Source organism: Providencia sp. UF-183 (genome assembly GCF_058246155.1).
Map to the genome: position 1 here is coordinate 115,344 of NZ_JBSICD010000008.1, position 57,671 is coordinate 173,014.

Below are 57,671 nucleotides of genomic sequence, written 5' to 3' on the forward strand. Positions count from 1 at the left end.
CGCTTGATAATCGTGCTTAAATCGAGCTCTTGGTCTTGTAGTAACACCATTAAATGGTACATCAAGTCCGCGGCTTCGTTTGTCAATTCTGCGCGGTCATTAACGGTTGCAGCTAGTGCGGTTTCAACGCCTTCCTCACCCACTTTTTGTGCGATACGTTTAGTGCCGCTGGCATAGAGGCGAGCGGTATAAGAGCTTTCAGGCGATGCGGTTTTGCGCTCTTTTAACAGCGTTTCTAGCTCAAATAAAAAGCCCCAATCGCTTTGTGCGGGCGCAAAACAGCTTTGCGTGCCGTTATGGCAGGTTGGGCCATCTGGCAGGGCAAGTGCTAATAAAGTGTCGCTATCGCAATCAGGGTAAATGTCCACTAAATTTAGAAAATTATTGGACGTTTCCCCTTTTGTCCACAAACGCTGTTTGGTTCTTGAATAAAAGGTCACTTTGCGGCTGTCTAAGGTGACTTTTAGTGCTTCAGGGTTCATGTACCCCAGCATCAGCACATCCCCTGAAACTGCGTGTTGTACGATAACCGGCATTAGGTTATCGACTTTTTGCCATGCCAGTTGGCTACATTGTTCTGTGGTTAACATACTCTAATTTGAACTCCATTTTCGGCTAGGTATTGTTTTAAGTCACCGATATTAATGATCTGTTTGTGGAAGACGGAAGCGGCTAAAGCACCATCAACACCTGCATCAGCAAAGGCATCAAGGAAGTGAACTTTTTCACCTGCGCCACCTGAAGCAATTAATGGTACTTGGCAAACTTCACGCACTTTTTTCAGTTGTACCAGATCATACCCTTGGCGTACACCATCTTGGTTCATCATATTTAGGACGATTTCGCCCGCGCCGCGTTGCTGGGCTTCTTTGACCCAATCCAAGGTTTTCCAACGGGTTTGTGTGGTGCGTTTTTCATCCCCTGTAAACTGGTACACTTGATATTCATTGGTGCTGTCATCGAACCACGTATCAATGCCCACGACGATGCACTGAACGCCAAAGCGGTCGGCTAAACGGGTGATTAACGTTGGGTCAGACAGTGCAGGGGAGTTGATGGAAATTTTATCTGCGCCAAAAGACAAAATCTGCGCCGCATCTTCCACACTTTTAATACCGCCCGCTACACAGAACGGGATATCAATTACTTCGGCGACTTTAGCGACCCAGCTTTTATCGACAACACGGCCATCTGATGATGCAGTAATATCATAAAAAACCAGTTCATCAGCACCTTCTTGGGCATAGCGCTGTGCCAATGGCACGATATCACCGATAATTTCGTGGTTACGAAATTGCACACCTTTAACGACTTGCCCGTCGCGAACATCCAAACACGGAATTATGCGTTTTGCCAACATTCGATTGCCTCCGCAACGGTAAATTTACCTTCAAGTAATGCTCTGCCCACGATAACCCCAGCAGCGCCTGACGCTGGAATCGCCGCGATATCTGCTAAATTACCAATGCCACCTGAGGCTTGAAAGGCAATATCAGGGAATTTCTGGCTGATTTCTTGGTACAGATTGACGTTGGAGCCTGCCAGTGTGCCATCTTTTGAAATATCGGTACAAAGGACGTGTTTTAAGCCATAAGGACGATAGATTTCTATGGCTTGCTCCAAGGTTAAATTGGAGTTTTCTTGCCAGCCACTAATGGCGATTTCTTTCACGCCTTCGGCATTGATCCGTACATCTAACGCCAACACAATCGCTTCACCGCCGTAGGTTTCAAACCAGGTTTTCACCAGTTCAGGTTTGGTGACAGCCGTTGAGCCAATCACTACGCGAGTTGCGCCCGCATCTAATAATGCTTTGACGTCGTCTTCAGTACGAATACCGCCGCCCACTTGTACGGGCACACTCACGCCTGCTAATAGTTTTTTTAGCAGCGGAATTTGGCGTTTTTGCGGGTCTTTTGCGCCGGTTAAATCCACAAGGTGCAGAAGCGTCGCGCCTTCTTTTTCATATTGTTGTAAACGCGGTAGTGGGTCAGTGCCGTAATCAGTTTGCTTGGCGTAATCCCCCTGATGTAACCGTACCACGGTGCCATCAATTAAATCTAATGCAGGAATGATCATGGTGCTTACATCTCCAAAAAGTTTTGAATCAAGCGAGCACCAGCGGCACCTGAACGTTCAGGGTGAAATTGCACGCCGAAAAAGTTGTCGCGATTCACTGCACTGCTAAATGGGTTACCATATTGGGTTTGCGCGATGGTATTTTCTGAAATTGGCATTGAATAGCTGTGCACAAAATAGAAATAAGCATCATCACTAATTCCTTTAAATAACGGGTTCCCCGCGAGCGCTTTCACTTGGTTCCAGCCGCTGTGAGGAACGGGTAAGCCATTGGCATCCATTTTACGCACAGGGCTATCAATCAGTCCAAGTAATGGAATTTCCGTTTGGCCTTCTTCGCTGATGCTGCCGAGTAATTGCATGCCCAAACAAATCCCTAAAACAGGTTGAGTTAATGCTCTGATTAAGGGCACTAATTCACGTTCTACGAGCTTTTCCATCGCTGCACTTGCTGTGCCCACACCGGGTAAAAATACCTTATCGGCTTGTAAGATGGTGTTGGTATCACGGCTCACCACAGGGTTGTAACCTAGGCGTTGCACCGCATAAGTGACCGACGCTAAATTGGCACAGCCTGTATCAAGGATGACAACGTTCATCAAAGAACCCCTTTTGAACTTGGTAACGTATCCCCTTCAACACGGATGGCTTGGCGCAATGTGCGACCAAACACTTTAAATAAGCTTTCCGCTTTGTGGTGATCGTTTTTCCCTTTGGTTTTCAAGTGCAATGTACAACCCATCGCGTAAGACAGCGAACTAAAGAAGTGCTCAATCATTTCGGTGCTTAAATCGCCCACGCGTTGGTATTTAAATTCAGCTTTATATTCAAGGTGAGGGCGCCCTGAAATATCCAGCGCACAGCGTGCTTGGCATTCATCCATCGGCAGTACAAAACCAAAGCGCGCGATGCCGCGTTTATCGCCCAGTGCGACTCTCAGCGCTTCGCCTAAAGCAAGGCCAGTGTCTTCAACGGTGTGGTGGTCATCGATAAATAAATCCCCTTTGACTTCAACATTTAAGCGGAAACCACCGTGGGTTGCGATTTGGTCTAGCATGTGGTCAAAGAAGCCAACGCCCGTGTTAATTTTGCTGCCACCTTCTTGGTCTAACCAAACTTCCACCAGAATATTAGTCTCTTTAGTGACGCGCTCAACACGTGCATGGCGGTCGCGTTTGGTTAATTGGGCAGTGATGGTTTCCCAATTGAGGTCGGTCGCGCTATAGCGTAACCCTTTGATCCCCATGTTTTTAGCCAGTTGGATATCCGTTTCACGGTCACCGATAACATAGCTATTGTCGCTGTCGAGCACATTGCTGTCTAAGTAACGCTCAACTAACTGAAGTTTAGGTTTGCGACAAGCACAATTATCTTCAGGCTTGTGCGGACAAATCAGCACTTCATCAAATTTTACGCCTTGTGATTCAAAAACTTGCATCATCAAGTTGTGTGGCGGCTCAAAGTCTGCGGTCGGGAAGCTATCGGTGCCTAAGCCGTCTTGGTTGGTTATCATGACTAAACGGTAATTGGCTTTTTGCAGTGCAAGTAAGCTTGGAATGACGGCCTTTTCGAAGGCGAGTTTACTTAAGCTATCCACTTGGAAATCAGTCGGTGGCTCGGTAATTAATGTTCCATCACGGTCGATAAATAAAATTTTCTGGCTCATGAGTCATTCCTAATTAGCAAAGTGCTTCAATAGCTTCAATAACACGGACATTTTCAATTTCTGTCCCGATGGTAATACGCAGGCAATTTTCTAGGCCCGGCTGCTTGCTTTGGTCACGTAAGATAATGCCTTGATCCCACAGGGCTTTAAAGACTTTATTGCCGTCAGTAAAGCGCACCAAAATGTAGTTGGTTTCGCTTGGGTAAACTTTTTCGACAACCGATAAATCACGCAGTGCTTCAGACAGGGCAATGCGGTTTTCCGTTACCGTCGCGACACGGCTTTTCATGGTGGCGATGCCTTGTGCATCAAGTGCTTGCGCTGCAATCATCGCAACTGGGGTCGATAATGGGTAAGGGGCGATAACTTTTAATAAAACCTCAATGACATCAGGTGACGCGAGTGTGAAGCCACAGCGCAGGCCTGCTAGCGCAAAAGCTTTTGATAAGGTTCTTAAAATCACCAGATTTGGGTATTTTGCTAACCAGCTAGCGACACTGTATTGTGGGCAAAACTCAATATAGGCTTCATCGACCACTACCAGTGCGCGGCCTGCGGCCATCTCTAACACTTCCAGTAACTCTTTGTTATCGATAATGTTGCCCGTTGGGTTATTTGGGCTGCAAATATAAATCAGTTTGGTATTCGTTAGGTTTTCGCGAATAGAGGCCACATTTAATGACCAATCTGGCAGTGCCATGATTTTTTTCTGTTCGACGCCAAAAGTTTCAGCACTGACGCTGTACATGCCGTATGTCGGCGGGCAGAACATCACGGCATCTTTGCCCGGTTCGCAAAATGCGCGGATCAGCAATTCAATGGATTCATCCGCACCACGGCATACTAAAACTTGTTCAGGCGTAATGCCTGCGTAGGTCGCATAGTTATTGATCACTGCCACAGGTTGACATTCTGGGTAACGGTTTAGGTTGCGCTCACTAAATTGGTAATCAGGGGCGATAGGGTATTCGTTCGCATTGAGCCAGACGTCCCCATTTCCCCCTAAACGGCGTGCAGACATATACGGAGTCATGGTTTTGACATTTTCACGCGCAAGGCTGGCGGCATTAAATTTTTGGCTCATGACTTACTCCTGATTTTGTTTGTTAAGTTCTGCGACGCGTAAAGTCACCGCATTTTTATGGGCAGTCAATTGTTCCGCCTGCGCTAACGTTTCAATGGTGTTGGCTAAGCCGAGTAAACCTTGTTTAGACAGCTTTTGTACCGTCATGCGTTTCATAAAGTCCGCAAGACCTAGGCTTGAATAGGTTGCTGTATAACCATAGGTCGGTAAAACGTGGTTGGTGCCTGAAGCGTAATCCCCAGCAGACTCTGGTGACCAATCACCTACAAACACAGACCCTGCACTGGTGATGTCCGCGACTAAATCATCAGCATCACGAGTTTGTAAAATTAAGTGCTCAGGCCCGTAACGGTTGCTGATTTTCACACATTGTTTGATGGAGTCAGCAATAATAACGCGGCTGGCGCTCAGGGCTTCTCTGGCAATTGCAGCGCGAGAAAGCTGGGCGAGTTGTTTTTCTGTTTCTGCTATCACGCGCTGGGCGAAGTTTTCGTCATCGGTTAATAAAATGACTTGAGAATCTGGGCCGTGCTCCGCTTGAGATAGCAAGTCAGATGCTGTAAATGCAGGGTTAGCTCGGCTATCGGCAATCACTAATACTTCAGACGGCCCCGCTGGCATATCAATTGCTGCGCCTTCATGGCTTTGACTGACTTGGCGTTTTGCTTCGGTCACATAAGCGTTACCGGGGCCAAAAATTTTATCGACCGCAGGAATGCTTTGTGTACCAAAGGCCATGGCTGCAATCGCTTGCGCACCACCGACTTGGAAAATCTCTGTAATGCCACACAGTTTAGCCGCATACAGGATTTCATCGGCAATTGGTGGTGGTGAACATAAAATAATTTTGCGGCAACCTGCGATATTTGCAGGCGTACCTAACATCATGACGGTTGATAATAGCGGAGCCGAGCCACCCGGAATATACAAACCAACCGCATCAATTGGGCGCGTGACTTGCTGGCAAACAACACCCGCTTGGGTTTCTACGGTAATGGGCGCGGGGATCTGCGCTTCGTGAAAACGGCGAATATTGCTAATTGCGGTTTTCATGGCCGTTTTAATTTCATCGCCTAAGCGGCTTTCGGCATCATTGACGGCATTTGGCGCAACACGCACTGTGTCAATTTCAGTTTTATCGAAACGACGACTTAAGGCTTGGAGGGCGATATCGCCCTCACGACGGACTTGGTCGATAATGCCACTGACCGCGGAACTAATGCTGCCAGAGGCAGCAATAGCAGGGCGCATCAGCAATGCGTTTTGTTGTTGTTCGTTGCAATCTGCCCAGCGAATTGGCTGGTTGAATCCCATTTCCATGACGACTTACTCCATCATTTTTTCGATTGGCAGAACAAGAATTGAACTTGCACCTAATGCTTTCAGTTTTTCCATGGTTTCCCAGAACAAGGTTTCTGAGCTGACCATGTGCATAGCAACACGGCTGTGGTCACCCGCTAATGGCAGGATAGTTGGGCGTTCAGCACCCGGCAGCAGCGCAATAATTTCATCCAGCGTTTCACTTGGTGCGTGTAGCATGATGTATTTGGATTCACGGGCTTGGATAACGCCTTGAATACGGGTCATCATGCGGTCGATAAGCTGTTGTTTATCAGTAGACATTTCCCCATCGCGCTGAATTAAACAGGCTTTAGAGCGATAAATCACTTCCACTTCTTTCAGGCCGTTGGCTTCTAAGGTTGCTCCCGTAGAAACGAGGTCACAGATAGCATCGGCTAAGCCAGCTCGAGGGGCGACTTCGACTGAACCATTCAGTAAGCAAGATTTAAACTGAATGCCTTTTTGGTCGAAATAGCGTTTTAGCAAGTGTGGGTAAGAGGTGGCAACGCGTGAGCCATTTAAGCATTCTGCACCGGTGTAATTAAAATCTAATGGCGCAGCTAAAGAGAGGCGGCATCCACCAAAATCTAAGCGGCGCAATGTTTTGTACTGCGGGTCTTCCCCTTGAGCACGGCGGTTTAATAACTCTTCTTCAAGGACGTTTTCGCCGATAATCCCTAAGTCCACAACGCCGTCCATAACCAGACCTGGAATATCGTCATCGCGAACACGAAGTAAATCAATAGGCATATTTTCTGCATAAGCAATCAAACGTTGTTGTTGTAAATTGATTTTGATCCCGCAGCGAGCCAGTAACTCTCTTGATTCTTCGCTTAAACGACCTGACTTTTGAATTGCAATACGTAAACGTGATTTATCCAACATAACCTTACCCCATATTCCTTTAGTAACTTTTTGTTTTAATATAAAAAAACCCTCGGAAGATTATCTTCCGAGGGTTCTCTCATTTGCATTTCAGCCACCGGAAGATTCGTTGATCGTCTTCCAGCACACATCGCCCGAAAGACTAATCAGGATGATGGTGATGATGATGGTTGCGTGAAATACGATTCATAATGTCTTCCGTTCTCTTATTTAACTGAATGACTAAACATTCACTGTGCTAACTAAATACTCATTGGTATCCAACCTATCCGATTTCCCCCTATGAATGCAACCTTTTTTTAAAAAATAACCAATAATAATTCGTTGAGCAGGTTTTACAGTGATTAATCTCCCCGAAAATCTATTCGGAAGTTTTATGGTTTTCAGATAACCTAAGTAAAAAACTCAGCGCCTTAGCAGATTTGGAGTCGAAACATGAAAAAAGTCACGATTATTGGATTGGGGTGGGTGGGGTTACCACTCGCACAGGCTTTATTAGCGAAGGGTGTTCAAGTGGTGGGCACTAAAACGACACCCGATGGTATTGAGGCTGCTCGAAGTGTGGGTATTGAGTGCTACTCATTGAAACTGACGCCTGAGTTAGAATGTGACGCTGATGATTTAACACAATTGATGGACGGCAGTGATGCGCTGGTCATTTTGTTGCCGCCCTCTAAAGTGAATGTGGAGCATTATGTGTCAGCGATTGAAACGCTAGTAAACAGTGCCATTACCTTTAAGGTGCCCAACGTGATTTTTACCTCTTCGACGGCGGTGTATGGGGAGCAAAATGGTGAAATGACGGAAGATTCTCCGTTAGAAGGTGTAACCGCTTCCGCACAGGCGTTGATTGATGCCGAAAATTGGTTGCATCAATTGCCAAATATTTCAGTGGATATACTGCGTTTAGCTGGGTTAGTGGGGGAAAAACGTCATGCAGGGCGTTTTTTAGCGGGAAAAACAGGGGTTAAAGGTGCCATGCAGCCTGTAAATATGGTGCATCAAGATGATGTTATTGAGGCGATTTTAGTATTACTTAACCAATCAGAAGGGGGGCATATTTATAATTTGTGTGCGCCTATTCACCCAACACGACAAGCGTTTTATACCCAAGCGGCGAAATCATTGGGGCTCGTTCCCCCTGAATTTATTGACCCAGCGAATGAGCCTGAAGGAAAGGTAATTAACGGCAATCGTATCTGCCAAGAAATCGGGTTTGAATACCAATACCCAAACCCGAATAGCATGTTGATGACTATTTAATAGGGATCATCACAATTTTTTGGAACACTGGGCGTGTGGTGAGCTGCTGATACCAGCGCTCTAAGTTTTTAAACTCAGGGCGTTCGGTAACAATTTCGTGCCATGGGTAAAATAATGGCGCAATGGCGATATCAGCAATACCGAATTTTTCACCACTGAAATACGCCTGATGGGCTAAGGCGTCATCGGCAATTTGCAGTAATTTGTTGATATTGGCATAAATGATTTTTGCTTGTTCTGGGTCTCTATCTGCTTCTGGGACACGGACGATTTTGTTCATCATCTGTTTGATGTGATCGAATAAATTCGCATTGCTCCAATCCATCCATTTATCCGCTGCGGCTCTTTCTTGTACGTCCTTTGCGAGTAATAAGTGAGAGTGATCAAACTTTTCCGTAAGGTAACGTAAAATCGCATTTGATTCCCACAGCGCAAAGTCATCATCCTGTAGAGTTGGGATTGTGCTGTTTGGATTCATTTTTTTATATTCAGGTGTATCAAGTCCACCAAATGGGCCACCCACATCTTTTTGATTATAAGCCACATTTAATTCTTCTAAGCACCAAAGTACTTTTTTGACATTGGAAGAATTGGCACGTCCCCAGACAGTTAACATTGCAGTCTCCTAATTGATTTTTTGTCATTAGCCACAGCTAAGATAGATTAAATTCGCTTTCAGGCAAATCTTTATTTCCTATCGGTGGTCATAAGGTAAATAAAGCCTTATATTATGATGAGTTAGCAATTTTTATCACGGCGAAGGGTTCATCGTTTAGTGATGGTGAGTACAACGATAGTTATTTTAAATGTGCAGTATTAAGTTAAGTGAAGGAATAACCGATGAGTAAAAAATTATTGCCCCTAAAAAACCACCGTGCTGGTATTGGGTTGAGTCTTTTAATTGCCGTTAGCACCAGTGTTTACGCGGCCGAGACACCGGTTGCTCCTCAAATCGATGCCAAAGCGTATGTCCTAATGGACTACAACAGTGGGAAAATCTTAGCATCAGGTAACCCTGATGAACGTTTAGACCCAGCCAGTTTAACCAAGATCATGACAAGTTATGTAGTGGGACAGGCTGTGAAGGCAGGGAAAATAACCACGCAGGACATGGTGACGGTTGGTGAAGATGCATGGGCGACAGGAAACCCTGTCCTGAAAGGCTCTTCATTGATGTTTTTGAAGCCAAAAGACCGTGTTTCGGTATTGGATTTAAATAAAGGGATTGTTATTCAATCGGGTAACGATGCCAGTATTGCCCTTGCGGACTATGTTGCAGGGAGCCAAGATTCATTTGTGAGTTTAATGAATCAATATGTACAACAGATTGGTTTGAAAAATACACATTTTAAAACAGTGCATGGCCTTGATTCCGAAGGGCAATACAGCACTGCACGTGACATGGCGTTATTAACACAAGCGATGATCCGCGATGTCCCTGATGAATATGTTCTGCATAAAGAGAAAGAATTTACCTTCAACAAAATTCGCCAACCTAACCGTAACCGTTTGTTATGGAATCAAAACTTAAAGGTGGATGGCGTGAAAACGGGGCACACGAGTGGCGCAGGCCATAACTTAGTGGCATCGGCAACTGAAGGGGATATGCGTTTGATCTCCGTTGTGCTTGGTGCGCCGAGTGATCGTGTACGTTTTACTGAAAGTGAAAAACTGCTTACTTGGGGCTTCCGCTTTTTCGAAACGGTTACCCCAATCAAAGCAGATGCAACGTTGAAAAAGCAGCGTGTATGGTTTGGTGATACCTCTGAAGTTGCCTTGGGCGTAGCCGATGATGTTTCAGTGACGATTCCTAAAGGCCAACTGAAAAACCTGAAAGTGGATATTCAGATGACTAATGATTCGTTAGAAGCGCCATTAGCGAAAAACCAAGCGGTCGGGACGATCAACTTTATTCTAAATGATGAAGTGATTGAACAGCACCCACTTGTGGCAAAATCCGCGGTTGAAGAAGCGGGCTTCTTCGGGCGTATTTGGGATTACATCATGAAAACCATCAGTGGCTGGTGGAGTGCGATTTTTGGTTGATTTAGTATTTATATCCAATTAACGAAAACGCCTGCAAAATTGCAGGCGTTTTTTTGTCAGTTTGTGAATAAATTATTCACAGTGCGCGAGTTTTATCGCTAAACCACCTTGGGAGGTTTCGCGATATTTAGCATTAATGTCTTTACCCGTTTCATACATTGTCTCAATCACTTTATCGAGACAAACACGTGGGTCACTGACACGGCGTAACGCCATGCGCGCGGCGTTAACCGCTTTAACAGAAGCTATCGCATTACGTTCAATACACGGTACTTGAACTTGACCACCAACAGGGTCACAAGTCAGGCCGAGGTTATGCTCCATCGCAATCTCAGCGGCGATGCACACTTGCTCAGGGCTACCGCCCATTAGCTCCGCAAGCCCCGCAGCCGCCATTGAACAGGCAACACCCACTTCACCTTGGCAACCTACTTCAGCCCCTGAAATGGAGGCATTCATTTTATACAATGCGCCAATTACACCGGAAACAAGGAAGTAGCGAGTATAGGAGTTTTCATTCACAGGGCGAATGAATTTATCGTAATAGGCGAGTACCGCAGGGACAATGCCACAAGCACCGTTAGTTGGCGCTGTTACTACACGCCCACCCGCGGCGTTCTCTTCATTGACAGCAAGGGCGTACATATTGATCCAATCAATAACCGCCATTGGGTCCATGTTGGTGCTATCCGTGGTGACAAGTTGACGGCGTAACGCTGCTGCACGACGCGGAACACGCAGTGGCCCAGGTAATAAACCTTCTGTCGTCACGCCACGTTCAATACCCGCTTTCATTACGTCCCAGACAGAAGAAAGATATTGCTGGATCTCTTCTTTACTGCGTAGCGCTAATTCATTTTGCATAACGAGCGCAGAAAGTGATAAACCCGTTTCTTTGCAATGCTTTTGCAAATCGGCCGCATATTTAAAAGGGTAAGGGACTTGGATTGCGTTTTCATCACTTTGACCAAAATGGTCTTCATCGACGATAAAACCGCCGCCAATCGAGTAATAATTTTTGGTATACAGAACATCATTACCCGCAAATGCGGTGATTGTCATGCCATTTTCATGGAGTGGTAAATTTGTGCTGTGAAAGTTCATGCCGCCATCGATAGGGAAATCGACTTCATGTTGCCCATGAGCAAGTAAAAGTTTACCTGTTTGTTCGACGTTGCGCATAAATGCAGGAATAGCGTCAATATCAATAGTATCGGGCAAGTTACCCGCAAGACCCATGATGATAGCCATATCGGTGGCGTGGCCTTTACCTGTCAGAGACAGCGAGCCATAAACATCAACGGCAATACGCGTTGTGTTAGCCAGTAAATTTTGTGCGATAAGGTCATCAACGAATTGTTTGCCCGCTTTCATTGGGCCGACGGTGTGGGAACTTGAAGGGCCGATACCGATTTTGAAGATATCAAATACACTAATCATATTCAGTGCTTCCTTTTGTAGAAAGTCATTGAAATCAGGTAGCTATCATTATTAATAGCTACCTGGGGCTTCAATTAGAAGAATAACTTATATGTTGCCGCAGAGATAGCGACCAGACCCATAATTACGATAAATACATTGCTGATTTTGCCTGAGTATTTACGCATCGCAGGGACTTTGCTGATAGCATACATTGGCATTAAGAACAGTAAGATAGCAATAACAGGGCCACCAAGGCTTTCGATGATATCCAGAACACCTGGGTTTAATGTCGCCACAATCCAAGTGGTCACTAACATAAAGATAGCGGTGCCGCGGTTTAATTTGCGAATATCAACCGTTTTGCCTTTTGCACGGTATGCACGTTCAACTAAGCCATTGAAACCTTCACGAGCACCTAAGTAGTGACCTAAGAATGATTTGATAATAGCGATGAATGCAATGATTGCCGCAGCGTATTTGATGAATGGTTGATCAAAGTAGCCTGACAGATAGTCAAGAATACTGATGTTTTGTGCTTTTGCTTGTGCGAGGTCAGCTGAAGATAATGTAAACACACAGCTAATCACGAAGAACATGACTGTCAGAACCATCAGGATGTGTGCTGATGCTAAAATGCGTGAACATTTTTGTTCTGCTTCATCACCGTATTCTTCACGTTTTGCGACAGAGAATGCAGAGATAATTGGTGAGTGGTTAAATGCGAATACCATGACTGGGATAGTCAACCAAATGGTGATCCAAATACTTTGACCGCCCGTATTTTTGGTCGCTTCTGCGATACCGTCGAAAGTTAAGGTATTCAGAACATCACCAGACCAGTGAGGGATCATATATAAAGAGAATGCAACCAGTACCGCAATGAATGGGAATACCAGCATACTCATTACTTTAACGATGTATTTTTCACCGAAAGAAACGATAGCCATAACGCCACCAACTAGAATTAAGGCCAGTAACCAACGTGGTGGCGCACCAACACCTAATAATTCGGTTAGGAATTTATTGACGTTATTGGTAATAGAAACGCCATAAACGAGCAGAATAGGATAAATGGCAAAGAAATACAGCAGGGTGATCCAGTTACCTGCGGTACGCCCAAAGTGTTCTTCAACAACTTCAGTAATATCGCCATCTTTTTTAGAACCTGAAAGAACGAAACGTGTTAAGCCACGGTGTGCAAAAAAGGTCATTGGGAAGGCTAGAACAAGCATCAATAGAACAGGAAGTAATCCGCTCATACCCGCATTAATAGGCAAAAACAGAACACCAGCACCGATAGCTGTGCCGTATAAACCCAGCATCCATACTGTGTCAGTTTTGCGCCAAGCTTTACTATTTCCTGTTTGCGAGGCTGTTTTGTCGATGGAACCAACTTTTGTTGTATCCATAATAGTCTCCAAAAATAAAAGTCAAAAAATTCATTTAAAGTAACGGCCAATGGCGTTACTGGGTTTTAATCTTTTGGTACGAATAATCACTTAATAACAAGAGTTTTCTTTTACGTAACAATCCGATTGGAAATAAAACTAAAATCGATACTAAATTCATTTTCAATCAGTTTTGTAATTTTATCAGTAATTTTTAAATCTGGATTTTGAGGGTGTGAATTTATATTTTACCAGAATAAAATGCCGTGATCATTATCTCAAAAGAGAAATATCCCCTAAGATTACATATAAACATTAGATTTTATAAAATTGTTAATGAAATTTAACTTAAGTTTGTTGGTTGTCATATGTTTTGCGTTTAAAAAATTCAATTCATTAAAACAAACAGCGGCAGAATAATATCCTGCTGGAAAAATATTATTATATTAATGAATATTTTTACGTTGTTTGATTTGTAATCTATATCAATCTATTTATTGAGCTGTACTGTGATACTGCTACATTGTATACATAAAAATATAGTACTAATGCATTGATATTTATCCGTTAATTAAATATTTAAATAATAGTTTAGTGAGTGATTAGTTAGGCGGTTTTGCATTAAACTTAGGGGCACATATTAATTAAATTTTGGTTTTTAAGATAGTATTTAGCGCACTTTTTTTGCGTCGAAAAAAATAATTAAAAAAGGTAACAAAATATTTGTTACACAGTTGTTTATTAATTAATTTGATAATTTAAAATTAATTTTATATGACGATAAAAAAATAAAGAGAAAGTTTGATTTGGCGCAACTTTTTAATAGTGGAAAAGTACTGGTGTTTATTGCCACCAGTACTTAAAAAGTAATGATTAAGGTTGGAACCAACCTTTGCGAATGAATGAACCAAAGATTAAATGATAGAGTTGGGTGATTGGCGCTTGGATTTTATTAATGCCGAGTGACCACAAAATTTGGGCTAAACCACAGGCAACGATAGCAAGGATAAACGCGCCTGCCATGTCTAAAGGCCAGTGAACGCCAAGGTAAATTCGTGACCATGCGATTACAATAGCAGGGATCATCATCACAAGGCCAACCCAAGTCCGTAGCCAGAATAAGAAAGCGAATGCAAAGGTGAACACGATAGTGCCGTGATTACTTGGAAATGATGGTGTTGCGTCGTGATCAGAGAAATTAGTGCCGACCCCCATCACAAATGGGCGATCATGAGGGGCAAAATAACCAATTAGCCATGAGATAGCGAGCCCTAACACAATGGCTATCGCTGCTTTACAGGCAAAAGCACGTTGGCGAGTCATGTTTGGCTGGGCACCCCAAAACCAACAAGCAAGTGTAAATAATGGAAAAATAAGAACTAAGCGTTTAGCAATCACATTTGCTATCGCAATCGTTCCGCTTGCAGTTTCTGGTGTGGCATTGATCAGGTTAAAGAGATCAAGATTGAGTTGTTCCAGCACAGTTTCGTACCTCAGACAGAGAGTGGGTCAGTAAGACAAAGAAAAACAGAGCTTAAAGTCTCAAGCTTCACAGGTAAAGTCCCTTTGTCTTATTATTGATAGCATTACGCGACAAATTTACGTGTGGTTTAAGAATTACTCAATAATTATTTAACTTATACGATGTTGTGCTCATTTAAGGAAGGGAAAAGGGATGTGGTGGCAAAAACAGATACAGCTTAATGCGCGGGAAAGAGGGTTCCATTTAGTGACAGAGGAAATTTTAAGGCAAATTCCTGAAATTAGCACAGTGCGCATCGGAATGATGAATATATTTATTCAACATACTTCTGCTTCATTAACGATTAATGAAAACGCGGACTATACAGTGCGAGAAGACTTTGAAAGCTTTTTTAATAAGGCGGTTCCTGAAAATGAACCTTATTTTAAGCATGATTATGAAGGTAGTGATGATATGCCTGCGCACCTAAAAAGCAGTTTATTAGGAGCGAGTTTAACAATTCCTGTGACTAATGGGCGTTTGAATATGGGGACGTGGCAGGGAATTTATTTGTGTGAACACCGAAATTTTGGTGGAAAGCGTAAGTTAATCATTACATTACAAGGTGAGATGGCTAGCTAAAAAATGGGCAATAAAAAACCCGATAGCATTAAAACAAAGAGTTGGCTATCGGGCTCCTCAATATGGGGACATCAAAGAAAAGCAGTGGCATAAATTAAGACTCCATCTAAAAAGGAAAGTTCGCGGGTTGATGAAAAAAAGTGCAATTTTTGGTGAGATTTAAGTTAAATAGCACAAAAAGAACAAGCAAAGCATGTTTTCAACCTAAAAGGTGAGATGCTTTGCTTGCGGTAATACAAAATTAGCTGAGCTAATTATTTGTAAAGATTCAAATTTTCTTTTGCGTAAGCTTCGAAATCAGTGCAACCACCGATGTGCTTCTCATCAATGAAAATTTGTGGGACAGTTTCCACAGGTTTACCAACCGTTTTAGATAAATCTTCTTTTGAAATACCTTCTGCTTGAATATCGACATAGCGGTAGTCAAAATCTTCAAGTTCGTTTTTCAGTTTTTCTGCCAGTTCTTTTGCACGAACACAGTATGGGCAGCCTGGGCGACCAAAAATAACAGTATACATAGTATCTCCTTTTTATCTTAAACTCAGATTCTAATTACAATGCTCAATACTATGCCTATATAAATTATGAAATAAAAGTCGAATTTTCCTTTTATAGCTATAGGTATGGCATATAATTTGTGAAGTAAAACGTCAGGTAACGGTGAAAAGGGTATCGAATGGATAACAAACCACAATCAAAGAGAACCATGCGTTCATTGGCGGATATGCCAAAACCCATCTTGATCTTAGAAGGCGTTGGGATAATCCTCTTGATTATGATTTTACTTACACTGAATGGCTATATTTCATTACCTGAACCGCTAATGCATCAGGGCGTGATAGTCGCCATCATTATGGTCGCGATCGGGTGCTTGATCCCTGCAATGATTAATATCGTGTGGCGGGCTATTCACGGGCTCACTTTTTTAGGCATTGATAATAAGCAGTCAGAGAACCCAAGAAACAAAAAAAATAATACTCAAGATGATAAGCAGGATGAAAAGCCCGAATAGCCGTGGTTTTACTGGCATTTTCCCTAGCAATGTGTGAAAATTATCCGCTTTTGTGTTAGGGGATGTTGCCATCCTCTGACGAACTGTTTTTGCATTATTATTGTTGAGTTGAAGAAGGTTATTGCCCATGGATTCTATTCGTTACCCTGACATTGCACAATTACGTGAATGGTTAGATCAACTCAAAACATCTTATTTCGAGTGCGACTCTTGTGCCGCGCTGCATTTACCTCATATGCAAAATATTGAGGGGATTTTTGATGCGAAGCTCGATATCGTCAATAATGTGCTGGTATTGTCTGCACTCGCCGAACTAAAACCTACGGCAATTATTACATTAGTAGCAAATATTAGCCAAATTAACGCTAGTTCATTGACAGCAAAAGTTTTTCTCGAAATAAATGATGAAAACTTGCCAAAATTAGTTGTTAGCCAATCATTTTCTTTAGAAGCGGGAATGACTTACCGCCAATTCTGCCATTTTGTTCAGCAGGCAGAAGACCAAATTTCAGCGATTGTCTTTGAGATCTTCAGTAATAATTTATTGTATGCCAATCAAGATGATTTTATTGAAGATGAAGATAACGGCGAAGATGACTCCGAACTCACTCCAGATGATAAACCCGCCATTATTATTCATTAAGTTTTAATTATGCACTGTGAAAAATATATTGCGGGTGAATGTCGCTCTTGCCAATGGTTAGAGCTCTCCCCTGAACAACAAATCACCCAGAAGCAGCAGCAGCTTTCGGCGTTATTGCCAGCAATCGACCCTGCTATTTTTGCTGCACCTGTAACTGGCCCTCAAACAGGCTTTCGCAACAAAGCCAAAATGGTGGTGAGTGGGAGTGTTGAAAGGCCAATTTTAGGCATCGTTGGGAAAGATGGGGTGGGTGTAGATTTAACAGATTGCCCATTATATCCCGCGTCGTTTGCTGACGTCTTCAGTGTGATCACGCCATTTATTGCAAGGGCAGGGCTCACGCCATATAACATCGAGCGCAAGCGCGGTGAACTTAAGTATGTGTTATTAACACAAAGCTGGCACACAGGCCGGTTTATGTTGCGTTTTGTATTGCGTTCAGCGAAAAAACTCGAACAGCTTAAAAATGCATTACCTTGGCTGCAAGGGCAATTACCACAACTTGAGGTGATCACTGTAAATATACAGCCTGTGCATATGGCAATATTGGAAGGTGAGGAAGAGATTTTCTTAACGGAGCAACGCACGCTACGTGAAGAGTTTAATCAAGTCCCTTTGTTTATTCGTCCGCAAGGTTTTTTCCAAACGAATCCTGTCGTTGCCGCTAAGTTGTACCAAACAGCGAGGGATTGGGTTAAAGCATTAGATATTCATAGCTTGTGGGATCTATTTTGTGGTGTGGGCGGTTTTGGGTTGCACTGCGCTGAAAAAGACACCCGTTTAACTGGCATTGAAATCAGCGCGCCAGCGATTGCCAGTGCACAGCAATCCGCGAATGAACTTGGGTTAAGGCATGTTGAATTCAAAGCCCTTGATTCAACCCACTTTGCTACTGCGAATCAGGATATCCCACAGTTGGTTTTAGTCAATCCGCCACGAAGAGGGATAGGTAAAGCGCTATGTGATTACCTTTCCCATATGCAGCCAGAATATATTCTCTATTCAAGCTGTAATGCACAAACCATGGCGCAAGATTTACAGCAGTTGCCTGGCTATCAAGTGTGTAAAGTACAGCTGTTTGATTTATTTCCACATACGGCGCACTTTGAAGTACTGACGTTGTTAAAGCGAAAGAATAATTAAGACGAATTGATGAAAAAAAAGCTTGGTATTTAGCCAAGCTTTTTAACGTATTGAATTAAAGATATTAATTTCGGTGCTCGAAGGCCAGTGCCTTGCGTTCGATTAAGCGCATCAGAATGGTTAAGATTGCATTAACCACCAAATAAATAATCCCCGCAGCAACAAACGCCATCACATCCCATGTCTGACCAAATACTTGGCTACTGTAACCCATGATATCTAACATGGTGATCGTACTAGCCAGTGAGGTACTTTTAAACACTAACACCACTTCATTGGAATAAGAGGATAAAGAGCGTTTAAAGGCATAAGGCAGAATAATTCGCATGGTTTGCACTTTACTCATTCCCAACGCTTGGCAAGATTGCCATTGCCCTGATGGGATCGCTTTGACGGCACCGTGGAACAATAACGTCGAATAGGCGGCACTGTTTAACGCTAATGCAATCATCGCACAGAACCAAGGTGTCGATATTAATTCCCAAAATAGAGGGTAGTTTTGCAACGACTTAAATTGGCTCGGGCCATTATAGATTAGGAAAAACTGCACTAATAAAGGCGTACCGGTGAAGATGGTGATATACACCTTCACAATTTGCGAAATGACTTTGGTTTTAAGGGATAAAATTAACGTAAATAATCCCGCTAACAGAAAAGCCACAATTAATGCACAGAACGTCAGTGATAGACTGGTTGGTAACCCCGGTAGAATTTTTAGGATCATATCAATCATTTGGAGTCACCCCGCTCAAAGCGCGTCGTTCTCAATTCAATGCGCTTTAATACCAATTGGCTAACCAGCGTAATGGCAAGGTAAATCAGACCGACTATAACGTACCAAGTAAAAGGTTCGCCAGTACGGTTAACAATGGTTTTTGTTTGTAGCATTAAATCATTCACGCTGATTAAAGAGACTAAAGCGGTATCTTTTAACAGAACTAACCATTGGTTGCCTAAACCCGGAAGGGCATGGCGCCACATTTGCGGCATAATAAAACGAAAGAAAATCGTACGCTTTTTAAGGCCGAGTGCAAAACCCGCTTCCCACTGACCATAAGGCACTGCTTTGAGTGCACCCCTTAGGGTTTGTGAGGCATAGGAGGCATACAGTAGGGCGAGGGCAATGACACCACAAACGAACGGAGTGTAATCAAACTCACCGCTATCGGCAAAGAAGATGCTGGGGTCAATTTGGATGGTGGTTTGCCAAAACCCGAGGTTAATATCAAAGCCATCCCCGAGTAGGTTGATCAGCTGTAATGTCCCAAAATAAACGAATAGGACAACCAGTAGTTCAGGTAACCCACGAATTAGCGTCACCCAACAAGTGCCTAAAAAGGCAATTGGCTTAAAGCGGACAGACTCCCATGCGGTAAATAGCATGGCAAGAATTAAACCCAAGATTAGGGCAGAAACAGCAAGGCCGACGGTGATACCGGCGGCACTTGTTAAAAATAGAAGGTTGTTCATTAATTATATCGATTACTGTTGAAACCATTTTTTGTGGATAGCATCATAAGTGCCGTCAGCTTTTACTTCTGCTAAGGCTTTATTCATTTTATCCAACAACTCTTTATTTCCTTTACGCACTGCGATACCTAAACCGATACCGAAGTATTGTGGATCAGTGACTTTCTCACCCACAGCGGCTAAGTTTTCGTTGCCTTTGGTTTTTAACCATTCGTCAGCAACGGCAGTGTCACCGAATACAGCATCAATACGGCCATTTTGCAGGTCTAAAACCGCAGATTGGTAGTTATCGTAAGGAACAGTGGTCATGCCTTTGTGTTGTTCCATGATGTATTTTTGATGCGTGGTTCCGTTTTGGACACCGATTCTTTTGTTTTTCAGTTGGTCAACAGAACTGATTTTTTCTTTCACTGCGATAAATTCCGCAGAGTTAGGGTAATAAGTTTCAGTGAAATCCACTTGTTGTTGACGCTCAGGGGTAATGTCGATACCCGCCATTAGCGCTTCAAAACGGCGGAATTTCAGGCTTGGGATTAAGCTGTCGAAAGATTGGTGAGTAAATGTGCAAGTCGCATTCATTTTTTCACACATCGCATTCGCTAAATCAACGTCAAAACCGACGATTTGATTGTTTTTATCAAACATTTCAAACGGTGCGTAAGTCGCTTCAGTCGCAAAACGAATGGTTTCTTTTTCTGCAGCAGTTGCCGATAGGGTTACAGCGCCCAGCAGCGCAGCTAATATAATTTTTTTCATTGCTTAATCCTATATCTATTAATGTGACAGATAATTTGCAAATGCGTCAGTTTGAGGTGCTGCGAAATGGCTAGCATCCCCCTGTTCTACGATATGGCCGTTTTCCATATACACCACACGGCTAGCGGTTTTGCGAGCAATCTCCACTTCGTGAGTGACGATCACTTGCGTAATGCCTGTCGCAGATAATTCACGAATGATATCTACAACCTGAGCGGTAATTTCTGGGTCAAGTGCTGCGGTTGGCTCATCAAATAACAACACTTTAGGTTCCATCATAAGGGCCCGTGCAATGGCAACGCGTTGCTGTTGACCACCGGACAAATGCAGCGGATAACGGTCTGCAAATTGGGATAAACGTAAACGGTCTAACAGTTTAGCCGCTTTGGCATACGCTTCTTGTTTAGAGAGCTTTAAGACGCGGCAAGGGGCTTCAATTAAGTTGTCCATCACACTAAGGTGCGGCCATAAGTTATATTGTTGAAATACCATACCAACATTTTGGCGTAAGTCGCGAATAGATTTTGCATCCGGCGTGGATGAAAAATCAAATTGCTGCCCAACAATATTCAAATGACCGGAACGCGGCATCTCTAATAAATTGAGAACACGTAGCAGCGAACTTTTACCTGCGCCACTTGGCCCGAGTAATACCATCGTCTCGCCAGCAGAGCACTCTAGATTGATATCAAAGAGTGCCTGATGGGAACCATAGAAACAGTTTATGTTTTTTAATTGAATGCTCATGCTTACCAATAATATCCTTTTTAACTACCAGCGATATTAATCCTGTAAGCATATTTATGCAATAATTTCTGCATAAAAATTTGGTTTTTACGCTAAAATTAGTCAGGTTTTTCGGTTGGATGAGCTGCTTGTTGTTGCTTTGCGAGTTGTTTATCCCGTTCAAACGCGAGATCGCTAATTCGCTTTGCCATCCCCTTAAAGATAAACAGGTGAGCAGGCATCATGGCAAACCAATAGAGTAGGCCGCAAAAACCCGCGGGATGCCACCAAGCACGTACATCGATAGAACGTCGGCTGCCACTGTCATGGATAGTAAAGGTTAAACGACCGAGCCCCGGCGCTTTCATGCCAAACAGTAAGCTGAGCTGCTTATTGGGTTCGAGGTTAATCACCCGCCAGCCATCAACTTCATCGCCAAGTTGCAGGTATTCTCTGTCAGGACGGCCATATTTTACTTTATTCAACATCATGTCATCCATGATGGCGCGGGTTTTCCACAGGCCATTGGCGTAAAAATAACCGTCTTTGCCGCCAATTTGCTGCACCGTATGCCAAAGGGATTCAGAACTCGCCGTTGTGCCGAGAGTTGAACCCGCTTGTTTTGGATAATAACCATAACCTGGACGCCAGCGCTTTCTCACTTCGGGGTCATAACCCCAATCCGCATTGTCTACCGCGTCCGCTTCCTCAGCTAATGTGGTTCTTACCGCATCATCAAAGGAAATTAACGTTTGCGGGATAAGCTCTCGTAGCGCTTTATCGTCAGCGGGAAGGTCGTGTTGTAATCCTTGAATCAGCTCTTTTGCAATAGTCGGCGGTACTGAGGTGATCAAGCTAATAAAATGCACGGAAATCATGCTAATCGGGATTGGGATAGGGATCAGTAAGCGGCGTTTGCCACTGACTTTGATAAATCGTTTGAATAGCTCTTGGTAACTAATAAATTCAGGGCCGCCTGCATCAAATATGCGGTTTTCATTTGTTGGCATTTTGGCCAATTGTGTTAAGTAATACAGGATATTCGACAGCGCAATCGGTGATGACTTAGAACGTACCCAGCGTGGTGGGGTCAGGATCGCTAAGTTGTAAACCATATCCCGCATGATTTCGAATGCTGCAGAGCCTGACCCAACAATAATTGAAGAGCGGATTTCAGTGACAGGGATATTGCTTTCACGCAGGATATCCCCTGTTAAGCGTCTTGCAATCAGGTGGGGGGAATAGGTATGCCCATGTTGGAGTGCGCTGAGATAAATAACGTGTTTAACACCTGAATCTTCAAGCGCTTGTTGAACATTACGCGCAGCGCTACGTTCCCGCTCAATCAGATTAGCTTGGTCGGCCATGCTATGAACGAGGAAATAGACAATATCGATTTCCTTCATGACATCTTTTAAGGTCTCTGGGTCATGCAAGTCAACAAAGATACAGCGCGTATCTTGCCAACCTTGAGAGAGCATCCAATCAACACGACGTGCAGCCGCAGTAACGTCATAACCTTGTTCAATCAGTTGGGGGATAAGATTCTGCCCAATATAGCCGCTAGCGCCCAACACTAAAACACGTTGTTTTTCTGTCATGTTAATTTCCTGTTTCACGCAAATTAACGGCTATTGTGACTGAAATTTTACCTATGTAAAGAAGGCCATAAGAATTGGCGTAATAAGACTAAGTACGAAGCCGTGAACAATGGCGGCAGGCACAATGGAAACACCGCCGCTGCGTTGTAAAACAGGAAGGGTGAAGTCCATTGATGTGGAGCCGCAAATGCCCAATGCGGTTGAGCGGTAGCGATTAATAATAAGGGGGATCAGCATGATGGCCGCTAGCTCGCGGGCTAAGTCATTAAAAAAGGCGGCGCTCCCCATTACTGGGCCATAGGCATCCGTTAGTACGATCCCTGTGAGTGAGTACCAACCAAAGCCCGAGGCGAGAGCCAACCCCATTTTAACGGGTAAGCCAAGCAATAATGCTGCCAGTGCTCCACCCGCTAACGCGCTTACACCCATTACAAAGGCAATCGTTGTCCCGCGGCGGTTAATTAAAATTTGTTTAATGCTCATTCCGCTGTTACGTAATTGAATACCAACCAATAATAACAACAGCATTAAAGCAATTTGGCTGCCTTTATCGGCATAATGTAGAAAATCAAAGCCTGTTAAACCCACGATAAAGCCTAAAAGCAGGACGCCACACAATTGCAGGGATTCAAGCACCATTTTGATGCGTGATGGGGGTTTTTCTTGTTTATGTTGCGGAACTTTCCACGGGTCTAGCTTATCGAGTAATAACAGCGAGAGAACATTGAGGGAAAAAATACAGCCAAAAAAAGTAATGGCATAAATTAAGATAGAAAAGAGGTGTTCGCTTAAGTTTTCAAGCAGTGCAAGGGTTATCCCCATTAAAAATAAAATTACATACACCATCGAGTTTAGTGACTTGTGGACACGATGGAGCACCTGCTTGTTTTTAATAGGAATAAGATAACCGAGTGTTAACGGTAGAAGAATAATTAAGAGTCCTGAATACATCGCCGCATCCTTAGTGGTTATCCCATTAACTTGGTTAATATAAACAATGAGTTATATTTGTTTTTTTATTTGCGTTATTGAAAATTTAACTCGTCGTGCTAAAGCATTTTTTCCCTATATAATTTTATTATTGGTGACTGAATGAAAAATAGGTCAAAAACACTAAAAAAAAAAGTTTTACTATTTTATAACACTGCCATTGCTAGCTCAACTCAGTTAGCTATTTTGTTGTGAAGATTTTTTATTCTGCAGACATACTTATAGTAAAACCAGTGGTTAATCGATAAGCTCTAAATGTGCGTTTTGTCAGCAAAAATATTGATAATCTAAATGCAAATTGACGAGTTTAGAGTATATTAAAGAAAACATGACAAGGAGTGAGATATGTATCTGGAACGTGTTGAAATATACGGATTTAGAGGGATCAACCGCCTTTCTTTAGAGCTCAATAACAGTACTGTTTTGATCGGGGAAAACTCATGGGGCAAGTCCAGTCTCCTCGATGCGCTCGATTTACTTCTCTCACCAGAACATCAAGATTACCAATTTAACCTGCATGATTTTCATCACCCGATGGGGGACGATGCCTCCCGCTATCGCTCATTGCAAATCGTTTTAAAATTTTGTGAAAGGCATAAAGGCCGCCATCAATCTTATCGTTTTCATAATCTTAGTTCAGTTTGGGTCGACAACGGCGATGATCTAAAACACATCTTTTACCGAGTGAGTGCTGAACTGCGTGATGACAATACGATTGTGGTGGATAAAAGCTTTTTAAATTCAGGGGGAAATAAACTTTCTCTGGATAATGTAGGCAAATATATCAAGGAGATTGTTAGGCTATATCCTGTTATTCGCTTACGAGATGCGCGTTTTTTACAATCTCTCAACCCTGAAACTATTGTCGTCGGTGAAAAAGAGTTTCGGGATTCATTTAATGTTCGAATCAAGGAATTAACCAGTGCCTTGGTGAATAATCCAGAGCGTTTAAGTGATGATGACTTAGTTGACGGTGTAGATGCCATGCAGCAGTTATTAAGCCACTATTTTTCAGGGCAAAGTGCGCATATGATCAAGCTTAATGACAATATGGTGAATATTGAACCGCGTAAGCAAGGCTGGAAAGCGTTAGATAATATCAGTCGTTTGATTGCAAAACCCAACCAACGCAACATTCGTTTGATTATCTTAGGGATGTTTTCTTCATTACTGCAATCCAAGGGCAATATTCATTTAGATAAACATGCCCGCCCGCTCATTATTGTTGAAGACCCCGAAACACGGCTACACCCGATTATGCTGTCGATTGCGTGGGGGCTATTGAGCTTGTTTGCGTTACAACGGATTACCACGACAAATTCAGGGGAATTGCTTTCTCAGGCTCCCCTTGAAGACCTATGCCGTTTAGTACGTGATACCAACAAAGTATCGGCTTATCGTTTAACGCAAAATGATTTAAGTGCGGAAGAACTGCGAAAAATTTCGTTCCATATTCGCTTTAACCGGCCGTCATCATTATTTGCACGTTGTTGGTTATTAGTGGAAGGTGAAACTGAGATTTGGTTGATGAGTGAGTTTGCCCGCCAATGTCATTATTACTTTGAAACAGAAGGAATTAAAGTCATTGCGTTTGCACAAAGTGGCTTGAAACCGCTATTAAAATTTGCCAATAAAATGGGAATAGAATGGCATGTTTTAACCGATGGGGATGAGGCAGGGCGTAAATATGCGGCAACGGCAACCCATTACGCCAATAAAATCAACTCACCTGATAGAGACCGCTTAACCATGCTCACCGCGCCAGATATGGAACATTTCCTATATCGCGAGGGCTTTAAAAGCCTTTATCATGAAATTGCGGATATTCCTGAAAATGCACGGGTATCGACACGCCGTGTGATTATTAAAGCGATTTCCCGAACGTCAAAACCTGACTTAGCTTTAGCCACGGTGAACCGTTCCGCAGAACTGGGGCCCGATAGTGTTCCATTACAGTTAAGAAGTATGTTCTCAAGGGTGGCATGGTTAGCGCGGGGGAAAGCGTATTGATAACGCATATGAATATATTGTTGATTGAATATTTATAGATAGCGGGTATTTATCTGTAGTATGTTTAATTAAACGATAACTTAAGTGATATAGCATAGTATTTCGAAGAGGGCGTCGCCCTCTTTTTAATTATAGGAAGTGAAGAACGATGAAGGTAAAACCGAAAAAAAAGTGGCCGATATACTTGGTGATATTAATTGTTGCTGTCGGTGCTGCTGCATTTCTCTTGAAAGGTGAGAAAGAAGAGGTTTTCCAAACCGTTGACGTGACCCGTGGCGACTTGGATAAACAAGTCCTTGCAACAGGTAAATTAGATGCTGTACGTAAGGTTGATGTGGGCGCACAGGTTAGCGGGCAATTACAAACCTTATACGTTAAAGAAGGTGATTACGTTAAAAAAGGCGATTTACTGGCGGTTATCGACCCGAAAAAAGCGCAGAATGATGTCACTGAGTCTGAAGCGACGACCCGTGAACTTGAGGCTAATTTATCGTTAGCGCAAGCTGAGTTGAAACTGGCACAACTGACATACCAGCGCCACTTGAGCCTCGCTAAATTGCAGGCTGTTGCACAGCAAGAATTGGATAAAGCCAAAACTGATGTTGATGTAAAAAAAGCGCAAGTTGCGACGTATCAGGCACAAATCAAACGTAACCAAGCCACGCTAGATACGGCAAAAACCAATTTAAAATACACACAAATCACCGCGCCGATGGACGGCATTGTCACGTTTATCAAAACGTTACAAGGGCAAACCGTGATTGCAGCGCAAGAAGCGCCAACGATTTTAACATTAGCAGACTTAGACACTATGTTGGTTAAAGCGGAAGTGTCTGAAGCGGATGTGATTTATTTAGAACCAGGACAAGAAGCTTCGTTTACGGTATTAGGCGCACCCGATAAAAAGTTCTCAGGTAAGCTAAAAGACATTCTGCCAACCCCTGAAAAAATTAATGATGCTATTTTCTATTATGCACGTTTTGAAGTCCCTAATCCTCAGCATCTCCTAAAATTACAAATGACGGCGCAAGTTAAAATCGAGCTCGATTCACGTAAAGATGTGCTGATATTACCCCTTTCTGCGTTAGGTGATGAAGTCTCACCGCAAGTTTATGATGTAGAAGTGCTAGAAGGGCAAAAAGCAGAGAAAAAGCAGATTGAAATTGGTAGTCGCAATGATGTGTCGGTCGAAGTAATTAAAGGGCTGAATGAAGGGGATAAAGTCATTATTGGGCACAGTGGTTCGGAGAGTTAAGATGAGTGCACTCATTGAGCTCCAAGGGATCACTCGCCGTTATGGTGATGGTGAAAATGAAGTCACCGTTTTAAAAAACGTTTCTTTGCAAATTAATGCAGGTGAAATGGTTGCGATTATCGGTGCTTCTGGTTCAGGTAAATCCACTTTGATGAACATTATTGGCTGTCTCGATAAGCCGTCATCGGGGGAGTACCATATTGATGGGCAAAATATTGCACTATTAGATAACGACCAACTTGCGGAGCTTCGCCGCGAACACTTCGGTTTTATTTTCCAACGCTACCATTTATTAAGCCACCTGAGTGCTGAGCAAAATGTTGAAATCCCGGCCGTATATGCAGGTTCTGGGAAAGCCCAGCGGCGGGAACGTGCAGCGCAATTACTTCAGCGATTAGGGTTAGGTGAACGCGTTAATTATCGACCAAGCCAGCTATCAGGTGGGCAACAACAACGAGTCAGTATTGCACGCGCACTGATGAATGGTGGGCAAGTGATTCTTGCCGATGAGCCAACGGGGGCGTTGGATAGCCATTCAGGCGAAGAGGTAATGAAAATTCTCAAAGACCTTTGTGCTCAAGGCCATACGGTGATTATTGTCACACACGATCCAACGGTCGCCCAGCAAGCTGAACGTATTGTCGAAATCAAAGATGGCGAGATTATTCGTGACTCAGGTTCAAAAAACAGCAAGTTAGCCAAGCCGCTATCAAAAGCACCCGTAAGGAAATTGTCGCTTGGGCAGATTTACGGTCGATTTAGTGAAGCATTATTGATGGCTTGGCGTGCCATGGTGGTCAATAAAATGCGCACTTTATTGACCATGTTGGGGATTATTATCGGGATTGCTTCCGTGGTATCCATTATGGTCATCGGCGATGCCGCCCAAGGCATGGTGCTTAATGATATCAAATCGATTGGTACCAATACCATTTCGATTTATCCCGGCACTGATTTTGGGAGTGATGATGCGCAAAATCGACAATCCTTAAAGGCGTCTGATATTACTGCATTGGCAAAACAGCCGTATGTTCATGCGATTTCAGGTGAGCTAAATGGCTCAGCGCGGTTGAGAAAAGGAAATTTAGATGCCCCTGCTCAGTTAACGGGAATTGGTCGCGATTATTTTAATGTGTATGCCTCAAAATTTTCAGAGGGTATGAATTTCACTCAAGACATGGTGGACAGGCGTGCTCAGGTGGTCATTATTGATGCCAATACCAAGAGACGTTTTTTCCCAAAACAGGCCAATGTAGTAGGGGAAACCTTGCTTATTGGCAATATGCCAGCGACAGTGATTGGAGTGTTGGAAGAGCAAAAATCAATGTTTGGCTCCAGTAAATCCTTATCTGTTTGGCTCCCCGATACCACAATGAATAGCAAGATTTTAAATCGACCGTATTATGACAGCATTACGGTGCGCGTGAAGGAGGGTTATGATGCCAAAAATGTGGAGCAGCAACTAACACGCTTATTAACGTTACGTCACGGCAAAAAAGACATTTTCACCTACAACCTTGATACTTTTATAAAAACAGCAGAAAAAACCACCCAAACCATGCAGTTGTTTTTAACCTTGGTGGCGGTTATTTCACTGGTGGTCGGGGGGATTGGCGTGATGAATATCATGTTGGTTTCGGTGACAGAACGAACCCGCGAAATTGGTATTCGTATGGCAGTTGGCGCGAGAACCAGTGATGTGATGCAGCAGTTTCTCATTGAAGCGATATTGGTGTGCTTGATGGGTGGTTTAATGGGGATTGCCCTTTCTTATGGGATCAGTTTACTCGCTCAAATGGCGCTACCGGGCTGGACGTTCACGTTTGACCCAGTCGCCCTAATTAGTGCATTTGTCTGTTCAACGGCAATTGGCATTATTTTCGGCTTCTTGCCCGCACGCAGTGCCGCACGTTTAAACCCAATTGATGCATTAGCGAGAGAGTGATTTTTATTAGCACTCTCCTCAGGAGTGTAATAATTACATTGAGGAGAGTGTATAAAACTATTTAGGTATATAGGAAGTTTTCCCTAAAGAATTTATGTGAATATTTCTTGTGGTTAATAAAGGGAATTTATTTATTACATTATTAACTAATGCAATGGTTGAGTTAACATCACATAAGGTCGAATGAATTGTAAAAGTATCACTTTCTTTCTGGAGTTTCATTGTTAGTTTATTATTTTTTTGATGGAAATTATCAAAAATTAGTTTGGTACTATCATCTAATAGGATTTCTGTATTGTCCTTTGTAAGTTGTTTTTTGATTTCAAACTGTAGTTCTTGGTTTTTTATTGTTGGTAATTTTAACGTTTTTGATTGAGTTCGAATTTTTTGTAGTTCTTGTATGCGCCCAATAGTTACATCAGTTTTTATTTTTTGTGTACAATCAATTGGAAGTGTAATTTCTGGATTTATAACTTGTTTTAAAAATTCAATAAATTCATTTGTATCAGATGATTGCATTAGTCCATAATTCGGCTCAAAAAAACTAAAAAGGTATTTTCCTTTCTGTGGGTAATATTTTCCACAAATTGCCATTGCGTGATTATTTGAAGTGTAAATGATTGCATTATTTTGTTTTTCAATTTCTTTATTGATGATTATTTTCTCTAGTTGTTTAAAGGAAATGTTTTTTCGATTAGTTTCTAAATTAGTATAGTATAAAGGAGAGAAACGATTATTAAATACTATTCCTGAATTTAAATTAAATAATGCAGCTTCACTGCCCTGAAGTAATATGCAGTAAGCATATATCTCTTTAATAAAGGATTTTATTTCATTTGGAGTGATGTCTTTATTTTTTTTGATTTTATCATATAGACTTTGTTTTGCCTTATATATACTTGGAGTAGGAGTGTCACTGCCAAGTTTTATTTTATTATATAAGTCATGGGCTATTCCTTTTTCTATGTTAATATCAGGTTTGAAATAGGTTTTTTTATTCTTAGAATGCACATTTTTGTTATTCTCTTCTAAGCATTGAATGACATATTCAATATTTGTTATGCCTTCAGGTTTTGGTGCTATGTTAATGAGGTCGCAATTGTTATATAGGCGGCAATAACCATTATATTGAAATTGATTTAACTGTATATCAAAAATATCAGTACAGCGCTCAGCTAATAAATTTGAAATACACGAAGAGTAAGCAGCTTCTGCATGTTGGTTGACTTCTTTAAAAGCTGATATTGATGGAATGGGGGGATCTAAACACAGTTTTAGTTGGTGCAGAGATTCAGCGCCAAGACCGTTCATCTCATAGGCAGCGAATATATATGATAGGCCACGGCAAGCGCCATCTTTACATACACGAGCGATGTTAGTGATATTTTTGAGTTGCTGGGCTAGTTTGTTTATTAGGGGGTCATTCTTATATGCATAGTTTAATAGGTCATTCTGACAAAAAGGGATTGTGTAATTAATTTTACTTAACATGCAGATATTCTCATTGGTAGTTATCATTCCTTTTAGCCTAACAACTCACCATGTCTATTTCTTTCATAAATCATTTATCCTAACCAAAGCTAAATTTCTTTCTTGCCGAGCAACATCGTACTCGGATACTCAAAATTGGAGTGAATATTGCTATCTAGAAGGAAATTTACACCAAAGAATAGTCCTATTTTATGGAACCGAGTTCCTCACTCCAATTCTGCTAATTAAACACGTAATTTTTAACCTATTCATTTATCGATAAAATTTTTTACTAGTACGGTATTTCCTCGCTCCGCGAAATATTCCATAATAAAAAAGTTATCTGAAAAGATAAATTCTGCTTGCGATTCGATATCGATCATGGATATTATCTGCATGTAGAATAAATGAAACCTAGTTCCATATAATGGAACAAATAATTAAAGCCAGTAAAAACTAAGCAAAGACAACCACACAGCAGGTGCAAAATGGCGAATAAAGCAGGTGAAGATTATTCTTTGGCTCGAGTACCCCAAAGTGCTCGTAGGCCGTTCTATGAAGTGTTAATTCTACGAATTGGCGCACTCGCTTGTGTTTCACAAGTGATGTTAGGTGCAGCCCTCGGTTACGGGTTAACTTTTTGGCAGGCGTTTTGGGCGACCATCCTTGGCTCTGTAATTTTACAGGTTGTCAGTTGGGGGCTCGGAGCAGCTGCATGCCGCGAAGGAATGTCAATCAGTCTACTATCAAGGTGGTCTGGTTTTGGAAAGTTAGGTTCAGCTCTTATTGGTGGCGCGATTGCCATCTCCTTGATGGGCTGGTTTGGCGTCCAAAATGGTTTCTTTGCGGATGGAATGTATAAAGCGACTAATGTGCTAACACCAGGGACTTGGTCACTTATTACAGGTATTGCGGTGACGATTATTACGGTATATGGGTATCGATTTTTATCTATTACCGCCAATATTTCAACGCCGCTCTTTTTATTCGCGTTAGGCTGGGCAACGTATAATTTATTATCGGGTCAGGATCTTGGTACGCTTATCAATGACACTGCCCCTGCCGGGTCTTTAATGACAATGCCTGCGGCAATCACCATGGTTGCAGGTGGTTTTATTATTTCAGCGGTGACCACACCAGATATTAGCCGCTTTATGAAAAAACCGAAGGATGTCTTTTGGATGACATTAATAGGCACATTTTTCGGTGAGCTTTTAGTCAATATGATAGCGGTACTGATGGCATTAGCATTACGTACTAGCCAAGTATTTGACTTGATGATGGCATTAACAGGCTTATTAGGTGCATCGATTGTTATCTTTGCCACTATAAAAATGAACGACATTAACCTGTATTCATCATCATTAGGTTTTTCAACACTACTTAACGCTATCTTTAATAAGCGTTTTGACCGTCGTTATTTAACGTGGGTGATTGGTGTCTTCGGTACGATTGCCTCCATGTTAGGTATTTTAGACAACTTTATTAGCTTTTTGATTTACTTAGGCATCGCTATCCCGCCTGTTGCAGGGATCATGGTTGTCGACTATTACATTTTAAAACGTGACCGCAAAGAGCTTGATATCACCCGTGAACAAGGCGTGTTGCCATCTAGCTGTGAAGCTTATAACCCTGTGACTCTCGTTGTGTGGTTGTTAGCCGTTATCGTAGGCTGGGGAACATCAGAATTAGGGCCATTCCATGCTGATTATGGCATTCCTGCACTTAACTCTTTAATTACAGGTGCGCTGGCTTATTGGATTGGCATGCGCTGGCAAGCGAAAGCAAAAGGTGTCGATACCGTGCATTTTCGTAAAGTGGCTCACTTAGATTAAGGAAAGCGCGATGTCAGGTAGCAAGGTCAAAGTTGCCCTTGCTCAGTTTGATTCTGAGCTGGGGAATAAACACGCTAACTTGCAGCGCATGGCGCTGTTATGCGAACAAGCGGCAGAGTCTGGGGCGAAGTTAATTTGCTTTCCAGAATTGGCCACAACAGGTTATCGCGGTGATTTATTGAAGACTAAACTGTGGGATCTTAGTGATTCTACAGGAAGTGAAACGTATCGTTTATTTAGTGAACTTGCAACGCGCTTAAATATCACCATTGTAAGTGGTTTTGTTGAACGTGGTGACTACCTTGGGGATATCTATAACGCGGTTGGCGTTTGGAACCCTGGTTGTGAAGGTATCAGCGGCGTATTTCGAAAAGTTCATGCCTTTGGCATAGAAAAACAATGGTTTAGTCGCGGTGATAGCTTCCCTGTGTTTGATACGCCAATTGGCAAAATTGGCATCATGATTTGTTATGACATGGGGTTCCCTGAAGTTGCGCGTATTCTCACACTTCAGGGTGCTGAGTTGTTAATCGCGCCTTCTGCATGGTGTGTGCAAGATAAAGACATGTGGGACATCAATACGGCGTCTCGTGCTTTAGAAAACGGGGCACATTTACTGGCGGTTAACCGTTGGGGCCATGAAGAGGATTTACACTTATTTGGTGGCAGCAAAGTACTAGGCCCTCGCGGACAAGTGCTTTGTGAAGCAACCTGTGATGGTGAAGCGTTGCTCATGGGTGAAATTGATTTTGTTCTACAAGCCCATACACGTTTAACCATTCCGTATTTACGTGATAGAAAACCGCAAGATTACGGTGTTCTCACTCAAGGTTTTGATACATGAGTATTTTAAACAGCGTCGTTGATGTTTATCAGTTATTTTTGCGTTCAGGTAATGAGCTTACCGTTACGACGTTAGTCAATGAATTGGGTATGCCAAAGAGTTCCGCATCTCGCTTATTAAAACAAATGTCGGAACTGGGGCTGCTAGAAAAGAAAAATAATGCGCCTATTTATCGTCCGGGCTTATTAATCATGGAATTAGCACACCGTGCACGTGGAATGAACCCACTGATTGATATGACGTTAGAAGCCCTTGATGAATTGACGAAAGACTCTGGGTTTACCAGCTATGTTTCGGCGCTCGATGATGAAATGGTGCGAGTTGTTCATGCACGTTTTGGCAATAGCATGTTGCAGGTGATCACACAACCGGGCACTCGTTTGCCAATTCTTGGCACTTCAACGGGGCGGGCTTTACTAGCGCGCTTACCATTACATGAAAGAGCAAAAATTATTGGCCGTGAAGACAAAGATTTGCAAGCGAAGTTAACAGAGCAAATGAATCTGATTAATGAACGCGGATGGGAGTTTTCCGTTAACGAGTCTGTAGCGGGGGTAGCTTCGGTGTCCAGTACGGTATTTGATCCCTCACTGAATACCTTGTACGCGTTATGTCTAAGTTTGCCAGAAACACAAATGAATGAACAGGTTATGGAGCAGCTGTCCACTAACCTATGCCGTAAGGCGTCTTACCTTGGTTGCATGGTCGGAGATCCTTATTGGTTGCAAAGAAGTACCAACAAGTAATGTTATGTCATGTAGTAAAAGTAAGTAGTGAAAGTAAGTAGCACACCATAAGTAGTTTATATTATTAGTTTTTTATTTTAAGTGCGTGAATACGCCTTCATCAGGAAAAATAAGGCTTTTTTAACAATTAAGCCTTAACTTGGGTGAAATGGAATTAAGCCGTATTTTGTGTGGTTTAATTTCAAAGTAGCCCTACAACCAAATAAAAATTATTAAAATTCAAGGAAGTACAATGAGTCTAAAGCAAACCCTTTGTGCGTATGAGCTAATTGATTGCGCAAGTGTTAAGGGGGAAGATGTTGTTGCATTGTTCAAGACTTTCCCAGCAATTAAAGTTTCTTCTAAAACGGTCAAAGACCTGAAAGGTCAAAGTGATTTTGTCCGTATTCTCATTCCCGGTACTCAGGGTAAATCTCAAGGTTATCAAGCGCCTACATTGGGTATTATTGGCCGCTTAGGTGGGATTGGTGCTCGGCCTTCATGTATTGGCGTGGTTTCAGATGCTGATGGCGCTATTGCTGCCATTGCAACGGCACTGAAATTAGCACAAATGCATGAAAAAGGAGATAAATTAGTGGGTGATGTGGTGGTTACAACCCATATTTGCCCTAATGCACCGACTCGTCCTCATACCCCAGTTGATTTTATGGACTCTCCTTTGGAAGATGCTACGATGAATCAACATGAAGCTATCCCTGAAGCGGATGCTATTTTATCAGTAGATACCACCAAAGGTAATAACTTACTGAATTATAAAGGTTATGCATTATCGCCAACCGTTAAAGACGGGTACATTTTGCCTGTTTCTGATGATTTAATTCGCTTGATGGAGTGGAGCAGTGGGCAGCGTGCGGTGACATTTCCTTTATCCATTCAGGATATAACGCCGTATGGTAATGGCCTTCATCATATCAATAGTATTATGCAACCTGCCGTGTCTACCTCTGCCCCAGTTGTTGGTGTAGCTATCTGTTCTGAAACCGTGGTGCCCGGTTGTTCTACGGGAGCAAGTCATGAGATTGATATTGCTGCTGCGGTGAAATTTATGATTGAGGTAGCGAAAGCTTTTACGCAAAAACAGTGTGATTTTTATGATGCGGAGCAATATGCGTTATTGACGTCACTGTATGGCAGTATGTCTCACTTACAAGCCTCTGGCCGTTAATACTATAAAATAGCCACAGTTAATTATTAACAGCATCAATATAATTGAAATAATTAACTGTGCTCTATTGCGCAAAAACTAATTTGATTCCGCCGTGTTTTCTGTGATTTCTTCAGATTCGAGCGGAATAATCATATTGGCATGATTACCTTTTGGCCCAATTGTCACACTAAATTGGACTTTTTGGCCTGCTTTTAGTGTCCTGTAACCGTCCATTTTGATGCAGGAATAATGAGCAAAAATATCCTCTCCGCCATCAGCCGGGCAAATAAAACCAAAGCCTTTTGCGTTATTGAACCACTTAACGATACCCGTCTCCATATTTTATCCTTTAGGTTGCTAGTTGTGTTTTACAGACATGTACAAAATACACACAGAAACTAAGTAAATATACGCTGAAAATTGTTCGTAAAACATACTGTAGTAAATTGCATTCTAAGGTCAAGAGGGGAGTTTCAGGAATTATGGTAAAGTGGTAAGAATTCGATAAGCGCCAAATGTTATTTTCTGTGATATTTGATATAGCTCACAGATTGCTAAAGATAAGCGTTGAGGCGAGTGGCATGATACACTGCAAATGAAAGGCTTATTTGAGAAAAGCCATGAAAGAATTTAATGGTATAGTTTTATGTCACTATCATGTGGATTGATAGAAATCGTTGATAATAAAGACTATGCTTAATTTGAAGTTAAACACTGAGCAAGAAAGTAATGAGCGATTTTCTAGGCACATTTAAAACAGACGTCATATTCAAAGACGAAGTGGAACAAACCTTACAGCCACCGTCGATGTATAAGGTATTATTGAATAATGATGATTACACTCCGATGGATTTTGTTGTCGAAGTGTTACAAAAATACTTTTCTTTTGATGAAGAACGCGCTACACAGATAATGTTAGATGTGCATATTCAAGGAAAAGGAATTTGTGGGGTTTTTACCGCAGAGGTTGCAGAAACAAAAGCGGCGCAAGTCAATACATTTGCCCGCGAACATGAGTATCCTCTGCTTTGCACTATAGAGAAAGTCTGACCTGGCTTAATATCAATTTTGGGAGGTGCTTATGCTCAATCAAGAACTGGAGCTTAGTTTAAACGTAGCTTTTACGAAAGCGAAAGACAGTCGCCACGAATTTATGACTGTTGAGCACCTATTGCTGGCGTTACTGAGTAATATCTCGGCACGCGAAGCTTTAGAGGCTTGTAAGGTTGATCTTGTCGCTTTACGTCAAGAACTGGAACACTTCATCGCGCAAACTACACCCTTGTTACCCGAAAATGATAACAGAGACACCCAGCCAACACTCAGTTTTCAGCGTGTGTTGCAAAGGGCGGTATTCCACGTGCAGTCATCGGGGCGTAGTGAAGTTAGCGGGGCAAATGTCCTTGTCGCTATTTTCAGTGAACAAGAATCACAAGCTGCGTACTTATTGCGTAAGCACGATGTCAGCCGCTTAGATGTGGTCAATTATATTTCCCACGGTACAGTAAAAGGTGAAGAGTCGTCATCGTCAGATAACGACATGTCCAACAATAGTGCGCCGAATGAAGAGCCACCGGTCTCAGAAGACCATATGGACAACTTTACGACTAACCTGAACCAACAGGCCAAAAAAGGGAATATCGACCCGCTGGTGGGGCGTCAGGCCGAATTAGAGCGTACCATCCAAGTCTTATGCCGCCGTCGTAAAAATAACCCATTATTAGTGGGGGAGTCCGGCGTTGGTAAAACCGCGATAGCGGAAGGCCTTGCATGGCGTATCGAACAGGACGATGTGCCTGATGTCATGAAAGGTTGCACGATTTATTCCTTAGATATCGGCTCATTATTAGCGGGAACGAAATATCGTGGGGATTTTGAAAAACGTTTTAAAGCGTTGCTTAAAATGTTGGAAAAAGACCCGAAAAGTATTTTGTTTATCGATGAAATTCATACCATTATTGGCGCTGGAGCCGCATCGGGTGGGCAAGTCGATGCCGCAAATCTCATTAAACCACTGCTTTCAGGTGGGCGTATTCGAGTGATAGGCTCAACCACCTATCAGGAATTCGGTAGTATTTTTGAAAAAGACAGAGCCTTAGCGCGTCGTTTCCAAAAAATTGATATTGTGGAGCCGACACCAGAAGAAACTATCCGTATTATTAATGGGTTAAAGCCTAAATATGAAGCGCATCATGATGTGCGTTATACCGCGAAAGCCATTCAGGCAGCGGTGGATTTATCCATTAAATATATCACAGATAGGCATCTGCCAGACAAAGCGATTGATGTGATTGATGAGGCAGGGGCGCGTACGCGCTTAGTTGCGCCAAGTAAACGTAAGAAAACGATTGGTGTGCCTGAAATCGAAACGGTGGTTGCGCGTATTGCACGAATTCCAGAAAAAACGGTTTCATCGAGTGATAAAGATAAGCTCAAAACGCTTGATTCACGACTGAAAATGTTAGTGTTTGGTCAAGATAAAGCCATTGAAGCGCTCTCTGAAGCGATCAAAATGAACCGTGCTGGGTTAGGCTTAGAAAATAAACCGGTTGGTTCCTTCTTGTTTGCAGGCCCTACAGGGGTCGGTAAAACGGAAGTGACCGTGCAATTAGCTAAAGCGCTAGATATCAAATTATTGCGTTTTGATATGTCCGAATACATGGAGCGCCACACTGTCAGCCGTTTAATCGGTGCACCTCCGGGGTATGTCGGCTTTGATCAAGGCGGTTTATTGACCGATGCCGTGATCAAGCATCCGCACTCTGTGGTGTTATTGGATGAAATTGAAAAAGCGCACCCGGATGTGTTCAATATCTTACTGCAAGTGATGGATCACGGCACACTGACTGACAATAACGGCCGTAAAGCGGATTTTCGCAACGTGATTGTTGTTATGACGACGAATGCAGGGGTGCAAGAAACACAGCGCCGCTCGATTGGTTTTGCTGAGCAAGATAACAGTACGGATGCAATGTCTGAAATCAAGCGTGCTTTCTCGCCTGAGTTCCGTAATCGCCTTGATGGCATCATTTGGTTCAATTCACTGACGCCAGAAATTATCACTCAAGTTGTTGATAAATTTATTGTTGAGTTGCAAGCACAGTTGGATGAGAAGGGCGTATCTATCGAAGTGAGTGCAGCAGCACGTCGCTGGTTGTGTGAAAAAGGCTATGATAAAGCGATGGGTGCCCGACCTATGGCACGCGCAATTCAGGATAACCTGAAGAAACCATTAGCAAACGAATTACTGTTTGGTTCATTAACCAACGGCGGCTCTGTAAGTATCGGGCTTGATGAAAAAAGTAACACACTGACATACAGCTTCAGTAGCGTGCACAAGGCCTCTCCGGAGGATGCGGTATTCTGACATAATTAACCACAGGTGTATCATGCACCTGTGGTAATGTCAGGCCTTGCCTGAAGAGGTAATCAACGGCTACGGAAAATGATTCGGCCTTTGCTCAGGTCATAAGGGGTTAACTCTACAGTTACCTTGTCGCCTGTCAGGATGCGGATATAGTTTTTACGCATTTTTCCAGAAATATGAGCAGTCACCACGTGACCGTTTTCCAGTTCAACACGGAACATTGTATTTGGCAGGGTATCTAAAACTGTGCCCTGCATTTCAATATTGTCTTCTTTGGCCATCTAATCCTCTAAGTTTAATAACCGTGATTTTTAACGGGCAAGATAATGCCCAAAAACCCGCACTAAGTAAAGAAGTGTCGCATTTTAACGCAATCTTTATACTTATGTGAAGGAATAAAATTAATAATAAACCAACGTTCACTAGTCGAAAATTGGCGGTAATTCAATCGATTGCGGTATCCAGCAGGCGGGGTCTATCCCTTTGTCACGCCACCGATAAAGAATATGTAAAAAATCCCTACGGGATATTTCTTTTGCGCCGAGTGAGGCGGTGTGGTGGTTAAGTACCTGACAATCAAAAAGCTGCCCATTATAGCGCAAAAAATGAAAATAGAATGTAATAAAAGCAAATTTGGATGCATCATTCATTCTACTGAACATAGATTCCCCACAAAACAGGTGCCCCATGTTCACACCGTACAAGCCACCAACCAGTTTATCGCCATACCAAGCTTCAACTGAATGGGCTAACCCTTCATGGTGTAACTCAAGGTAACCTGCTTGCACTTCAGGCAGGATCCATGTTCCTTCTTCACGCACAGAACACTCGTCAATAACATCCTTGAAAGCATGATTAATAGTAATGCGATAAGTCTGCTTTTTTAATACTTTTTTCATCGAGCGGCTGATGTGTAAATCTCCCATCATTAAGACTGCTCGAGGGTCTGGTGACCACCATAAAGGCATCTCACTTGGATTGAACCAAGGGAAGATACCATCATAATACGCTGCTTGCAGCCTTTTTGATGAAAGATCTCCCCCGATGGCTAATAAACCATTGGGTTCCCGCATCGCTTCCGACACGGGAGGGAACAAATATGAGTCATCATCAAGTTGATACATACCGCGCCTCAGTGCGTTTTCTGAGCCCAATGGCGCTGACGGAATTGGTAGTATTGACCTTGCCTATCTAACAGCGCTTGATGGGTGCCTTGTTCGACAATTTTACCACTATCCATCACGCAGATGTTATCCATTTCTTCAAGACCTTGCATGCGATGGGTAATCACAATTAATGTTTTATCTGCACATTTTTCTTTTAACAGCGCTAAAATTTGCTGCTCTGTCTGTGCGTCTAGCCCTTCTGTAGGCTCATCCATCAGTACCAGCGGTGTGTTGTGCAATAATGCACGAGCTATGCCTAAACGGCGTTGTTCACCCCCAGATAACTGGCGGCCACCTTCCCCCATCCATGCATTAAGCTTTAATTCATTTTCAAGCAAATTGCCTAAACCAACTTGTTGTAAAACCTCATTCAGCTCAGCATCGCTAGCTTGCTCATTTGCTAATAATAAATTATTACGCAGCGTATCACTAAACACATGCACGCGTTGCGGTACAACCGACATGATGCTACGCAGCGATTTCTCACTAAATGCGTTAATTGGCTGACCATTTAATGTAATTGCCCCGCTATCGACATCCCATGCGCGGGTTAACAATTGTAATAGTGTTGATTTACCACAGCCCGTTTTTCCAAGCAGAGCAAGGTGTTGGCCTTTGGTTAAACTCAACGACACATTATTGAGCACGGCAAAAGGCTGTTCAGGGTAGGTAAACGAAATATTATCGACCGTTAGGTTTTCCAATGTGGTCATTGAAGGGCTTTCACTCGGGAAAGTCACCTCAGGCTTTGCGGTCATTAATTGGGATACGCGGGTTGCAGATGCAATAACTTGCCCCATATGTTGGAAAGCAACGGCTACAGGACCTAACGCTTCAAAAGCCGCTAAGGCGCAGAAAACAAATAACGCAATCAAGGCTCCGGGTTTAGTGTCACCGCCAACATGCTCTGCTGCCATCCACAATAGCAAGGTAGCAGTCACACCTGACGCAAATAAAATAATGGCTTGGGATAACCCTGTCAGTGCTGCTTGTTGTTGCTGACGTATTTGCCAGTTGTTTTCAATTTGCCAAAGATTTTGGCGAAAACGTTCAGTGGCACCAAATAAGGTTAACTCAGCTTGCCCTTGCAGTGCTGACGTCAAAATCGTGCGGTAATCGCCGCGAAGTTCGGTCAGCTCACGGCCAATGGGTTTACCTGCGCGATAAAAAACAAATGGCATGGTGAATAGCAAGAACAACATCACGCCACCTAGCGTCCAAGCAAGGCGCGGGTCAAGGTAGCTTAAGCCAAAAATTAACACGAACGTGACGAAAAATGCCGTGATAATTGGTGATAAAACACGTAAATAGAGGTGGTCAAGTGTTTCGACATCAGCCACTAGGCGGTTCAACAGATCCCCTTGGCGAAAGCGGCTAATTCCTCCCGGTGAGAGTGGCAGTACTTTACTAAAGGCGAAGACGCGTAAATGAGCAAGGACTTTGAATGTCGCATCATGGCTGACTAAACGCTCGCCATAGCGCCCCGCAGTACGAAAAATTGCCGCACCGCGTACGCCAGCTGCGGGGAGCATGTAGTTGAAATAATACAGGCCTGGGAAACCTGCGATAGCCGTACCCGCTAAAAACCAACCTGAAAGTGTTAATAGACCAATACTGGCAAGTAGCGTCACAATTGCCAAAATGATCCCAAGAGTAATCAGGAACCAATGACGGCGGTAGAGGGCTAAGAAGGGATATAAAACTTTCATTATCAGAGCTCCTCACTGCGGTGGGCTAATAACTGGGCAAATGCCCCTTCAGACTGGCTGAGTTGTTGGTAACTACCTTGTTGAATGATTTGGCCGTTTGCCATCACCCAAATTTGGTCGTAATCCACGGTTTCTTCTAATAAGTGAGTGACAAGCAACGTGGTTTGTTGCTCAGATAGCTGGTTCAGCGTCTGCATGACTCGTTGTTCACTATGTGAATCAAGGCTTGCTGCGGGTTCATCTAGCAGCAGTAGCCGCGATGGTTTCAGTAGCACGCGCGCGACAGCAACACGTTGCGCTTGCCCAACTGAGAGCCTCGCTGCGTAATCACCAAGGCGGGTATTTAAACCATCAGGTAAATGAGGTAAAAACTCGGAGACATAAGCCTTGTCGATGGCACTTTGAATTTCTGTCTCGGTCGCATTAGGTTTACCTAAGCAGATATTTTCAATGAGTGTTTGTTCTGGGAGATGTGGGTTTTGCCCAACCCAACCCAGTAATTCACGCCATTTATCAGGGCACAGCTCACGCAGTTCAATATCATTTACAGTCACTGAACCGTGGTAAGGCAAAAAGCCGAGTAATAAATTGAGTAATGAGCTTTTACCTGCACCACTTTGCCCAACGAGTGCGATACGTTGTTGTGGCTCGATGGTGAAGTTAAGTGGGCCTGCAAGGCGGACACCATCGTGGGATAAAATTTCGAGCTGATTGGCTTGAATGCGGATCGGTTCACCCGAGAGCGTTTTCGTCCCTTGCTGTGGCTTTTCTTCGCCATCGCTATTTAGCAGTGTTTCTAAGGTTTCAGCCGCGCCAACGGCTTGCGCTTTAGCATGGTAATAAGTACCCAGATCGCGAAGTGGCTGGAAAAATTCAGGGGATAGGATCAACGCAAGGAAGCCAGCAAACAACGTAACAGGTAAGCCATAGCTCCCAAAATTCATTTCACCTAAATACGAGAACCCGAAGTATACCGCGACGACAGCAATGGAGATCGAGGCAAAAAATTCCAATACACCAGAAGATAAAAATGCCATGCGCAGCACTTCCATGGTTCTGGAGCGGAAATCTTCAGTTGATTCACGAATTTGCTGTATTTCGGCTTTTTCTCGGAAAAATAAACGAAGGGTATCAAGCCCCCTTAGTCTATCTAAGAAGCTACCGCTTAATCGACCAAGCGCAATGAAGTTACGACGGTTTGCATCAGCAGCCCCTAGGCCGACTAATGCCATAAAAATAGGAATTAAGGGCGCTGTGACAAACAAAATCATCGCCGCCGCCCAGTTAAATGGGAAGATGGCGATAAGGATCATGACAGGCACAATCCCAGCTAAATACATTTGAGGAAGGTAGCGTGAGTAGTAATCCTGCATATCTTCAATTTGCTCAAGAATAATGGTTGCCCAGCTTCCAGCGGGTTTGCCTTTAACCCATACAGGGCCGAGTTCTTGAAGTTTATCGAGTACGCGAGTACGAATTTCTTGGCGAACAACTTGACCACAACGAAAACCAACCCGTTCTCGAATGTAAGTCACTATGGCACGTAAAATAAATACGCCAATCAGAAGGCAAAATGGGGTCAATAGCTGTTCTCGCGGGGTGCCATCCATAATCAGGGCTTGAAGGATGACCGCTAAGAACCAAGCTTGAGCAATAATCAGTAATCCACTTACCATGCCTAATAGCATGGAGATCCGCAACCAGCGCTTAGCAGGTGCACTGTGTTGTTTTAACCAACGTACCAATTCAGTCTGTCTTGATTTATCCATAATGATTTAGTTAGCAGGTGTCGTTTTAATGTCATTGAGTATAGTTAGGTTATGAAAACCTAACAGCGTTTTGTCGTTCACTGTGAGTCAAATAACATCAGGGCGGTAAATGATGATCAAACAACGCATTTAATAAAAATAGTGAAAGCGGTGTTTTTGATCTCGACCTGTAATTCGATTATTACGCTACATCATAACAGCTTAAGTGGCAGATGTTGCATAATAAAAGTCGGTTATTTAAGGTGGAAAGTGCTTTGTTATCAAATTGTTCTGTAAAGGTAAAATGAATATTTCAATTCAGAACAAAATCTAAAAGTGATGGAATGCTACCGTATCTTCACGTAATGAGAAGACGGCTTAACATAAAACTGTTAAGCCGTTGGCATTTTAAGGGGAATTAAGGGATGGGGGTAATGTTTAACCACTCTTTCGGTTTTAAGGTAAATTGCCCATTTAGCAAATTATCCCAAGCTTGGTCTTTTTTCTGAACGGTATTGAACGAATGGCTTTGTGTATCGACAACTTCCCAGCTCTGTTCTATTTCTTGCCAAACATTGCAATCAATGGTTGAACTGGTGGGGTAGGAATAACACATAATGACATCGTCTTTCCCATCTTGATTTACATCTGCCATAAAACCTAAGCATGAATAAGGTTCATGCTTCGATGTGCAATACCATGCACTGCTGAGGTTCTCACCCAGATCAAACCAACTATCCGGTAAAGTAGGGCTATTTTTCGCCTGTATTAGCACTTCTTTCAGTGGTATTCGTTGCTCCTCGGCATAAGGGCTGGTTTGGAATTGCTTTTGGTATTCAGGATTGCTATTGAGTTGTTCAAACGCGAGCTTACCTTCAGGCCCTAATTGTTTTAAGTCATACGCGAGTGAGCTATTTACTTTGATTTTGCCGTTATTCACGCCCGTTACAATGCTATTGATGGTTATAGTTTTGAAATTAGCAATAGGGCTATTAATGACTAAAATAATCGCAATAAGGGAGAGAATACCCACTTTATTAATTGTGCCGAGTGAAGTCATCCACAATGCTTTTTTGCGAATGATAGCAAGGCTATAGGCCAAAACAACCAAAGCTAAAAATAGCGCGACGGTAAAGGCATATAATCGCTCGACGCTCCAACTGTATTGGTTAACTCGCACAAGAATGCCGTACAGTGAAAGCCCTGAGAAGGCGTTGAGCAAGATAATGTTAATTAACACAAAGGCATTCAGCCCTTTGCGAAATTGATATTGTGTACTGCCATCACCATAAACAAAATTAATAAAAATGAGATTAAGGATAACAAACCACAGCATTACGGCGGAGCCTAAGCCTGCGGAGTCCAGCCCTGAAAAATAGGAAATAACAAAGCCACCTAAGAAAATGACTGCAACTACGTTTAATAACGGCAGGAAAAAACGGGCAATAAAGCTCACAAAGTTACTGAGTTGAATATCAACAGCTGCACGTAAAAAGGTTAAACCAATATTAAAACCAAGGGTAAAACTGACCCAATAAATAACTTCATTATCAAGGATATCACTTAAAAAATGTAAATTAACAATGCCAAATAAAAAGCTAGCTAATTTCACAATTAAGGTCAATAACCCACCAATTGCTGCGGCTGATATCCCTAAGAAGGTATTTTTAATATATAACCCCATTAAGCAACTGTAATTAATTTTCCATGTGCGTGTTGTTTGCAGTAATTGCATCCATGGGAGCATGAAAAATAACAGGACAGTCAGCGTAAGGAATGCAATAAAGGGGTTTGCATCTGAGGCGTTTTTAAAATCTTGGCTATGCCAAAAGTTAATCCAATAGGTAAGAGCGATGGTTAAGACGATGCTGAGATAAAAAAATATGGATTTAGCGTTAGTGATTAAATAGCTCACTACTGATGGTACGAATATCGCCAGTAACATTGGCAGGAATACTGTAGCTGCATCTAACTGACTGTCAGAGCGAATGGAGTAATCTGTTGTTGCGGCAATGACGATACCCTGAATGATGGCGAGTATGATAACAATTAAATACGAATAGCCACGAACGATATCACGCCCTGATGGTTGCTCCATATCGATACCTATAAAGTTAAAATCATGTAAAAAACAGTATAGACAGAGCAGGGGAAGGGCAATATAAACTTGCTCTTAAAAATACGTAGCGATGCGAAGTATCAGAAATGAAATCATAAAAAAGGCAGCCACCTGTTAAAGTTACTGCCTAAACCGAAAGTATATTGCGATTATTTAGATGCTAAACCGTCAAGATAGCGCTCGGCATCTAATGCCGCCATACAGCCTGTACCTGCGGAGGTAATCGCTTGGCGATAGATATGATCCATCACATCGCCTGCTGCAAATACACCCTCTACAGAGGTTTGTGTTGCGTTTCCTTGGGTGCCAGATTGTACTTTGATATAACCATTATCTAAATCGAGTTGACCATCAAAAATAGCGGTGTTTGGGCTGTGGCCAATCGCGATAAAGGCCCCCATCACTGGGATATCCTCAGTGGTATGGGTTTTTGTACATTCAAGGCGCACACCTGTTACACCCATATCATCACCTAACACTTCATTTAAGGTACGATCGGTATGCAGGATGATATTGCCGTTTTCGACTTTATCCATTAAACGGTTGATCAGGATTTTTTCTGCGCGGAAGCTATCACGGCGATGAATTAAATGCACTTCAGAAGCAATATTGGATAAATACAGGGCTTCTTCAACAGCTGTATTACCGCCACCAACGACAGCAACTTTTTGATTACGATAGAAAAAACCGTCGCATGTTGCACATGCAGAAACACCTCGGCCTTTAAAGGCTTCTTCAGAAGGTAAGCCGATATAACGTGCAGATGCACCGGTTGCGATAATAAGTGCATCACAGGTATATTCGTTTTCATCACCAAATAAACGGAATGGACGTTGTTTTAAATCCACTTTATTGATGTGATCAGAAATAATTTCGGTTTCAAATTTCGCAGCGTGCTCATGCATACGTTCCATGAGACCTGGACCGGTTAGGCCTTCAGGGTCACCCGGCCAGTTTTCGACTTCAGTTGTTGTCGTTAATTGACCGCCTTTTTCCACCCCAGTAATCAGTGCAGGACTTAAATTTGCGCGAGCGGCATAGACTGCGGCGGTATAACCTGCGGGGCCTGAACCTAAAATGATTAACTTGCGATGTGTGGTTGTGCTCATGAATTCCTCTTTTAATCTCAAAAAAAGCATTCTTAGGATTGTAGGAGAAATAGGAAGGTAACAAAAGTGATTTAAGTGCGACTTGGTTTTGTGCCACTTATTTCTCTGATAGGCAAGACGACTAAATGTAAGAAAGTGTGACAAAAAGGTAAGGCCGTCACGCTTCATAATTTTTAGGAATTATCTTGAATTAGGGCTGCGAAACGTTTTACTGGAAAAAAAAGCGAAATCTTGTACTGATTTTTATTCATTTGCTTTGACAATCGGCTGCGCATTTGCGAAAACATCTATGTAAGAGTTAATTATCTAGCAGATCAATGAAAATGGCGCATTTTTGTTCTTGATGGAAAGTTGGCTTTACACTACTTACAAACTTAAAAAATAAGTCACGATTGTGAATGATCATTACATTCACACGAACTTCAGCACTATAAATAGAATTTGCCCTGAACACGAATTCCTAATAAAAAAGGTAGTTGGCAAGGGGCTCATTTTATAGATGTAGAAAATAACAATTAGAGAAAGAGAGATAAAGAGATGATTGACAATAAAAAGCGTCCTGGCAAAGACCTTGACCGTATCGACAGGAATATATTAAACGAACTCCAAAAAGACGGGCGTATTTCTAACGTAGAATTATCCAAGCGTGTTGGTTTATCACCAACGCCTTGTTTAGAGCGTGTACGCCGTCTTGAAAGACAAGGTTTTATTTCAGGCTATACCGCCCTGTTGAACCCACATTACTTGGATGCGTCCCTGTTAGTGTTTGTTGAAATTACACTAAACCGTGGTGCGCCAGATGTGTTCGAACAGTTTAATACTGCAGTTCAAAAGCTTGAAGAAATTCAAGAATGTCACTTAGTATCAGGTGACTTTGACTACTTGTTGAAAACGCGTGTGCCAGATATGTCCGCATATCGTAAGCTACTAGGTGAGACGCTGTTACGTTTACCAGGTGTAAACGACACACGTACCTATGTAGTTATGGAAGAAGTTAAACAAAGCAACCGTTTAGTGATTAAAACTCGCTAATCAAGGCTTTTGTGACCTCACTTCAGCACAGCATTATCAGCTTTGTTGTCGCACTGCAGTTTCAACGCTGAGTTTACTCAGCGTTGTTCCGTTTTAGAGCCTAATAATTTCCGAAAATTTCCCTTTTAAATCGGCCAGTTGACTGTAAGCTCAGCCTTTCTTACGTAATTTTATGAAAATCCCTTAGTTATCGATAAGTTTTATTATCAATTTATTGATTTTAAAGCTATAAATAATTAGGAGTTTTGTCGATAAATAGAAATTGAATCCGATTTCATTAGATGAAATACTGGGTCATTATGTATTAATCGTGCATTCATTTTCCTTAGGGGCCGCTAAACAGGCATCATAGGGCGATTAATGTTAGAATAAACAGAATCAGTAAAGAAAATTAGTTAGTAAAGAAACAATAATGAGCCAAGAATATACAGAAGATAAATACATCAAATTTAAAAAACTCAGTAGTGGAAGACGGCTACTTGAGGTGATTTTGCTCGCGATTTGCTTAAGTGCAGTCTTTCTTATGGTTGCATTGGTAAGCTTTAGTCCTTCAGACCCTAGTTGGTCGCAAACCACGTGGAATGCCCCAGTGAAAAACTTGGGTGGCAGTGTGGGGTCATGGAGCGCTGATATTCTTTTTTCTGCTTTTGGTATTCTGGCTTTTGCCATTCCACCGTTATTATTATTGGGCTGTTGGGCTATCTATCATTATGAAAGCCAGCGCCGCTACATCGACTTTTTCTCGCTTTCTTTACGCCTTATCGGTGGCCTAGCTCTGATCCTTTCTTCCTGTGGTTTAGCCGCACTTAATTTTGATGATCTGCCCAATTTTGCTTCAGGTGGTGTGATTGGGAGCGTATTTAGCAGCGCTATTATGCCGTGGTTTAATTCATTAGGTGCCACACTGGCATTGTTGTTCTTATGGGCAATAAGCTTCACCTTATTTACGGGTTGGTCATGGTTGACCATTGCGGAGAAAATTGGTGCCGCAATCCTTCTTCCGATTACATTATTAACGAATCGCGCCAGAGGCGACGATATAGATGATTATGATGTAGAGGAAACGGAAGATGCGTTGCAGAGAGCGCAAGAGGCTGAGCACTTAGCAAATGATAACGATCAGCTCCTTGATGCTGACGATGTGCTATTTTCAGCGCCAACTGTTGCTGAGCTTGCGATAGAAAACGTACCACAAGCGGAAGTGATTGAAGAACAACGTCATGTCGAAGCACCAGTAGCAATGCCAGAAGTCGCTTCAGCGACAGAGCTAGATACATTGCCATCATTTACAGCGGCGGATGAGCCAAATACATATCACTTTGAAGTCCCAGATGATTACCAGCCACAATTAGGTGGTGGTTTTGAGAAACAAGCAGAACCGATATTTGAACCTGCCGTCTCTTCGCCAAATTATGTACCTGTCACGCCGCCAGCGTTCAGTCCAGTCAATGATGTTCATCAACAACATCAAGAAAATCAGGCGTTTGTTGAAGCCCTTAACACGCCATCGACGCCAGTCATTCCTGAGCCACAAAATACATTTATTCCTCAATCCCCTTCTGAATTATTTACACCTGCACCAATGATTGGGGATGTTGCAGTTAGTTCTTCAGTGAGTGATCGGGTTGCTGACCCAGCGGCTTTAGCCGCTGCAGGAATTTCCATTGCTGCACTTGAGCGCCATGCTCAGATTAAACAAAACATGGAACCTGAACTACCAAGGCCTAACCCTGTGCGTTTACCAACGCGTCGCGAATTGTATGGAATTCGCATTCCATCACAGCGAGATGCAGAGCTACAACGTCGCCAAGAAGAAGCCTCTAAACGCGAAGAAATATATCAGCAGTGGTCAACAAATGATGTGGAAGATGAACAGAACAGTGATGATGCACAGCAAGCTGAACTATTACGGGCTGAATTCATAGAGCAGCAACGTGAACGTTACGGTGAGGTGGATAATTCTGATTATGAGCCGCCTATTGCGCAAACCTCGCCTGTAGATTTATCTGAGCCTCTACAGAATGAGCAAGGTGAACAAACGCCTGCCAATTCATGGACGCAGCCAGCAATCGAACATCGTTGGCCATCTTCCTCTGATTTATCGACAAACACGCATAAATTTGCAGAACCAGAAATTCCATCTATTGTTCCTAGTGACTCTTTTGAGAGTCCTATTGATGATGAACAAGATGACTTTGAACCGAAGATTGATTTACGAAAAGAGTTCTCAGTATTAGACAGCTTCTCTCCTGTAGATGATTTAGTGGATGAAAAGCCAGCGGATCCACTCTTTATGCCAACGTTTACCGCTGTTGAGCAGCCAGTGGTTCCTCAAAATAATTCATATTCAGGACTTGGCAATAGCCAGCCAGCAACACACACTTTTGCGCAGCCACAGCAGCCACAGCAGCCACAGCAGCCACAGCAGCCACAGCAGCCACAGCAGCCACAGCAGCCACAGCAGCCACAGCAAGATAGCTTATTCCACCCGTTCTTGGTGCGTAATGACCAGCCATTACCAAAACCAACAACGCCGATGCCTTCTCTTGATCTACTGGCAAGTCCACCAGAGCAAGAAGAACCCGTGGACATGTTTAAACTGGAGCAAACAGCAAGGCTAATTGAGGCTCGGTTAAATGATTACCGCGTGAAAGCCGAAGTTGTCGGCTTCTCACCTGGGCCTGTTATCACTCGTTTTGAGCTTGATTTAGCGCCGGGTGTCAAAGCAGCCCGTATTTCGACATTATCCCGTGACCTTGCACGCTCATTGTCAACGGTGGCTGTGCGTGTCGTTGAAGTGATCCCCGGTAAACCGTATGTCGGGCTTGAATTACCGAATGAAAAACGCCAAACCGTTTATTTGAGCGAAGTATTAGATTGTGATGATTTTAGAAAAAATCCATCACCACTGACCATCGTACTTGGTAAAGATATCGAAGGTGATCCTGTTGTCGCTGATTTAGCGAAAATGCCACACTTATTAGTGGCGGGTACAACAGGTTCAGGTAAATCGGTTGGGGTCAATGCGATGATCCTCAGTATCTTGTATAAAGCGAAACCTGAAGATGTGCGCTTTATCATGATCGACCCGAAAATGTTGGAACTTTCTATCTATGAAGGGATCCCACACTTATTAACCGAAGTGGTCACAGACATGAAAGACGCGGCAAATGCACTGCGTTGGTGTGTCAACGAGATGGAGCGCCGCTATAAACTGATGTCTGCATTAGGCGTTCGTAACTTAGCGGGCTATAACGAAAAAATTAAAGCGGCGGCAGATATGCAGCGCCCAATTCCAGATCCATTCTGGAAGCCGGGTGACAGCATGGAAACGGAACATCCAACGCTGAAAAAAGAGCCTTATATCGTCGTCATGGTGGATGAGTTCGCAGACTTGATGATGACCGCTGGGAAAAAAGTGGAAGAGTTGATAGCTAGGTTGGCACAAAAAGCCCGTGCTGCGGGTATCCACTTAGTTCTCGCGACTCAGCGCCCTTCAGTCGATATCATAACTGGGTTAATTAAAGCCAACATTCCAACGCGTATCGCCTTTACGGTATCGAGCAAAATTGACTCGCGAACAATCCTTGACCAAGGTGGCGCAGAGTCACTATTGGGAATGGGTGACATGCTTTACTTACCGCCTAACTCATCAATCCCAGTGCGTGTACATGGTGCGTTTGTTCGTGACCAAGAAGTGCATGCGGTGGTGAATGATTGGAAGGCACGCGGTAAACCGCAATATATTGATAGCATCACAACATGCAGTGATGATAGCGAAGGTGGCGGTTATGATGGTGGCGGTGAAGAACTTGACCCACTGTTTGACCAAGCTGTTGAATTTGTTGTTGATAAACAACGTGTTTCTATTTCTGGCGTTCAACGCCAATTCCGTATTGGTTATAACCGTGCTGCGAGAATTGTCGAGCAAATGGAACTCCAAGGCATTGTCAGCGAACAAGGTCATAATGGGAACCGAGAAGTACTTGCGCCGCCGTCAATGGGGCATTAAAAGTGGATAGCAAATTAATAATTTAATGTGCTAATTGCGGGTTTAATTTAAGGGGTGTATAACGTCATCACGCCTCTTAAGGTAATCATACTAAGGTCTTTGTTCGATGAAAAAAATGATGTTATTAGGCGCATTAGCCTTCAGTTTACATATCGGCCAAGTGCTGGCGGATGCGAGTCAAGACCTTCAGGCGCGCCTGAATAAGGTTAATAGCTTTCAAGCGAGCTTTTCACAAAAAGTGACTAGCCCTGAGGGCGATCTTGTTCAAGAAGGCGTTGGCGATTTATGGTTAGAACGCCCTAACTTATTTAACTGGAATATGACATCCCCTGATGAAAGCGTGTTAGTTTCTGACGGTAAAAATTTATGGTTTTATAACCCATTTGTTGAGCAAGTGACTGTCACAAACTTAGCTGATGCGACGCAAGACACGCCATTTTTATTGATCACACGTAATGACCCAAAAGATTGGAAACAATATTCAATCATTCAACAAGGCAATACGTTTGATCTTAAACCTAAGCAAACTAATGGCACGTTGAAAAAATTCTCGATTACCGTTTCACCAGAAGGCACAATTGAGAAGTTTTCTGCGGTTGAGCAAGATGGACAAACCAGCGCTTACCAGCTAAAACAGCAAAAAAATGGCCAAGTTGATGCCAGTAAATTTAAGTTTACAGTACCAAAAGGCGTGACGTTGGACGATCAACGTTCAAGCGCAAAATAAGCCTTAAACCTGTTTTTATCGCTAACTATCGGTGTTTTCTGCTGGTGGTTAGCGAGTCAGTCATTAGCTTTAAGCGGTAATAAAGAGGATATTGTGGGTAACCTGTCTCTCGACTTTTCGCAGAATGAATTTCAACCTTTAGCAGCGCGTATGCGGCCCGAAACTCTTGAGCAATATATTGGTCAACGGCACCTGCTGGCTGAAGGAAAACCCTTACCGCGAGCAATCAAGGCTGGGCATCTGCACTCCATGATTTTATGGGGGCCTCCGGGAACAGGCAAAACAACACTGGCAGAAATCATCGGCCATTACGCCCAAGCGGATATTGAGCGTATTTCAGCGGTAACTTCAGGCATTAAAGAAATCCGTGAATCCATTGAAAAAGCACGCCAGAACCGCAGTGCTGGTCGCAGAACTATCTTATTTGTTGATGAAGTTCACCGCTTTAATAAAAGCCAACAAGATGCCTTTTTACCGCATATTGAAGACGGCACGATCACCTTTATTGGCGCAACGACTGAAAACCCTTCATTTGAATTAAATTCAGCATTGTTATCCCGTGCCAGAGTCTATTTGCTCAAATCCTTAGAAGAGGATGATATTGAGCAAGTGTTATTACAAGCTCTGGCTGATACCTCTCGTGGGCTTGGCGGGCAAAATATTGTCTTGCCTGATAGTACACGCAAAATGATAGCGCAGCTTGTTAATGGGGATGCGAGGCGATCGCTAAATTTACTTGAAATGATGGCGGATATGGCTGAAGCCGATAGCCAAGGACAGCGAGTTTTAACCGCGGATTTACTCAAAGAAGTCAGTGGCGAACGCACTGCACGGTTTGATAACAAAGGTGACCGCTTTTACGATTTAATCTCTGCATTGCATAAATCAGTTCGAGGATCCGCACCCGATGCCGCATTGTATTGGTATGCAAGGATCATCACTGCGGGTGGCGATCCCTTGTATGTGGCACGTCGTTTATTAGCCATTGCTTCCGAAGATGTCGGGAATGCCGATCCTCGAGCAATGCAAGTGGCCGTGTCTGCTTGGGACTGCTTTACGCGAGTCGGGCCAGCAGAAGGCGAACGGGCGATTGCCCAAGCGATTGTTTATTTAGCCTGCGCCCCTAAAAGCAATGCGGTTTACACGGCATACAAAGCCGCGATTAAAGACGCGCAAATGCAACCTGACTATGATGTGCCTGATCACTTACGCAACGCCCCAACAAAACTATTAAAAGAGATGGGGGCGGGGAAAGAATACCGTTATGCCCATGATGAGCCCAATGCTTATGCTGCGGGTGAGAATTATTTTCCAGAACCAATGCAAGCGACCCGTTATTACTACCCAACAAAACGTGGATTAGAAAGCAAGTTTGCTGAAAAATTAGACTGGTTAGCCCAACAGGATCAAATTAGTACCACAAAACGCTACCGCTAAACTGGGCAATGCGGTAAGGTTATATAGCGAAATACTTTACTTTATTGATAGTGCTAGAATGCATCATCAAAAGTATCATCTATTACTCACAATACTCACAGGATAAGCATGCTCGATCCCAATTTACTGCGTACGGAGCTAGACGCGGTTGCTGAAAAACTGGCTCGCAGGGGTTTTACCCTTGATGTGGAAAAGCTGCGTGAACTCGAAGAACGCCGCAAAGTTTTACAAGTTGAAACTGAAACCCTGCAAGCAGACCGTAACTCGCGATCGAAAACTATCGGTGCGGCTAAAGCACGTGGTGAAGACATTGAGCCATTACGTCTGGAAGTTAACCAATTAGGCGAAAAATTGGATTCTGCGAAGGCAGAGTTAGACAAGCTGCAACAAGAAATCCGTGATATTGCGTTAAGTATCCCGAATATTCCAGATGACCAAGTGCCTGACGGCAGAGATGACTCTGATAACGTCGAAGTTGCACGTTGGGGCGAGCCTCGCCAGTATGATTTCGAAGTTCGCGATCACGTTAGCCTTGGTGAATTAACAGGCGGCTTGGATTTCCCTGCTGCGGTTAAACTGACAGGTGCACGCTTTGTTGTGATGAAAGGGCAAGTTGCCCGTATGCACCGTGCGTTAGCGCAGTTCATGTTGGATTTACATACTGAGCAGCACGGTTACCAAGAACTGTATGTTCCGTATTTAGTTAACCATGATACGCTGTATGGTACAGGTCAGTTGCCGAAATTTGGTGAAGACTTATTCCACACAAAACCACTGGAAGAAGAAGCCGATAGCAGCACTTATGCGTTGATCCCAACGGCTGAAGTGCCTGTGACTAACTTGGTTCGTGATGAAATTTTAGATGAAGATGCGCTTCCTCTGAAAATGACCGCTCACACGCCATGTTTCCGTTCAGAAGCAGGTTCTTATGGCCGTGATACCCGTGGTCTTATCCGTATGCACCAGTTCGACAAAGTTGAATTAGTGCAAATCGTTCATCCTGAAAAATCGATGGATGCACTGGAAGAGTTAACAGGTCACGCTGAAAAAGTTCTGCAATTACTGAATTTACCATACCGTAAAGTGATTTTATGTACTGGTGATATCGGTTTTGGTTCACGTAAAACTTACGATTTAGAAGTGTGGCTGCCAGCGCAAAATACTTACCGTGAAATCTCTTCTTGTTCAAACATGTGGGATTTCCAAGCGCGCCGTATGCAAGCACGTTTCCGCGGTAAGAGTGATAAGAAAACTCAACTTGTTCACACGCTGAATGGCTCAGGCTTAGCAGTCGGTCGTACATTGGTGGCAATTTTAGAAAACTACCAATTAGCTGATGGTCGTATTGAAGTACCTGAAGTATTACGTCCGTATATGAAAGGCTTAGAATATATTGGCTAATTAATCGCCATATAGTTTATACACAAAAACCGCCTCGGGTAACTCTGGCGGTTTTTTTATCTAAATCAAGCAATCCATCCTCCTCAATCTTTACCTAACCCCCTCTGAATATATTCCTGATAGTGATGTCTCTGAGCTATCGATAGTCTGTGAGCTATCGTGCGTATGAGAGATAAATTAAATGGAAATAATAATTGGTGTTTTTTTATTGGCTGGAATTATTAAAGGGGTGATTGGGCTAGGGCTGCCAACTATTGCGATGGGGCTTTTGAGTACGACTATGGAGCCTGCGATTGCGGCAAGTATTTTGATCATACCTTCCTTAGTGACTAATATTTGGCAACTACTCATTGGTCCCCAATTTATCGCATTAATAAAGCGACTATGGGGATTGATGGTGGGAATAATTGTTGGCACATTATGGAGTTTTTTACCCTCTTTAACTGAAAATTCAGGTTGGACACAGCCAGCATTAGGCTGCGTGCTAGTGCTTTATGGTATTTGGGGGTTATTGGCAAAAAAGATGCCTTCCAGCGGAAAATCTGAGCGTTGGCTTTCACCTGTAGTGGGTTACCTTACTGGGGTAATTACCGCCGCAACCGGTGTTTTTGTTATTCCCGCGGTGCCTTATTTGCAAACACTCAAGCTAAATAAAGATGAACTAATACAGGCGCTTGGCTTAGCCTTCACTGTATCGACCCTCGCATTGGCAATTAAACTTTGGAACAGCGGTCAACAAGAGTACATCGATTATGGTTTGTCTTTCATCGCATTACTCCCTGCATTAGTTGGGATGTATTTAGGGCAATACCTGCGCAAAATTATGAATGAAAGCGTATTTCGCCGCTGCTTTTTTAGTGGATTGGTGCTTTTGGGCATGTATATGGCGATAAAACCTTAAGGTTTATTTTGCCAATTAATTAAAAAATCAATGAATTCATTGGTATATTCAGGAAGCTGATTAAAATCGCGGGCACAAATAACCAATTTTCGTTGTGCCCATTTTTCTGTCAGTGTCAGTGTCAGTATTTTTGTTTGTGAAGACAGAACGCGTTGTGCGGCCTGTTTAGGAATAATGGCAATACCCACTTCATTCGCCACCAGTTGCATAACTGCATCAAGGGTAGGAAGGCGAACTCGATAGTTCAAACGAAAACCTTGCTGCTTGGCATAGTTATCAATATGTTTCTGTAATGAATTATCTTCAGATAACCCAATAAAATCTGAATGTATAACATCATTGAATGATACATTCTGCTGATTTGCTAATGGGTGATGAGAATGAACCAGTACAATCAGTTCATCTGAACAAAAAGGGTGAAATGCTAACCCTGATAAATCGGTAGAGTCTGCCACTATGCCAATATTGGCCATTTTATTTTTAATCGTCGTGACAATTTCATGACTTGGCAATTCTTTGACGGATATCGACATATTTGGTTGTTGCTGTAAATAAGCTCCAATACGTTCAGGCAAAAACTCCATTTGAGCCGAGGCATTGCACAAAAGATTGATATGTCCGCGTAGCCCTTGGCTATATTGGCGCATTTCATCCTTCATCAAATCAATGTGTTGTAAAATGACATTAGCGTGCTCGATAAATGCAAAGCCTGCATTTGATAAGGAAATCCCTCTAGGCGAACGAATGAATAAGGCTGTACCAAGCTCACTTTCAATGCCTTTAACGCGCTCGCTGGCAGATTGTAGTGTTAGGTGCGTTAAACTTGCGCCGCCAGTGATGCTGCCGGCATTGGCGATATTTACGCACAATTGCAAGTCGGTAATATCAAAGTGCATAGCTTGTTAACTCCAATTTAGGGCGAAAATATATATTTTTAATTATTAGGTTAATTAATCAGAAACTAGCGATAAAGAATAGCATTATCACATTAGCTTGCTCCTTTTAAAGGCGATTTTACAATAAGAGGTGGAATTATAGGGGTCTCTGATGCGTTGTTAATATCTTGCTGGGTCATTCGGAATTCAACTGGGTAATGTTCTCGCTCCGTTCGGCGTACTGGTTCTGTATTTCTCCAGGTATAAAGGCAGCATTGGCACTGGTATATTATCCATATCCCCTCAATGGGGGAGTTTGCCATGACATCTATTTTTTCACTTGTACAACGAGGGCAAATCATATGATCTCCTTATTGACGGTTAGCGAGCAGAGTCGTTAATTTATCAATCCACAGTGCAGTTTCTGGTAAATCCTTGACGGGTTGACTGTAACGGCCGCGATTATCGGGTGCAACAGGTGTTGTCGCATCAATGATTAATTTATCCGTGATCCCTGCAGGATTAGAGCTTGGGTCTAGTCCGAGCACGGACAGGTTGGGTATTTGAATAAGGTCACCTGACGGGTTAACCTTTGCAGAAAGTGCCCACATCACTTGAGGTAAATTGAAAGGGTCAACGTCTTCGTCAACCACAATCACTATTTTCGCATAACCTAAACCATGCGGAGTGGTCATTGCCCGCATTCCCACGGCTCTCGCGAAACCACCATAACGTTTTTTAGTGGAAATGATAATGAGAAGGCCGTGGGTGTACATGGCATTGACCGCCTGAACTTCTGGAAAATCTGCTTTCAGTTGTTGATAAAGGGGAATACAAGTGACTGGGCCGATAAGATAATCAATTTCTGTCCAAGGCATGCCCAGATAAAGGGATTCGTAAATGGGGTGGGTGCGATAGGATACTTTATCAATGCGGATTATTGGCATATTACGCCCACCTGAATAGTGCCCAGTAAACTCACCGAATGGGCCTTCAAATTCTCTTTGTCGACTCTCAATGACGCCTTCAATAATGACTTCTGAACCCCAAGGGACGTCAAATCCTGTCAGGGGAGCGGTGGCTATTGGGTAAGGGCTTTCGCGCATTGCCCCTGCCATTTCATATTCGGATTGGTCGTATCCCAGTGGTGTGGCACCCATTAAAGTGATAATTGGGTCATTACCAAGCGCAATGGCA

General features: G+C 43.0%; 51 protein-coding genes and 1 other annotated feature (2 of these 52 cut by a window edge). Of the genes, 21 read left to right on the forward strand and 30 right to left on the reverse strand.

All coding sequences use genetic code 11. The features are described 5' to 3' along the window. The 8 genes in view from hisIE to hisG are tightly spaced (at most 13 nt apart) and all read right to left on the reverse strand, a layout consistent with a single transcriptional unit that may run on beyond the window. Positions 1-590, reverse strand: partial view of a bifunctional phosphoribosyl-AMP cyclohydrolase/phosphoribosyl-ATP diphosphatase HisIE gene (gene hisIE / locus AC4IFT_RS09770; protein ID WP_490733067.1) — the 5' portion only. The gene continues 22 nt to the left of window position 1, outside the view; 590 of the gene's 612 nt are visible here — the first part of the coding sequence; the start codon lies at positions 588-590; its stop codon lies off the left edge, out of view. Then, complete coding sequence (hisF, locus tag AC4IFT_RS09775) at positions 584-1,360, reverse strand: imidazole glycerol phosphate synthase subunit HisF (RefSeq protein WP_219244200.1); 777 nt, start codon at positions 1,358-1,360, stop codon at positions 584-586. Before hisF ends, hisIE begins: the two co-directional genes overlap by 7 nt. Further along, positions 1,342-2,079, reverse strand: a complete 738-nt coding sequence (hisA, locus tag AC4IFT_RS09780) for a 1-(5-phosphoribosyl)-5-[(5-phosphoribosylamino)methylideneamino]imidazole-4-carboxamide isomerase (protein ID WP_353243271.1) — start codon at positions 2,077-2,079, stop codon at positions 1,342-1,344. Before hisA ends, hisF begins: the two co-directional genes overlap by 19 nt. 5 nt (positions 2,080-2,084) lie before the next feature. Continuing rightward, a complete protein-coding gene (gene hisH / locus AC4IFT_RS09785; protein ID WP_490733061.1) occupies positions 2,085-2,678 on the reverse strand; it encodes an imidazole glycerol phosphate synthase subunit HisH in 594 nt (197 codons plus the stop codon). Next, positions 2,678-3,745: a bifunctional histidinol-phosphatase/imidazoleglycerol-phosphate dehydratase HisB gene (gene hisB / locus AC4IFT_RS09790; protein WP_490751227.1), complete on the reverse strand. Its 1,068-nt coding sequence runs from the start codon at positions 3,743-3,745 to the stop codon at positions 2,678-2,680. The genes hisH and hisB overlap by 1 nt, the downstream gene beginning before the upstream one ends. Before the next feature lie 13 nt (positions 3,746-3,758). Then, the gene (gene hisC, locus AC4IFT_RS09795) at positions 3,759-4,829 is read right to left on the reverse strand and encodes a histidinol-phosphate transaminase (RefSeq protein ID WP_490751228.1); all 1,071 of its coding nucleotides are present in this window, start codon (positions 4,827-4,829) and stop codon (positions 3,759-3,761) included. A 3-nt stretch (positions 4,830-4,832) separates the two neighbouring features. Beyond that, the gene (hisD, locus tag AC4IFT_RS09800; RefSeq protein WP_490751229.1) at positions 4,833-6,149 is read right to left on the reverse strand and encodes a histidinol dehydrogenase; all 1,317 of its coding nucleotides are present in this window, start codon (positions 6,147-6,149) and stop codon (positions 4,833-4,835) included. Positions 6,150-6,155: 6 nt separating this feature from the next. Next, on the reverse strand, positions 6,156-7,055 hold the full coding sequence (hisG, locus tag AC4IFT_RS09805; RefSeq protein WP_490733054.1) for an ATP phosphoribosyltransferase: 900 nt from the start codon (positions 7,053-7,055) through the stop codon (positions 6,156-6,158). Positions 7,056-7,095: 40 nt separating this feature from the next. Beyond that, positions 7,096-7,222, reverse strand: a sequence feature (His leader region). A gap of 268 nt (positions 7,223-7,490) precedes the next feature. Here hisG and AC4IFT_RS09810 point away from each other — a divergent pair. Beyond that, positions 7,491-8,318 (forward strand): SDR family oxidoreductase, encoded by an 828-nt coding sequence (locus AC4IFT_RS09810; protein ID WP_490751230.1) that lies wholly within the window; start codon positions 7,491-7,493, stop codon positions 8,316-8,318. On the opposite strand, the gene AC4IFT_RS09815 is transcribed toward AC4IFT_RS09810, so the two are convergent. After that, positions 8,311-8,934 carry a glutathione S-transferase family protein gene (locus AC4IFT_RS09815; protein WP_490733050.1) on the reverse strand — a complete coding sequence of 208 codons (624 nt, stop codon included), beginning with the start codon at positions 8,932-8,934 and terminating at the stop codon, positions 8,311-8,313. The two genes, AC4IFT_RS09810 and AC4IFT_RS09815, sit on opposite strands and share 8 nt — an antisense overlap. Positions 8,935-9,158: 224 nt before the next feature. Between AC4IFT_RS09815 and AC4IFT_RS09820 the strand changes: the two genes are divergently transcribed. Continuing rightward, positions 9,159-10,364 carry a serine hydrolase gene (locus tag AC4IFT_RS09820; RefSeq protein WP_490733048.1) on the forward strand — a complete coding sequence of 402 codons (1,206 nt, stop codon included), beginning with the start codon at positions 9,159-9,161 and terminating at the stop codon, positions 10,362-10,364. A gap of 72 nt (positions 10,365-10,436) precedes the next feature. Here the strand turns inward: AC4IFT_RS09820 and AC4IFT_RS09825 are convergent, their stop codons facing one another. From AC4IFT_RS09825 to ybjG, 3 genes are all read right to left on the reverse strand, one after another. After that, positions 10,437-11,804, reverse strand: coding sequence for an L-serine ammonia-lyase (locus tag AC4IFT_RS09825; RefSeq protein ID WP_490751231.1), 1,368 nt, complete (start codon positions 11,802-11,804; stop codon positions 10,437-10,439). 74 nt (positions 11,805-11,878) lie between these two features. Then, positions 11,879-13,195, reverse strand: a complete 1,317-nt coding sequence (locus AC4IFT_RS09830) for a serine/threonine transporter (RefSeq protein WP_490751232.1) — start codon at positions 13,193-13,195, stop codon at positions 11,879-11,881. Between the two features lie 852 nt (positions 13,196-14,047). Then, positions 14,048-14,656, reverse strand: a complete 609-nt coding sequence (ybjG, locus tag AC4IFT_RS09835) for an undecaprenyl-diphosphate phosphatase (RefSeq protein ID WP_490751233.1) — start codon at positions 14,654-14,656, stop codon at positions 14,048-14,050. A gap of 193 nt (positions 14,657-14,849) precedes the next feature. Here ybjG and AC4IFT_RS09840 point away from each other — a divergent pair, with 193 nt between their 5' ends. Beyond that, entirely contained in the window at positions 14,850-15,278 is a 429-nt protein-coding gene (locus AC4IFT_RS09840) for a secondary thiamine-phosphate synthase enzyme YjbQ (RefSeq protein WP_490751234.1), read from the forward strand. Positions 15,279-15,532: 254 nt separating this feature from the next. Here the strand turns inward: AC4IFT_RS09840 and AC4IFT_RS09845 are convergent, their stop codons facing one another. Continuing rightward, positions 15,533-15,796, reverse strand: coding sequence for a GrxA family glutaredoxin (locus AC4IFT_RS09845; RefSeq protein WP_219244186.1), 264 nt, complete (start codon positions 15,794-15,796; stop codon positions 15,533-15,535). A 158-nt stretch (positions 15,797-15,954) separates the two neighbouring features. On the opposite strand from AC4IFT_RS09845, the gene AC4IFT_RS09850 reads away from it, so the two are divergent. The 3 genes from AC4IFT_RS09850 to rlmC all read left to right on the forward strand — a co-directional run bounded on the left by AC4IFT_RS09850 (position 15,955) and on the right by rlmC (position 18,076). Beyond that, positions 15,955-16,290 carry a YbjC family protein gene (locus AC4IFT_RS09850; protein ID WP_490733037.1) on the forward strand — a complete coding sequence of 112 codons (336 nt, stop codon included), beginning with the start codon at positions 15,955-15,957 and terminating at the stop codon, positions 16,288-16,290. 127 nt (positions 16,291-16,417) lie between these two features. Further along, on the forward strand, positions 16,418-16,933 hold the full coding sequence (locus AC4IFT_RS09855) for a YbjN domain-containing protein (protein WP_490733035.1): 516 nt from the start codon (positions 16,418-16,420) through the stop codon (positions 16,931-16,933). 9 nt (positions 16,934-16,942) lie between these two features. Further along, positions 16,943-18,076, forward strand: a complete 1,134-nt coding sequence (gene rlmC, locus AC4IFT_RS09860) for a 23S rRNA (uracil(747)-C(5))-methyltransferase RlmC (protein WP_490751235.1) — start codon at positions 16,943-16,945, stop codon at positions 18,074-18,076. A gap of 64 nt (positions 18,077-18,140) precedes the next feature. Here the strand turns inward: rlmC and artM are convergent, their stop codons facing one another. The 6 genes from artM to AC4IFT_RS09890 all read right to left on the reverse strand — a co-directional run bounded on the left by artM (position 18,141) and on the right by AC4IFT_RS09890 (position 23,580). Then, positions 18,141-18,809, reverse strand: a complete 669-nt coding sequence (artM, locus tag AC4IFT_RS09865) for an arginine ABC transporter permease ArtM (protein ID WP_490733031.1) — start codon at positions 18,807-18,809, stop codon at positions 18,141-18,143. Further along, entirely contained in the window at positions 18,806-19,546 is a 741-nt protein-coding gene (gene artQ / locus AC4IFT_RS09870) for an arginine ABC transporter permease ArtQ (RefSeq protein WP_490751236.1), read from the reverse strand. The genes artM and artQ overlap by 4 nt, the downstream gene beginning before the upstream one ends. A gap of 12 nt (positions 19,547-19,558) precedes the next feature. After that, positions 19,559-20,302 (reverse strand): arginine ABC transporter substrate-binding protein, encoded by a 744-nt coding sequence (gene artJ / locus AC4IFT_RS09875; RefSeq protein ID WP_490733027.1) that lies wholly within the window; start codon positions 20,300-20,302, stop codon positions 19,559-19,561. An 18-nt stretch (positions 20,303-20,320) separates the two neighbouring features. After that, positions 20,321-21,049 carry an arginine ABC transporter ATP-binding protein ArtP gene (artP, locus tag AC4IFT_RS09880; RefSeq protein WP_490733026.1) on the reverse strand — a complete coding sequence of 243 codons (729 nt, stop codon included), beginning with the start codon at positions 21,047-21,049 and terminating at the stop codon, positions 20,321-20,323. A gap of 98 nt (positions 21,050-21,147) precedes the next feature. Further along, entirely contained in the window at positions 21,148-22,629 is a 1,482-nt protein-coding gene (locus tag AC4IFT_RS09885) for a DUF2867 domain-containing protein (protein ID WP_490751237.1), read from the reverse strand. Between the two features lie 51 nt (positions 22,630-22,680). Further along, complete coding sequence (locus tag AC4IFT_RS09890; RefSeq protein ID WP_490751238.1) at positions 22,681-23,580, reverse strand: LysO family transporter; 900 nt, start codon at positions 23,578-23,580, stop codon at positions 22,681-22,683. A gap of 384 nt (positions 23,581-23,964) precedes the next feature. Between AC4IFT_RS09890 and AC4IFT_RS09895 the strand changes: the two genes are divergently transcribed. The 3 genes from AC4IFT_RS09895 (at position 23,965) to macB (ending at position 28,829) form a co-directional block, all read left to right on the forward strand. After that, a complete protein-coding gene (locus tag AC4IFT_RS09895; protein WP_490733022.1) occupies positions 23,965-25,629 on the forward strand; it encodes a DUF2813 domain-containing protein in 1,665 nt (554 codons plus the stop codon). 148 nt (positions 25,630-25,777) lie between these two features. Further along, positions 25,778-26,884, forward strand: coding sequence for a macrolide transporter subunit MacA (gene macA / locus AC4IFT_RS09900; RefSeq protein ID WP_490733020.1), 1,107 nt, complete (start codon positions 25,778-25,780; stop codon positions 26,882-26,884). A 1-nt stretch (position 26,885) separates the two neighbouring features. Further along, complete coding sequence (macB, locus tag AC4IFT_RS09905; protein ID WP_490751239.1) at positions 26,886-28,829, forward strand: macrolide ABC transporter ATP-binding protein/permease MacB; 1,944 nt, start codon at positions 26,886-26,888, stop codon at positions 28,827-28,829. A 57-nt stretch (positions 28,830-28,886) separates the two neighbouring features. On the opposite strand, the gene AC4IFT_RS09910 is transcribed toward macB, so the two are convergent. Further along, a complete protein-coding gene (locus tag AC4IFT_RS09910; RefSeq protein WP_490751240.1) occupies positions 28,887-30,320 on the reverse strand; it encodes a hypothetical protein in 1,434 nt (477 codons plus the stop codon). Positions 30,321-30,787: 467 nt separating this feature from the next. Here AC4IFT_RS09910 and AC4IFT_RS09915 point away from each other — a divergent pair, with 467 nt between their 5' ends. From AC4IFT_RS09915 to AC4IFT_RS09930, 4 genes are all read left to right on the forward strand, one after another. Next, positions 30,788-32,134, forward strand: a complete 1,347-nt coding sequence (locus AC4IFT_RS09915; protein ID WP_353243245.1) for a purine-cytosine permease family protein — start codon at positions 30,788-30,790, stop codon at positions 32,132-32,134. Positions 32,135-32,144: 10 nt separating this feature from the next. Next, entirely contained in the window at positions 32,145-32,978 is an 834-nt protein-coding gene (locus AC4IFT_RS09920) for a nitrilase-related carbon-nitrogen hydrolase (RefSeq protein WP_490733014.1), read from the forward strand. Then, complete coding sequence (locus AC4IFT_RS09925; protein WP_490733012.1) at positions 32,975-33,724, forward strand: IclR family transcriptional regulator; 750 nt, start codon at positions 32,975-32,977, stop codon at positions 33,722-33,724. The genes AC4IFT_RS09920 and AC4IFT_RS09925 overlap by 4 nt, the downstream gene beginning before the upstream one ends. A gap of 232 nt (positions 33,725-33,956) precedes the next feature. After that, complete coding sequence (locus tag AC4IFT_RS09930; protein WP_490733010.1) at positions 33,957-34,889, forward strand: DUF1177 domain-containing protein; 933 nt, start codon at positions 33,957-33,959, stop codon at positions 34,887-34,889. Between the two features lie 78 nt (positions 34,890-34,967). Here AC4IFT_RS09930 and cspD read toward each other — a convergent pair whose 3' ends face one another. Further along, entirely contained in the window at positions 34,968-35,210 is a 243-nt protein-coding gene (gene cspD / locus AC4IFT_RS09935; RefSeq protein WP_490733008.1) for a cold shock domain-containing protein CspD, read from the reverse strand. A 390-nt stretch (positions 35,211-35,600) separates the two neighbouring features. Here cspD and clpS point away from each other — a divergent pair, with 390 nt between their 5' ends. Further along, positions 35,601-35,921 (forward strand): ATP-dependent Clp protease adapter ClpS, encoded by a 321-nt coding sequence (gene clpS / locus AC4IFT_RS09940; protein WP_206085439.1) that lies wholly within the window; start codon positions 35,601-35,603, stop codon positions 35,919-35,921. A gap of 31 nt (positions 35,922-35,952) precedes the next feature. After that, a complete protein-coding gene (clpA, locus tag AC4IFT_RS09945; RefSeq protein WP_490733006.1) occupies positions 35,953-38,238 on the forward strand; it encodes an ATP-dependent Clp protease ATP-binding subunit ClpA in 2,286 nt (761 codons plus the stop codon). 62 nt (positions 38,239-38,300) lie between these two features. Here clpA and infA read toward each other — a convergent pair whose 3' ends face one another. From infA to trxB, 6 genes are all read right to left on the reverse strand, one after another. Continuing rightward, complete coding sequence (infA, locus tag AC4IFT_RS09950) at positions 38,301-38,519, reverse strand: translation initiation factor IF-1 (RefSeq protein WP_004244560.1); 219 nt, start codon at positions 38,517-38,519, stop codon at positions 38,301-38,303. Between the two features lie 141 nt (positions 38,520-38,660). Beyond that, positions 38,661-39,362 (reverse strand): leucyl/phenylalanyl-tRNA--protein transferase, encoded by a 702-nt coding sequence (aat, locus tag AC4IFT_RS09955; protein ID WP_490751241.1) that lies wholly within the window; start codon positions 39,360-39,362, stop codon positions 38,661-38,663. A gap of 8 nt (positions 39,363-39,370) precedes the next feature. Continuing rightward, positions 39,371-41,113, reverse strand: a complete 1,743-nt coding sequence (gene cydC / locus AC4IFT_RS09960) for a heme ABC transporter ATP-binding protein/permease CydC (RefSeq protein WP_490751242.1) — start codon at positions 41,111-41,113, stop codon at positions 39,371-39,373. 2 nt (positions 41,114-41,115) lie between these two features. Further along, entirely contained in the window at positions 41,116-42,882 is a 1,767-nt protein-coding gene (gene cydD / locus AC4IFT_RS09965) for a heme ABC transporter permease/ATP-binding protein CydD (protein WP_490751243.1), read from the reverse strand. Positions 42,883-43,279: 397 nt separating this feature from the next. After that, positions 43,280-44,959, reverse strand: coding sequence for a DUF7057 domain-containing protein (locus AC4IFT_RS09970; protein WP_490751244.1), 1,680 nt, complete (start codon positions 44,957-44,959; stop codon positions 43,280-43,282). 170 nt (positions 44,960-45,129) lie between these two features. After that, positions 45,130-46,089 (reverse strand): thioredoxin-disulfide reductase, encoded by a 960-nt coding sequence (gene trxB / locus AC4IFT_RS09975; protein WP_273804468.1) that lies wholly within the window; start codon positions 46,087-46,089, stop codon positions 45,130-45,132. A 537-nt stretch (positions 46,090-46,626) separates the two neighbouring features. Here trxB and lrp point away from each other — a divergent pair. The 6 genes from lrp to AC4IFT_RS10005 all read left to right on the forward strand — a co-directional run bounded on the left by lrp (position 46,627) and on the right by AC4IFT_RS10005 (position 55,599). Further along, a complete protein-coding gene (gene lrp / locus AC4IFT_RS09980; RefSeq protein ID WP_004918089.1) occupies positions 46,627-47,121 on the forward strand; it encodes a leucine-responsive transcriptional regulator Lrp in 495 nt (164 codons plus the stop codon). Between the two features lie 412 nt (positions 47,122-47,533). Next, positions 47,534-51,133, forward strand: coding sequence for a DNA translocase FtsK 4TM domain-containing protein (locus AC4IFT_RS09985; RefSeq protein ID WP_490751245.1), 3,600 nt, complete (start codon positions 47,534-47,536; stop codon positions 51,131-51,133). Between the two features lie 106 nt (positions 51,134-51,239). Then, entirely contained in the window at positions 51,240-51,860 is a 621-nt protein-coding gene (gene lolA / locus AC4IFT_RS09990; RefSeq protein WP_490732994.1) for an outer membrane lipoprotein periplasmic chaperone LolA, read from the forward strand. Positions 51,861-51,953: 93 nt separating this feature from the next. Further along, a complete protein-coding gene (locus AC4IFT_RS09995; RefSeq protein ID WP_490732992.1) occupies positions 51,954-53,297 on the forward strand; it encodes a replication-associated recombination protein A in 1,344 nt (447 codons plus the stop codon). Between the two features lie 108 nt (positions 53,298-53,405). Continuing rightward, positions 53,406-54,698 (forward strand): serine--tRNA ligase, encoded by a 1,293-nt coding sequence (gene serS / locus AC4IFT_RS10000; protein WP_219244157.1) that lies wholly within the window; start codon positions 53,406-53,408, stop codon positions 54,696-54,698. A gap of 181 nt (positions 54,699-54,879) precedes the next feature. Then, positions 54,880-55,599 carry a sulfite exporter TauE/SafE family protein gene (locus AC4IFT_RS10005; RefSeq protein WP_490732989.1) on the forward strand — a complete coding sequence of 240 codons (720 nt, stop codon included), beginning with the start codon at positions 54,880-54,882 and terminating at the stop codon, positions 55,597-55,599. Here AC4IFT_RS10005 and AC4IFT_RS10010 read toward each other — a convergent pair. The 3 genes from AC4IFT_RS10010 to AC4IFT_RS10020 form a co-directional block, all read right to left on the reverse strand. Then, complete coding sequence (locus AC4IFT_RS10010; RefSeq protein WP_490751246.1) at positions 55,596-56,495, reverse strand: LysR family transcriptional regulator; 900 nt, start codon at positions 56,493-56,495, stop codon at positions 55,596-55,598. The genes AC4IFT_RS10005 and AC4IFT_RS10010 overlap by 4 nt on opposite strands. 92 nt (positions 56,496-56,587) lie before the next feature. After that, positions 56,588-56,836, reverse strand: a complete 249-nt coding sequence (locus tag AC4IFT_RS10015) for a non-oxidative hydroxyarylic acid decarboxylases subunit D (protein ID WP_490732985.1) — start codon at positions 56,834-56,836, stop codon at positions 56,588-56,590. Positions 56,837-56,845: 9 nt separating this feature from the next. Further along, positions 56,846-57,671, reverse strand: partial view of a non-oxidative hydroxyarylic acid decarboxylases subunit C gene (locus tag AC4IFT_RS10020; protein ID WP_490751247.1) — the 3' portion only. It continues 602 nt past the right edge of the window; only the last 826 of its 1,428 coding nucleotides appear in the window; its start codon lies beyond the right edge, outside the window; the stop codon is at positions 56,846-56,848.

Coding starts and splice junctions, on each gene's coding strand:
- lolA (WP_490732994.1), top strand. CDS start 51,240: ATGAAAAAAATGATGTTATTAGGCGCATTAGCCTTCAGTTTACATATC.
- macA (WP_490733020.1), top strand. CDS start 25,778: ATGAAGGTAAAACCGAAAAAAAAGTGGCCGATATACTTGGTGATATTA.
- AC4IFT_RS09910 (WP_490751240.1), bottom strand. CDS start 30,320: ATGTTAAGTAAAATTAATTACACAATCCCTTTTTGTCAGAATGACCTA.
- cydD (WP_490751243.1), bottom strand. CDS start 42,882: ATGGATAAATCAAGACAGACTGAATTGGTACGTTGGTTAAAACAACAC.
- AC4IFT_RS09930 (WP_490733010.1), top strand. CDS start 33,957: ATGAGTCTAAAGCAAACCCTTTGTGCGTATGAGCTAATTGATTGCGCA.
- lrp (WP_004918089.1), top strand. CDS start 46,627: ATGATTGACAATAAAAAGCGTCCTGGCAAAGACCTTGACCGTATCGAC.
- hisC (WP_490751228.1), bottom strand. CDS start 4,829: ATGAGCCAAAAATTTAATGCCGCCAGCCTTGCGCGTGAAAATGTCAAA.
- artM (WP_490733031.1), bottom strand. CDS start 18,809: ATGATTGATATGATCCTAAAAATTCTACCGGGGTTACCAACCAGTCTA.
- AC4IFT_RS10005 (WP_490732989.1), top strand. CDS start 54,880: ATGGAAATAATAATTGGTGTTTTTTTATTGGCTGGAATTATTAAAGGG.
- AC4IFT_RS09885 (WP_490751237.1), bottom strand. CDS start 22,629: ATGACAGAAAAACAACGTGTTTTAGTGTTGGGCGCTAGCGGCTATATT.
- AC4IFT_RS09890 (WP_490751238.1), bottom strand. CDS start 23,580: ATGTATTCAGGACTCTTAATTATTCTTCTACCGTTAACACTCGGTTAT.
- rlmC (WP_490751235.1), top strand. CDS start 16,943: ATGCACTGTGAAAAATATATTGCGGGTGAATGTCGCTCTTGCCAATGG.
- AC4IFT_RS09815 (WP_490733050.1), bottom strand. CDS start 8,934: ATGTTAACTGTCTGGGGACGTGCCAATTCTTCCAATGTCAAAAAAGTA.
- AC4IFT_RS09920 (WP_490733014.1), top strand. CDS start 32,145: ATGTCAGGTAGCAAGGTCAAAGTTGCCCTTGCTCAGTTTGATTCTGAG.
- serS (WP_219244157.1), top strand. CDS start 53,406: ATGCTCGATCCCAATTTACTGCGTACGGAGCTAGACGCGGTTGCTGAA.
- macB (WP_490751239.1), top strand. CDS start 26,886: ATGAGTGCACTCATTGAGCTCCAAGGGATCACTCGCCGTTATGGTGAT.
- AC4IFT_RS10010 (WP_490751246.1), bottom strand. CDS start 56,495: ATGCACTTTGATATTACCGACTTGCAATTGTGCGTAAATATCGCCAAT.
- AC4IFT_RS09970 (WP_490751244.1), bottom strand. CDS start 44,959: ATGGAGCAACCATCAGGGCGTGATATCGTTCGTGGCTATTCGTATTTA.
- hisH (WP_490733061.1), bottom strand. CDS start 2,678: ATGAACGTTGTCATCCTTGATACAGGCTGTGCCAATTTAGCGTCGGTC.
- clpA (WP_490733006.1), top strand. CDS start 35,953: ATGCTCAATCAAGAACTGGAGCTTAGTTTAAACGTAGCTTTTACGAAA.
- AC4IFT_RS09985 (WP_490751245.1), top strand. CDS start 47,534: ATGAGCCAAGAATATACAGAAGATAAATACATCAAATTTAAAAAACTC.
- AC4IFT_RS09855 (WP_490733035.1), top strand. CDS start 16,418: ATGGATTCTATTCGTTACCCTGACATTGCACAATTACGTGAATGGTTA.
- AC4IFT_RS09850 (WP_490733037.1), top strand. CDS start 15,955: ATGGATAACAAACCACAATCAAAGAGAACCATGCGTTCATTGGCGGAT.
- clpS (WP_206085439.1), top strand. CDS start 35,601: ATGAGCGATTTTCTAGGCACATTTAAAACAGACGTCATATTCAAAGAC.
- AC4IFT_RS09825 (WP_490751231.1), bottom strand. CDS start 11,804: ATGATTAGTGTATTTGATATCTTCAAAATCGGTATCGGCCCTTCAAGT.
- hisD (WP_490751229.1), bottom strand. CDS start 6,149: ATGGAAATGGGATTCAACCAGCCAATTCGCTGGGCAGATTGCAACGAA.
- infA (WP_004244560.1), bottom strand. CDS start 38,519: ATGGCCAAAGAAGACAATATTGAAATGCAGGGCACAGTTTTAGATACC.
- artJ (WP_490733027.1), bottom strand. CDS start 20,302: ATGAAAAAAATTATATTAGCTGCGCTGCTGGGCGCTGTAACCCTATCG.
- hisA (WP_353243271.1), bottom strand. CDS start 2,079: ATGATCATTCCTGCATTAGATTTAATTGATGGCACCGTGGTACGGTTA.
- AC4IFT_RS09895 (WP_490733022.1), top strand. CDS start 23,965: ATGTATCTGGAACGTGTTGAAATATACGGATTTAGAGGGATCAACCGC.
- AC4IFT_RS09845 (WP_219244186.1), bottom strand. CDS start 15,796: ATGTATACTGTTATTTTTGGTCGCCCAGGCTGCCCATACTGTGTTCGT.
- hisB (WP_490751227.1), bottom strand. CDS start 3,745: ATGAGCCAGAAAATTTTATTTATCGACCGTGATGGAACATTAATTACC.
- AC4IFT_RS09915 (WP_353243245.1), top strand. CDS start 30,788: ATGGCGAATAAAGCAGGTGAAGATTATTCTTTGGCTCGAGTACCCCAA.
- AC4IFT_RS09840 (WP_490751234.1), top strand. CDS start 14,850: ATGTGGTGGCAAAAACAGATACAGCTTAATGCGCGGGAAAGAGGGTTC.
- artP (WP_490733026.1), bottom strand. CDS start 21,049: ATGAGCATTCAATTAAAAAACATAAACTGTTTCTATGGTTCCCATCAG.
- cspD (WP_490733008.1), bottom strand. CDS start 35,210: ATGGAGACGGGTATCGTTAAGTGGTTCAATAACGCAAAAGGCTTTGGT.
- AC4IFT_RS09810 (WP_490751230.1), top strand. CDS start 7,491: ATGAAAAAAGTCACGATTATTGGATTGGGGTGGGTGGGGTTACCACTC.
- AC4IFT_RS09820 (WP_490733048.1), top strand. CDS start 9,159: ATGAGTAAAAAATTATTGCCCCTAAAAAACCACCGTGCTGGTATTGGG.
- AC4IFT_RS09830 (WP_490751232.1), bottom strand. CDS start 13,195: ATGGATACAACAAAAGTTGGTTCCATCGACAAAACAGCCTCGCAAACA.
- aat (WP_490751241.1), bottom strand. CDS start 39,362: ATGTATCAACTTGATGATGACTCATATTTGTTCCCTCCCGTGTCGGAA.
- AC4IFT_RS10015 (WP_490732985.1), bottom strand. CDS start 56,836: ATGATTTGCCCTCGTTGTACAAGTGAAAAAATAGATGTCATGGCAAAC.
- AC4IFT_RS09925 (WP_490733012.1), top strand. CDS start 32,975: ATGAGTATTTTAAACAGCGTCGTTGATGTTTATCAGTTATTTTTGCGT.
- hisF (WP_219244200.1), bottom strand. CDS start 1,360: ATGTTGGCAAAACGCATAATTCCGTGTTTGGATGTTCGCGACGGGCAA.
- artQ (WP_490751236.1), bottom strand. CDS start 19,546: ATGAACAACCTTCTATTTTTAACAAGTGCCGCCGGTATCACCGTCGGC.
- hisG (WP_490733054.1), bottom strand. CDS start 7,055: ATGTTGGATAAATCACGTTTACGTATTGCAATTCAAAAGTCAGGTCGT.
- cydC (WP_490751242.1), bottom strand. CDS start 41,113: ATGAAAGTTTTATATCCCTTCTTAGCCCTCTACCGCCGTCATTGGTTC.
- trxB (WP_273804468.1), bottom strand. CDS start 46,089: ATGAGCACAACCACACATCGCAAGTTAATCATTTTAGGTTCAGGCCCC.